This window comes from Burkholderia sp. BDU5 (genome assembly GCF_001522845.1).
GTDB lineage: Bacteria > Pseudomonadota > Gammaproteobacteria > Burkholderiales > Burkholderiaceae > Burkholderia > Burkholderia mayonis.
Window position 1 is genome coordinate 57,672 of sequence record NZ_LOWC01000145.1, and the last position, 55,755, is coordinate 113,426.

General features: G+C 64.0%; 57 protein-coding genes and 1 pseudogene (2 of these 58 running past the window's edge). 39 read left to right on the plus strand and 19 right to left on the minus strand.

The window, feature by feature from the left end:
- Positions 1–1,208, plus strand: the final stretch of a protein-coding gene (locus WS69_RS23005; protein ID WP_059472984.1) for a two component system sensor kinase. Its footprint begins 1,564 nt before the window's first position; 1,208 of the gene's 2,772 nt are visible here — the last part of the coding sequence; its start codon lies off the left edge, out of view; it ends in the stop codon at positions 1,206–1,208.
- Positions 1,209–1,219: 11 nt separating this feature from the next.
- On the opposite strand, the gene WS69_RS23010 is transcribed toward WS69_RS23005, so the two are convergent.
- Complete coding sequence (locus WS69_RS23010) at positions 1,220–1,870, minus strand: two component system response regulator (protein WP_059472985.1); 651 nt, start codon at positions 1,868–1,870, stop codon at positions 1,220–1,222.
- A 116-nt stretch (positions 1,871–1,986) separates the two neighbouring features.
- Here WS69_RS23010 and WS69_RS23015 point away from each other — a divergent pair, with 116 nt between their 5' ends.
- The 5 genes from WS69_RS23015 to WS69_RS23035 all read left to right on the plus strand — a co-directional run bounded on the left by WS69_RS23015 (position 1,987) and on the right by WS69_RS23035 (position 6,702).
- The gene (locus WS69_RS23015; RefSeq protein WP_231747200.1) at positions 1,987–2,376 is read left to right on the plus strand and encodes a hypothetical protein; all 390 of its coding nucleotides are present in this window, start codon (positions 1,987–1,989) and stop codon (positions 2,374–2,376) included.
- Entirely contained in the window at positions 2,373–3,878 is a 1,506-nt protein-coding gene (locus WS69_RS23020; protein ID WP_226382865.1) for an EscC/YscC/HrcC family type III secretion system outer membrane ring protein, read from the plus strand. The genes WS69_RS23015 and WS69_RS23020 overlap by 4 nt, the downstream gene beginning before the upstream one ends.
- 7 nt (positions 3,879–3,885) lie before the next feature.
- On the plus strand, positions 3,886–5,094 hold the full coding sequence (gene sctD / locus WS69_RS23025; RefSeq protein WP_059472986.1) for a type III secretion system inner membrane ring subunit SctD: 1,209 nt from the start codon (positions 3,886–3,888) through the stop codon (positions 5,092–5,094).
- Positions 5,095–5,115: 21 nt separating this feature from the next.
- Positions 5,116–5,337, plus strand: a complete 222-nt coding sequence (locus WS69_RS23030) for a hypothetical protein (protein ID WP_059472987.1) — start codon at positions 5,116–5,118, stop codon at positions 5,335–5,337.
- Positions 5,338–5,499: 162 nt separating this feature from the next.
- A complete protein-coding gene (locus WS69_RS23035) occupies positions 5,500–6,702 on the plus strand; it encodes a CyaA/EF/ExoY family adenylyl cyclase toxin (protein WP_226382864.1) in 1,203 nt (400 codons plus the stop codon).
- Positions 6,703–6,717: 15 nt separating this feature from the next.
- Here the strand turns inward: WS69_RS23035 and sctW are convergent, their stop codons facing one another.
- From sctW to WS69_RS23075, 8 genes are read right to left on the minus strand one after another with little or no spacing between them, the layout of a single operon-like run.
- The gene (gene sctW / locus WS69_RS23040; protein ID WP_059472989.1) at positions 6,718–7,830 is read right to left on the minus strand and encodes a type III secretion system gatekeeper subunit SctW; all 1,113 of its coding nucleotides are present in this window, start codon (positions 7,828–7,830) and stop codon (positions 6,718–6,720) included.
- Positions 7,814–8,488 carry a hypothetical protein gene (locus tag WS69_RS23045; protein ID WP_059472990.1) on the minus strand — a complete coding sequence of 225 codons (675 nt, stop codon included), beginning with the start codon at positions 8,486–8,488 and terminating at the stop codon, positions 7,814–7,816. The genes sctW and WS69_RS23045 overlap by 17 nt, the downstream gene beginning before the upstream one ends.
- Complete coding sequence (locus tag WS69_RS23050; protein ID WP_059472991.1) at positions 8,485–9,258, minus strand: type III secretion system domain-containing protein; 774 nt, start codon at positions 9,256–9,258, stop codon at positions 8,485–8,487. The genes WS69_RS23045 and WS69_RS23050 overlap by 4 nt, the downstream gene beginning before the upstream one ends.
- On the minus strand, positions 9,258–10,007 hold the full coding sequence (sctJ, locus tag WS69_RS23055; protein WP_059472992.1) for a type III secretion system inner membrane ring lipoprotein SctJ: 750 nt from the start codon (positions 10,005–10,007) through the stop codon (positions 9,258–9,260). Before sctJ ends, WS69_RS23050 begins: the two co-directional genes overlap by 1 nt.
- Positions 10,004–10,348 (minus strand): type III secretion system inner rod subunit SctI, encoded by a 345-nt coding sequence (gene sctI / locus WS69_RS23060; protein WP_059472993.1) that lies wholly within the window; start codon positions 10,346–10,348, stop codon positions 10,004–10,006. The genes sctJ and sctI overlap by 4 nt, the downstream gene beginning before the upstream one ends.
- Positions 10,260–10,697: an EscG/YscG/SsaH family type III secretion system needle protein co-chaperone gene (locus WS69_RS31995; protein WP_082716401.1), complete on the minus strand. Its 438-nt coding sequence runs from the start codon at positions 10,695–10,697 to the stop codon at positions 10,260–10,262. The genes sctI and WS69_RS31995 overlap by 89 nt, the downstream gene beginning before the upstream one ends.
- Complete coding sequence (gene sctF, locus WS69_RS23070) at positions 10,694–10,909, minus strand: type III secretion system needle filament subunit SctF (RefSeq protein WP_010109100.1); 216 nt, start codon at positions 10,907–10,909, stop codon at positions 10,694–10,696. Before sctF ends, WS69_RS31995 begins: the two co-directional genes overlap by 4 nt.
- Positions 10,910–10,922: 13 nt before the next feature.
- Complete coding sequence (locus WS69_RS23075; RefSeq protein ID WP_231747201.1) at positions 10,923–11,645, minus strand: helix-turn-helix transcriptional regulator; 723 nt, start codon at positions 11,643–11,645, stop codon at positions 10,923–10,925.
- A 387-nt stretch (positions 11,646–12,032) separates the two neighbouring features.
- Between WS69_RS23075 and WS69_RS23080 the strand changes: the two genes are divergently transcribed.
- The 7 genes from WS69_RS23080 (at position 12,033) to WS69_RS23110 (ending at position 16,749) form a co-directional block, all read left to right on the plus strand.
- A complete protein-coding gene (locus tag WS69_RS23080; RefSeq protein ID WP_059472996.1) occupies positions 12,033–12,386 on the plus strand; it encodes a hypothetical protein in 354 nt (117 codons plus the stop codon).
- Between the two features lie 28 nt (positions 12,387–12,414).
- Complete coding sequence (locus WS69_RS23085) at positions 12,415–12,969, plus strand: secretion protein EspA (RefSeq protein ID WP_059472997.1); 555 nt, start codon at positions 12,415–12,417, stop codon at positions 12,967–12,969.
- Positions 12,970–13,027: 58 nt separating this feature from the next.
- The gene (locus tag WS69_RS23090; protein ID WP_108034056.1) at positions 13,028–13,507 is read left to right on the plus strand and encodes a SycD/LcrH family type III secretion system chaperone; all 480 of its coding nucleotides are present in this window, start codon (positions 13,028–13,030) and stop codon (positions 13,505–13,507) included.
- Between the two features lies 1 nt (position 13,508).
- Positions 13,509–15,008, plus strand: a complete 1,500-nt coding sequence (gene sctE, locus WS69_RS23095) for a type III secretion system translocon subunit SctE (protein WP_059472998.1) — start codon at positions 13,509–13,511, stop codon at positions 15,006–15,008.
- Positions 15,009–15,053: 45 nt separating this feature from the next.
- A complete protein-coding gene (locus WS69_RS23100) occupies positions 15,054–15,632 on the plus strand; it encodes a hypothetical protein (RefSeq protein ID WP_059472999.1) in 579 nt (192 codons plus the stop codon).
- A 14-nt stretch (positions 15,633–15,646) separates the two neighbouring features.
- Positions 15,647–16,081 (plus strand): hypothetical protein, encoded by a 435-nt coding sequence (locus WS69_RS23105; protein ID WP_059473000.1) that lies wholly within the window; start codon positions 15,647–15,649, stop codon positions 16,079–16,081.
- A gap of 197 nt (positions 16,082–16,278) precedes the next feature.
- Positions 16,279–16,749, plus strand: a complete 471-nt coding sequence (locus WS69_RS23110) for a DM13 domain-containing protein (RefSeq protein WP_059473001.1) — start codon at positions 16,279–16,281, stop codon at positions 16,747–16,749.
- 84 nt (positions 16,750–16,833) lie between these two features.
- On the opposite strand, the pseudogene WS69_RS35725 reads toward WS69_RS23110, so the two are convergent.
- Positions 16,834–17,022 (minus strand): annotated as a pseudogene (locus tag WS69_RS35725) (helix-turn-helix domain-containing protein); the annotation flags it as partial.
- Between the two features lie 257 nt (positions 17,023–17,279).
- Between WS69_RS35725 and WS69_RS23115 the strand changes: the two are divergent.
- Both WS69_RS23115 and WS69_RS35345 read left to right on the plus strand, forming a co-directional pair.
- On the plus strand, positions 17,280–17,483 hold the full coding sequence (locus WS69_RS23115) for a cold-shock protein (protein WP_010109085.1): 204 nt from the start codon (positions 17,280–17,282) through the stop codon (positions 17,481–17,483).
- A 242-nt stretch (positions 17,484–17,725) separates the two neighbouring features.
- On the plus strand, positions 17,726–17,860 hold the full coding sequence (locus WS69_RS35345; protein WP_257791892.1) for a hypothetical protein: 135 nt from the start codon (positions 17,726–17,728) through the stop codon (positions 17,858–17,860).
- A gap of 27 nt (positions 17,861–17,887) precedes the next feature.
- Here WS69_RS35345 and WS69_RS33700 read toward each other — a convergent pair whose 3' ends face one another.
- Positions 17,888–18,025, minus strand: coding sequence for a hypothetical protein (locus tag WS69_RS33700; RefSeq protein WP_156438343.1), 138 nt, complete (start codon positions 18,023–18,025; stop codon positions 17,888–17,890).
- Between the two features lie 19 nt (positions 18,026–18,044).
- Between WS69_RS33700 and infA the strand changes: the two genes are divergently transcribed.
- Positions 18,045–18,311: a translation initiation factor IF-1 gene (gene infA / locus WS69_RS23120; RefSeq protein ID WP_025990473.1), complete on the plus strand. Its 267-nt coding sequence runs from the start codon at positions 18,045–18,047 to the stop codon at positions 18,309–18,311.
- Positions 18,312–18,518: 207 nt separating this feature from the next.
- Here the strand turns inward: infA and WS69_RS33705 are convergent, their stop codons facing one another.
- Positions 18,519–18,824 (minus strand): hypothetical protein, encoded by a 306-nt coding sequence (locus WS69_RS33705; protein ID WP_156438345.1) that lies wholly within the window; start codon positions 18,822–18,824, stop codon positions 18,519–18,521.
- Between the two features lie 223 nt (positions 18,825–19,047).
- Positions 19,048–19,479: an acetyltransferase gene (locus WS69_RS23125; RefSeq protein WP_059473002.1), complete on the minus strand. Its 432-nt coding sequence runs from the start codon at positions 19,477–19,479 to the stop codon at positions 19,048–19,050.
- A 353-nt stretch (positions 19,480–19,832) separates the two neighbouring features.
- On the opposite strand from WS69_RS23125, the gene WS69_RS34270 reads away from it, so the two are divergent.
- Both WS69_RS34270 and WS69_RS23135 read left to right on the plus strand, forming a co-directional pair.
- Positions 19,833–20,126 carry a hypothetical protein gene (locus tag WS69_RS34270; RefSeq protein ID WP_197419297.1) on the plus strand — a complete coding sequence of 98 codons (294 nt, stop codon included), beginning with the start codon at positions 19,833–19,835 and terminating at the stop codon, positions 20,124–20,126.
- 920 nt (positions 20,127–21,046) lie between these two features.
- Entirely contained in the window at positions 21,047–22,789 is a 1,743-nt protein-coding gene (locus tag WS69_RS23135; RefSeq protein WP_059473003.1) for a cation:proton antiporter domain-containing protein, read from the plus strand.
- 280 nt (positions 22,790–23,069) lie between these two features.
- On the opposite strand, the gene WS69_RS23145 is transcribed toward WS69_RS23135, so the two are convergent.
- The 6 genes from WS69_RS23145 to WS69_RS23165 all read right to left on the minus strand — a co-directional run bounded on the left by WS69_RS23145 (position 23,070) and on the right by WS69_RS23165 (position 30,512).
- Positions 23,070–23,834 (minus strand): SDR family oxidoreductase, encoded by a 765-nt coding sequence (locus WS69_RS23145; protein ID WP_059473005.1) that lies wholly within the window; start codon positions 23,832–23,834, stop codon positions 23,070–23,072.
- Between the two features lie 52 nt (positions 23,835–23,886).
- Complete coding sequence (locus tag WS69_RS23150; RefSeq protein ID WP_059473006.1) at positions 23,887–24,888, minus strand: arabinose ABC transporter substrate-binding protein; 1,002 nt, start codon at positions 24,886–24,888, stop codon at positions 23,887–23,889.
- Between the two features lie 185 nt (positions 24,889–25,073).
- Positions 25,074–26,858: a peptidoglycan D,D-transpeptidase FtsI family protein gene (locus tag WS69_RS23155; protein WP_059473007.1), complete on the minus strand. Its 1,785-nt coding sequence runs from the start codon at positions 26,856–26,858 to the stop codon at positions 25,074–25,076.
- A 709-nt stretch (positions 26,859–27,567) separates the two neighbouring features.
- On the minus strand, positions 27,568–29,121 hold the full coding sequence (locus tag WS69_RS23160; RefSeq protein ID WP_059473008.1) for a methyl-accepting chemotaxis protein: 1,554 nt from the start codon (positions 29,119–29,121) through the stop codon (positions 27,568–27,570).
- Positions 29,122–29,656: 535 nt separating this feature from the next.
- Positions 29,657–29,806: a hypothetical protein gene (locus WS69_RS34280; protein WP_010109053.1), complete on the minus strand. Its 150-nt coding sequence runs from the start codon at positions 29,804–29,806 to the stop codon at positions 29,657–29,659.
- 103 nt (positions 29,807–29,909) lie between these two features.
- Positions 29,910–30,512: a nucleotidyltransferase family protein gene (locus WS69_RS23165; RefSeq protein WP_059473009.1), complete on the minus strand. Its 603-nt coding sequence runs from the start codon at positions 30,510–30,512 to the stop codon at positions 29,910–29,912.
- Between the two features lie 550 nt (positions 30,513–31,062).
- Here WS69_RS23165 and WS69_RS23170 point away from each other — a divergent pair.
- The 21 genes from WS69_RS23170 to WS69_RS23270 form a co-directional block, all read left to right on the plus strand.
- Positions 31,063–31,644 carry a cysteine hydrolase family protein gene (locus WS69_RS23170; protein ID WP_059473010.1) on the plus strand — a complete coding sequence of 194 codons (582 nt, stop codon included), beginning with the start codon at positions 31,063–31,065 and terminating at the stop codon, positions 31,642–31,644.
- A gap of 52 nt (positions 31,645–31,696) precedes the next feature.
- Positions 31,697–32,218, plus strand: coding sequence for a hypothetical protein (locus WS69_RS23175; protein WP_059473011.1), 522 nt, complete (start codon positions 31,697–31,699; stop codon positions 32,216–32,218).
- A 1,287-nt stretch (positions 32,219–33,505) separates the two neighbouring features.
- Entirely contained in the window at positions 33,506–34,603 is a 1,098-nt protein-coding gene (locus WS69_RS23180; protein ID WP_059473012.1) for a GlxA family transcriptional regulator, read from the plus strand.
- Between the two features lie 151 nt (positions 34,604–34,754).
- On the plus strand, positions 34,755–36,272 hold the full coding sequence (locus WS69_RS23185; RefSeq protein WP_059473013.1) for a mannose-1-phosphate guanylyltransferase/mannose-6-phosphate isomerase: 1,518 nt from the start codon (positions 34,755–34,757) through the stop codon (positions 36,270–36,272).
- A 164-nt stretch (positions 36,273–36,436) separates the two neighbouring features.
- The gene (locus tag WS69_RS23190) at positions 36,437–38,629 is read left to right on the plus strand and encodes a YjbH domain-containing protein (RefSeq protein WP_059473014.1); all 2,193 of its coding nucleotides are present in this window, start codon (positions 36,437–36,439) and stop codon (positions 38,627–38,629) included.
- 40 nt (positions 38,630–38,669) lie between these two features.
- Positions 38,670–39,407: a carboxypeptidase-like regulatory domain-containing protein gene (locus WS69_RS23195; RefSeq protein WP_059473015.1), complete on the plus strand. Its 738-nt coding sequence runs from the start codon at positions 38,670–38,672 to the stop codon at positions 39,405–39,407.
- A gap of 92 nt (positions 39,408–39,499) precedes the next feature.
- Entirely contained in the window at positions 39,500–40,681 is a 1,182-nt protein-coding gene (locus WS69_RS23200) for an MraY family glycosyltransferase (protein ID WP_059473077.1), read from the plus strand.
- The gene (locus tag WS69_RS23205; protein WP_159082964.1) at positions 40,671–41,864 is read left to right on the plus strand and encodes a polysaccharide biosynthesis/export family protein; all 1,194 of its coding nucleotides are present in this window, start codon (positions 40,671–40,673) and stop codon (positions 41,862–41,864) included. Before WS69_RS23200 ends, WS69_RS23205 begins: the two co-directional genes overlap by 11 nt.
- A gap of 55 nt (positions 41,865–41,919) precedes the next feature.
- The gene (locus tag WS69_RS23210; RefSeq protein WP_108034127.1) at positions 41,920–42,366 is read left to right on the plus strand and encodes a low molecular weight protein-tyrosine-phosphatase; all 447 of its coding nucleotides are present in this window, start codon (positions 41,920–41,922) and stop codon (positions 42,364–42,366) included.
- Positions 42,367–42,389: 23 nt separating this feature from the next.
- Positions 42,390–44,648 carry a polysaccharide biosynthesis tyrosine autokinase gene (locus tag WS69_RS23215; RefSeq protein ID WP_059473018.1) on the plus strand — a complete coding sequence of 753 codons (2,259 nt, stop codon included), beginning with the start codon at positions 42,390–42,392 and terminating at the stop codon, positions 44,646–44,648.
- A 113-nt stretch (positions 44,649–44,761) separates the two neighbouring features.
- Complete coding sequence (gmd, locus tag WS69_RS23220; RefSeq protein ID WP_059473019.1) at positions 44,762–45,844, plus strand: GDP-mannose 4,6-dehydratase; 1,083 nt, start codon at positions 44,762–44,764, stop codon at positions 45,842–45,844.
- A gap of 23 nt (positions 45,845–45,867) precedes the next feature.
- Entirely contained in the window at positions 45,868–46,815 is a 948-nt protein-coding gene (locus WS69_RS23225; RefSeq protein WP_082716414.1) for a GDP-L-fucose synthase family protein, read from the plus strand.
- A 57-nt stretch (positions 46,816–46,872) separates the two neighbouring features.
- On the plus strand, positions 46,873–47,862 hold the full coding sequence (locus tag WS69_RS23230) for an NAD-dependent epimerase/dehydratase family protein (protein ID WP_059473021.1): 990 nt from the start codon (positions 46,873–46,875) through the stop codon (positions 47,860–47,862).
- On the plus strand, positions 47,859–48,968 hold the full coding sequence (locus WS69_RS23235; RefSeq protein WP_059473022.1) for a polysaccharide biosynthesis protein: 1,110 nt from the start codon (positions 47,859–47,861) through the stop codon (positions 48,966–48,968). Before WS69_RS23230 ends, WS69_RS23235 begins: the two co-directional genes overlap by 4 nt.
- A complete protein-coding gene (locus WS69_RS23240; RefSeq protein WP_059473023.1) occupies positions 48,956–50,107 on the plus strand; it encodes an NAD-dependent epimerase/dehydratase family protein in 1,152 nt (383 codons plus the stop codon). Before WS69_RS23235 ends, WS69_RS23240 begins: the two co-directional genes overlap by 13 nt.
- 72 nt (positions 50,108–50,179) lie before the next feature.
- Positions 50,180–51,385 carry a lipopolysaccharide biosynthesis protein gene (locus WS69_RS23245; RefSeq protein ID WP_156438347.1) on the plus strand — a complete coding sequence of 402 codons (1,206 nt, stop codon included), beginning with the start codon at positions 50,180–50,182 and terminating at the stop codon, positions 51,383–51,385.
- Positions 51,386–51,511: 126 nt separating this feature from the next.
- Positions 51,512–52,189, plus strand: a complete 678-nt coding sequence (locus WS69_RS23250) for a class I SAM-dependent methyltransferase (RefSeq protein ID WP_059473025.1) — start codon at positions 51,512–51,514, stop codon at positions 52,187–52,189.
- 42 nt (positions 52,190–52,231) lie between these two features.
- Positions 52,232–53,083 (plus strand): polysaccharide deacetylase family protein, encoded by an 852-nt coding sequence (locus WS69_RS23255; protein WP_059473026.1) that lies wholly within the window; start codon positions 52,232–52,234, stop codon positions 53,081–53,083.
- Positions 53,035–54,378, plus strand: coding sequence for a hypothetical protein (locus tag WS69_RS23260; RefSeq protein WP_156438348.1), 1,344 nt, complete (start codon positions 53,035–53,037; stop codon positions 54,376–54,378). The genes WS69_RS23255 and WS69_RS23260 overlap by 49 nt, the downstream gene beginning before the upstream one ends.
- Positions 54,375–55,154 carry a class I SAM-dependent methyltransferase gene (locus WS69_RS23265; protein ID WP_082716406.1) on the plus strand — a complete coding sequence of 260 codons (780 nt, stop codon included), beginning with the start codon at positions 54,375–54,377 and terminating at the stop codon, positions 55,152–55,154. The genes WS69_RS23260 and WS69_RS23265 overlap by 4 nt, the downstream gene beginning before the upstream one ends.
- Before the next feature lie 148 nt (positions 55,155–55,302).
- Positions 55,303–55,755, plus strand: partial view of a glycosyltransferase family 4 protein gene (locus tag WS69_RS23270; protein WP_059473029.1) — the 5' portion only. It continues 687 nt past the right edge of the window; only the first 453 of its 1,140 coding nucleotides appear in the window; it begins with the start codon at positions 55,303–55,305; its stop codon lies off the right edge, out of view.

The window sequence follows — 55,755 nt, forward strand, 5'->3', positions numbered from 1 at the left end:
TCAATCTGCTCGGCAACGCGGTGAAGTTCACCGAGCACGGGCACATCCACCTGACCGTCGAGCGCCGCGCCGACATGCTCGCATTCGTCGTCGAGGATACCGGCAAGGGCATTCCGGACGACTATCAAATGGATATCTTCAAGCCGTTCGTGCAAGTGCGCGCGCACGACAGCGGCAACGGGCTCGGCTTGCCGATCGCGTCGCGGCTCGCGAACCTGATGAACGGCGAGATCCTGCTCGACAGCAAGCTCGGCAAGGGCACGCGCTTCACGGTGCTGCTGCCGCTTCAGGCGGACGAGATGGCGCCCGCGCCGCTCGCCGGCACGCTCGTCGCGCCGGCCGCGCTGCACATGCAGATGCGCGTGTGGGGCCTGCAAGTCGAAACGGGCGACAACGCGCTGTTCCCGATACCCGAATCGGGCTATCTGCCAGGCAAGCTCTGGGACAAGGTCGTGCTCGCGCTGCGCGGCGAGGCCGTGCAGGAAGAGGTCGTGCCGAAGGCGATCTGCCCGTGGTCGCTGAAGATCCTCGTCGTCGACGACGTCGCGGTGAATCGCGACATCGTCGGCAAGATGCTGCGCGAGCTCGGACATCGGACGCGCGCGGCCGCGTCGGGCCAGCTCGCGCTGAAGCTCGGGCGCTCGCACGTGTTCGACCTCGTGCTGATGGACGTGCGCATGCCCGAGCTCGACGGGATGGCGACCGCGAAGCGCTGGCGGCACGTCGCCGAAGGCGTGCTCGATCCGGACACGCCGATCGTCGCGCTGACGGCGAACGCATCGCCCGCCGAACACGAGCGCGCGAAGGCGGCGGGGATGAACGGCTATCTGACGAAGCCGGTTTCGCTCGAGCAGCTCGCCGACATGATCAACCAGGTCGCGTCGACGCAGCTCGCACGCGGCGTCGAGCTCACGCCGAACGCGAAGTCGTGCTCGCCGCTGTTCGACCTGAACGATGCGGCGATGCGCGAGAAGCTGCATCAGGCGCTCGTCGATCTGCACCGGCAGATCGACGCCGCATGGCACGCGAGGGATGCCGCATCGATGCTGAACGTGCTGCACGCGCTGAAGGGCTGCGCGGGACAGGGCGGGCTCGATCTCGTGCGCGAGGCGGCCGAGCAGCAGGAGCGTCAGGTGCGCTCGGGCGGCTGGATGAGCGGTCAGGACGTGCGAGACCTGGCGGAGCTGATCTCGATTCAGTTTGCGTGACCGGCGCGGCGTCAGTGCAGGCCGAGGCGATGCGCCCAGTTGGCGAGTTCCGCCGCATTGTGCGCGTCGAGCTTGCGCATCAGATTCAGTCGATGGGTCTCCACGGTCTTGATCGTAATCGTGAGCTTTTCTGCGATGTCGCGATTGCGGCAGCCTTCCGAAATCAGTTTGAGCACCTGACGTTCGCGCGGCGTGAGCGCGACCGCGCCGTCGGGAACGGCCTTCGTCGTGACCTGATCGACGTTGAGCGCCGGATCGATCACCGTATGGCCGCGCCACACTTTCCAGATCGCGTCGAGCAGCGTCTGCTTTGAGCTGTTCTTCAGCAGGTAGCCGTTCGCGCCGGCCGTGAGCGCCGCGCTCGCGCGATGTTCGGTGGTCTCGGCCGTGACGATGAGAATGCCGAGGTCCGGCCAGCGCCGCCGCAACTGATGGATCACGTCTAGGCCGTTCATGCCGGGCAGGCCGAGATCGAGCAGCACGATGTCGGGATCGAGCCGCTGGCAGGCCGCATACACTTCGAGGCCGTTGCTGACTTCGTCGACGACGGAGAGCGGCGGCGACGCGTCCAGCAGGTTCTTGAGGCCCAACCGCAGCAGGGGATGGTCCTCCACGACCAGGATGCGTATCTCGGCGGGAGCGGCGGTATGCGTGAGAGCCATAGGACGGGTGCCAGACGAAGAAGAAAAATTACTCAAGGCGTCCGAAGTTCAGGTGATGACCGGATCGATTCTATCAAGGTCTATCTTGAAAATGTCATGCCATGAAGCACGGATACTTGACTGATCTTCCCGCATGCATCCGGCACGTCGGATCGGTTTCGATCGGCGGCGCGCAGCGCGGTCGCTGGCCGCTGACGATGGACGAGCTGAGCGGCTGGTGCGGCGGCGGCGCGTACGGGGTGTGCGTCGCGTTCGCGGTCGACGGCGCGCCGCACGACGCCGCGTGGCTCGCGCATGCGGCGCTGTGGCTCGCGTCGCTGCGCAGCCAGCCCGACGATGCGCTGTGGCTCGACGACGGCAAGCTGTATTTCGTGCGCCGCTACGACTGCGACGTCGATGCGGCCGCCTTGCGCGTCGGGATCGAGCAGCAGGGCGCCGTCGCGCGCTGGCTGAGCGCGCATCACGAAGCCGCGCGCGGCATGCGTCATGCGGGACCGTGCGAATGATGCGTTCGCTTCACGGCGCGCGCGTGCGCGCGCTCGCCGCCGCGACGCTCGCCGCGAGCGCGTCCGCGTGGGCCGCGCCGATGCCGACGCACGGCGCGGCGCCGTTTTTTCTCGCGACGCGCGGCGCGAAGCTCGCCGACGTGCTGCGCGATCTCGGCGCGAACTACCGGGTGCCCGTCATCGTCAGCGAGCAGGTGGACGGCGCGTTCATCGGCACGCTCGACGGCGGCCCGCCGGAGGCCGCGCTCGATCGGCTCGCGCGTCTCTATCAGCTCGCGTGGTACTACGACGGGCAGACGCTCTACGTGTATCGCGCGCGGGAGGTGTCGGCCCGGCTGGTCGCGCTCGACTATCTGCCGTCCGCGACGCTGATCGAGCAGCTCCGCGCGGCGAAGCTGCTCGATCAGCGGCAATGCCGCGTGCAGGCGATTCCGCAATCGAACGCGATCGAAGCGTACGGCGTGCCCGTCTGCCTCGAGCGCATCGCGCAATTCGCGAAGCGCCTCGATCAGCAGGCGATCAATCGCGAGCAGAACCAGGAATCGGTGCGCTTCTTTCCGCTCAAGTACGCGACGGCGGCCGATACGTCGTACAGCTATCGATCGCAGCAGGTGATCGTGCCGGGCGTCGTGTCGGTGCTGCGCGAGATGGCGCAGGGCCGCGCGCTGCCGCTCAAGGACAGCCAGGGGCAGCAGCCGGCGAGCGACCGGCTGCTGCCGATGTTCGCCGCCGACGCGCGGCAGAACGCGGTGATCGTTCGCGACAAGCGCGCGAACATGAGCCTCTACCGCGATCTGATCGAGCAGCTCGATCGCAAGCCGAAGCTCGTCGAGATCTCGGTCGCGATCATCGACATCAATGCGGAGGATCTCGGCGCGCTCGGCGTCGACTGGTCGGCGTCCGCACGGATCGGCGGCGGCTCGATCAGCTTCAACAGCGGCGGCCAGCCCGACGCGGGCAGCTTCTCGACGGTGATCTCGAACACCGGCAGCTTCATGGTGCAGCTCTCCGCGCTGCAGCAGAATTCGAAAGCGCGCATCCTGTCGCGCCCGTCGATCGTCACGCTCGACAACATGCAGGCGGTGCTCGATCGCAACATCACGTTCTATACGAAAGTGAGCGCCGAGCGCGTCGCGAAGCTCGAATCGATTTCGACGGGCTCGCTGCTGCGCGTGACGCCGCGCATCATCGGCGATGCGGGCCGGCAGGAGGTCATGCTGACGCTCGTCGTGCAGGACGGCCGCCAGACGAGCCCGCTCAGCCGTGAGGAGCCGCTGCCGCAGACGCTCAGTTCCGAAATCGCGACGCATTCGCTGCTGAAGGAAGGCGAGGCGCTGCTGCTCGGCGGCTTCGTGCAGGACGAGCTGAGCGAAGGCGAGCGCAAGATTCCGCTGCTCGGCGACATCCCGATTCTCGGGCGTCTGTTCAAGACGACGCGCCAGAGCCAGCGGCATACGGTCCGGCTGTTCCTGATCAAGGCCGATCCCTGGCAGCAGACGTGACGATCCGATGCATAAGCTCAAATGGCTGAACGGACCGCTCGCCGGGCTCGAGTTCGATTTGCCCGCGGGTGCGACGCAAATCGGCGGCGACGACGCGGACGTCGCGCTGCCGCTCGAAGGCGACGCGCGTGCGGTGCTGACGAGCGGCGAAGACGGCGTGCGCGTGTCGGGCGACGCGGGCGTGTGGGTCGATGGCGGGCCGTGGGACGCGGGCGGTTCATTGCCGTTCGATCGCGCGATCGATGTCGCGGGTGTCGCATTCGTGCTCGGCGGCAGCGGCGATGCGCTGTCCGCGCGCCCGGTGCCCGCGCGGCGGCGCGCGGCGAGGCGCCCGACGCGCGAGATCGCGTGCTGGAGCGGCGCGGCGCTTTCGATCGTCGCGATCGTCGCCGGGCTTGCGTTGCTGCTGTGGCGGCCGCCTCAGCCCGCGTGCTTCGATGTCGACGGGTGGCTCGCGCACCAGCTTCGGGCGCAGGCGCTGCGCGGCCTGCACGCGCTTCGCGCGGCGGACGGTTCGGTCGTCGTGAGCGGACTTTGCGAATCGTCGCGGGACGTCGAACGGCTGCGGGCGCGGCTGCGCGAGCACGGCATCGCGATGCGCGACGAGAGCCTCTGCGCGGACGCGCTGCGCGACAACGTTCGCAACGTGCTCGCGCTGAACGGCTATCGCGACGTCGACGTGCGCAGCGACGCGACGTTCGACAGCGTCGAGATTCGCGGGCCGATCGTCGCCGACGCGGCGTGGCAGCGCGTCGTCGCGCAGCTTCAGATGCTGCGCGGCCTGCGCGCGTGGCGCGTGGTCAACGACCGCGCACTGTGGTTCGGCCGGCTGTACGACGCGTTGTCGAGCCGCGCGCCGCTCGACGGCCTGAATATCGTGATGTCCGGCAAGACGCTGATCGTCAGCGGCTCGGCGGACCCGGCGCATGCGTCGGCGTTGACGGACGCGATCGCCGAATTCAACCGATCGAGCCGCGACGGTTTCGTTGCGATATGGCAGGACGTGCCGTCGCTGCAGACGGCGAGCGCGTACCTGCCCGCTCCCGTCGTGACGGTCGGCGGCCATGCGGGCGCGATCTACGTCGTGCTCGCGAACGGCATGCGTTTGCAACCGGGCGGCGTGCTGCCGAACGGCTATGCGATCGTGCGCCTGACGCGGCGCGCGATGAGCCTGCGCAAGGATCAGCGCCTCGTGTCGGTGCCGCTCGACGTGTGATCATCCCGCAAGGAAACGTCGATGGTACGACTGACTTCTCTCGAAGAGACGCTCTTCGCCGACGATACGGGCGAAGCGCGCGACCGATTGATCGCGATGCTCGCGAGCGTGGCCGCGCGTCATGAAAATCGTCCGGACACCATACGGTTCGCGGCGAACGCGGCACGCGACGTAATCAACACGCTGTGGGCGCGATATCACGGCATGCCGGCCGACAAATCGGATGTGTTGCCGCGCGGCTGAGCGCTGCGGCGAGCGGCCGTGATTGAAAACCGATAGCGAGCGCCTGAATGCGGAAGAGGCGTCGCGCCACGTTGAACACAATCGAACCACCGCGATCGGCGCAGACGTCGGATGGCCGATCGCGGCAACCGATTCGTGACGTTTGACCGAAGGAGTTCAGCGATGATCGATAAGTTGTCGATGCATCCCGGCGTGACGGGAACAATGCATCAGGAATTGCACGGCGCGATGGATTCGACTCAACCATCCGCGACCGGGCGCGCAGCCGAATCCACGCTCGCCGCGCTTGTCGAGCGCGTGCGCGGTGAGACCGGGGTCGTGCCCGCGCATTTAATCGAGCTGCAGCGTGTCGCGCGCGAACACGATTGCCTGATCGGCATTCGGCCTGTCGACCGGTTCGCGACTGACCTGATCGAAAGCGGTCACCCGACGAAGGGTTTTCATATCAAGGGCAAGAGTGCGAACTGGGGCCCCCAGGCCGCGTTCATCTGCGTCGACCAACGGTTCAGCAAGCTGGAGGACAAGCCGGATCGCATCGAGAAATTCGATCGGCAGGTGCAATCCTGCATCGCGGAAGGCTACGCGAAGCGCGTGCCGTTGACCCTGTCGAAAGCACGCTTCGACAAACTGCTGGATGAGGGCTTGATCGACAGGATCAAGCGGGACGGCAACGGCATGCCGGCGACGTTCGAAGCGAAAGCGCCGAGCGGAGCGATCTATTCGTTCGAGGCAACGCACGTTCACAGCGCCGGTGAAGACAGGTATGCGATTGCGCATCGCGGCGAGCCGATCGAGGTGCTCGCGCCGCCGAAGGACGGCGCGAAACCCCTGACTGCCGATTACGACCTGCTCCTGATCGGCCCGCGCTTCGACGATCTCGGCCCGCAGGACAATCTGCCGGTGCCCGACGTGTCGCACGAGGTGTTCAAGGCACGGCTCGAAGGCTACAAGAACGGCATACCCGACGCGTTGCGAAGCCCGTACCAGCAGCCGAGCGAGTTCTATCGGAAAGAAGACACGGAGATCGGCAACGCGTCATCGCGCGTGCGCGAGATGATTCCGATCATCAACGCGGCGCTCGTCGGCGACGGTGAGGCCGTCGTTCACCACAGCACCGACTCCGGCAGCCCGGCCGCCGATCCCGATGCGAACTATCCGGCGACGTTCGCGCTGCCGCAAAAGATCGGTTGTTTCGACGAAATCTGCATCGTTCACGACAAGCACGAACTCGCGGAATTGATCGGCGGCGCGAAACAGGCGGGCTACCACGTGCCGCTCAATCCGCTGTGGGAAAAAGAAGTGACGAGCGTGCGGCGCGAGTCGTTCCGGGTCGCGCGCGAGCAATTGTCCGCGAATCTGCGCTGACGTGCGCCGGCCGCGCTACAGCCCGGCGTTGGCCAGCGCTTCGAGATGCTCGGCGAACGCGCCGAGGATCGCGTCGTGCTGGTCGGCGTCGTCGAAGCAATCGGCGGGCAGCAGCTTGACGAGCTCCAGCATCGCCTTCGCATAGCGGTAGCGGAGCGCGTCGTCGCGGATCGCGGCGTCGGTGCGCGCCGCGATCCAGCCTGAGCTGATCCAGCTCTGCTCGACGCATGCGACGAGCGATTGCAGCAGCGCGTCGGCGTCCACGTCGCGCGTGTCCAGCATGCGCGCCGCGCGCTCGCAATGATCTTCGACGCCGAGAAATTGCAGGATGCGTTTCAGGTCGGTGATGACGGCAGCGAGATGCGCGTCCATCGCCGGCCCCTGCGTGGAAAGCTCGAACGCGAGCGCGCGGATCAGCGTCTTCAGCTTGCGCCTGCGATCGCGCAGGCGGCGGAATTCGTCGAACCACTCGGTGAGGCGCTTTTGCCGGTCGGCCGCGCGCTGATACAGCCGGCGCAGCTCGGCGAATCCGGTGCGGCCGGCGTGGCCGAATTCGAGCCGCGCGAACAGCTGCAGCGCCCATTCGTCGCCGTCGAGAATCGCGGCGAGCGCGTCTTCGGCGCGCTTGCGCCGCATGCCGGACAGCTTGCCTTCTTCGAGCATCGCGCCGAGCAGCAGCGCGATTTCGCCCGCGTTGAAGCCGGCGTCGCGCATCGCGTCGGCCGGGTCGTCGAGTGCGTCGACGCCGGGAATCCGCTGACGCAAGTCGGCGAGCTCGGCCGCCGACACTGCGCCGATCTGCTTGATCAACTGCTGCAGCATCGAGCGCGCGCGCGGCCGCTCCGCGCGGCCGTCGGCTGCGCCGCGGCGCGGCTCCCGAAAACGCGTGCCGACCGCGAAGCCGATGTCCTCCAGCGTCTCGGCGAACGACTCGCCCGACACGCCCGCTGCGTCGAGCGGCGCGCCGCCGAAATCGATCGGCGCGTCGGCGAGTTCGCGTTGCGCGAGCTCGTGCGCGGACTGCGGCGGGACGATCTGCTGGACCGTTTGCGCGGATGCGGTTCCGGCGGCGGCCGGCGTCGCAGCGGCGCTCGCCTGTGCGGCAGCCGGATCAATACGGTTGAGCATCGGGACGAGCCTCCTCGGTGGCGCCGGCCAGGCGCGCGAGCAGCAGGCGCAGATGCCGGTCGAGATCGAAGCGGACGATCGCGTCCGGCGTTTCGAGTCGTGCGTCGCGGTCGGGCAGCGCGGCGTCGGCGTCGACCTGCACGCGGGGATCGTGCCGCAACGCGTCGCGCACGCGCGGCAGGTTCGCCGGCGACACGGACACGCGAAACGCGCGCGCGTGCACGTCGGCGCGAAGATGGGCGAGCACGCGCTGCGTCAGCCGTTCGACGGGGTCCTGCGTATCGAGGTACGGTTCGATCACACTCGCGACGAGCGCGCGCACGCGCGCGTCGATCCGCTCGGCGATGTGCGCCTCGGCCGCTTGTGCGTCGATCAGCCAGAGGACGGTGTCGTCGATCAGCGCCGCCCGCCGGCGTTCGAGCTCGGCTTCGGCGCGCGCGAGGCCCTGCCGGTATGCGTCTTCACGCACGTTCGCGGCCGCCTGCCGTGCGGTGTCGAGTTCGTGGCGCGCATCGTCGACGAGCGACCGCGCTTCGCCGCGCGCGGCCGCGACGACGGCAGCCGCGTCGCAGTAGCGCGCGAGCGCGTCGGCCGTCAGATGCACGTCGAGCGGCGCGGGGCCGGGCAGCGAGACGATCGGGGGAACGAGTCCGTTCATAGGAAGCGGGCGAGTTTCAGGAGCGTGTCGGGGGCTGCGTCGTCGGGCGGCGGGCGGCGCGTATCGAATGCGTTTCGCGCGGCCGTTGGCGCGCGCGCGGTCGCGATGTTCGATGCGTCCGGCTCGATCTTCGGATCAGGGGCATGCGGCGCGCCTGGCGCATATGGCAAGATCGGCAAGCCGGACACGGTCGTCGCATCTATCGCATCCCGCGCATCCCGCGCAACGCGGACGTCGAACGCGTCGTCCACCGGCGGCAGCCGCGACGCGAGCAGCGTCGCGACGACGCACGACGCCGCATCCCGCCGCCACCATCGCACGCCGGCATCCGTCGCGGCATCGACGATGCGCTCGTGCGCCGCGACGCGCGCGGCGGACCGCCATCCGCGATGCAGCGCGAGCAGCTGCGCGCAGCCACGTTCGCCGATGCGCGCGGCGAGCCGCTCCCGGTATTGCCTGACGAGCAGATGATCCGCGCAGTCGAGCGCGATTACGCCGAGCGCGGCGATCAGCGCGCCGATCCGCGGCTCGACGGACAGCAGCGCGCGTTGCCGCTCGTCGAGCCGCGCAGGCAGCGCGGCGCGCGGATAACCGCGCCGCACGACGATCAGCCGGTCGATCGCGGCGCGGCACGCCGGATGGCGGCGGTAGCTGTCGCGCCACGCGGTGAGCCCGAGGTGCGGCCACCAGCCGTCGTGCATCGCGGCGCCGGGCTGCCAGCCGAGCCGATGCAGGCGCTGCAGCTCGGGCGTGAGCGGGGCCGCGCTCATCACGCGCGCGGCTCGCCCGGCGAACGGCCGCGCGACGCGATGACGGCGAGTGCGAGGCTCGCGACGATGCCGAACGCGCCGAGCGCGACGCCGAGCGCGAGCCGGTGCGCGCGCAGCCACGCGAGCAGGCTCGCATCCGCCGCCGGCTTGTCTTCGGCGGGCATGTCGTAGCGATAGTCGGCGGGCTGCAGCACGACGCTTACGTGGTCCGGACTCATGCCCGGCGTGCCGGTGACGACGAGGCTGCGGATCTCGGTTTCGCGCGCCCCGAAGTTGCGCTCGGGGCTGTACTTGACGAACACCGACGCGGACGGCTGCGGCGGGTCGCGTCGGTTCTGCGGCTCGCCTTCGGCGATCGACACCTGTGCATCGACGACGCCGTCCATTGCGCGCAGCATTTTTTCGAGCTGCTGCTCCTTGAGGAACGTGATCTTCGCCTGCTCCTGTGCGGGCGACGTGACGAGCTGGCCGGGCGGAAACAGATCCTCGAGCGCGGCGAGCTTGCGATGCGGCAATCCGTTTTGCCGCATCAGCTCGACCGCGTTGACGAACTGGTCGGACTCGACGCGAATCGTCACGTTGCCGTCCTTCAGCGGCTTCTTGTCGACGGCGATGTCGCGCAGCATCAGCAGCGCGATCATCTGGTTCGCCTCGGCTTCGGGCAGGTTCGTGTAGAGATCCGTCTTGCAGGCCGCGAGCGACAGCGCCAGCGCGGCCGCGCACGCGACGCGTGAAGCGCGCGCGGTCATTGCATGTTCACCAGCTTGTTGATCCCTTGTGACACCGCGCCCGCCGCCTTCGCGGTGAGATCGACTTCGAGGATCGCGCGCAGCATCGCCGACTGGTTCGAGAGCATGTCGAGCGGCTGCATCAGCGCCTCCCCGCGGTCACGCGCGGCGCTCAATGCGCGATCGACATCGAGCGAGCGGTGCTGGAAGCCGCTCGCCGCGCGCGCCTCGGGCGTGCTCGCGTCCTGGCCGAACAACGTGCGCGTGAACGCATCAATCTGGGCCTGGTCGATCGGCGTCGCGTCCGTCTGCGGCGTCGCTTGCAGCGTTTGTAGCGCGCGTTGCGCGGCGGTGATGTCCATGAAGGCTCCTTGCGAATTCGAATGGGAACGGGGCGGCAGTGCCCGCTGCGACCGACGCGAATGCAGCCGACGCGGCCGAAGCGGATGCTGACGCGGACGAGGGCGCGAGCAGCCCGCGCAGCAGCGCGGCCTCGGGCCCCGGCGTCGACGCGAGCAGGCGCGCGGCAGAGCCGTCGCGGCCGAGCCCGATCAGTATCGTCGCTTCGACGAGCCGCCGGTCGGCGGGATCCGCGATGAGCGCCGGCAGCGCGTCGTAGATGGCCCACGCGTGCCGCGCGAGCCCGTGGTTGACGGCCGCGAGGCCGCACTCGACGAGCAGGCGGCGCACGTCTTGCGCGAGCGCCGTCATATCTTCTGGATGATGCCGGACAGCATGTCCTTGACGGCCTTGAGCACCGCGCTCTGATAGCCGACGAACACCGAGTACTGCTGGATCGCGAACTGCGCCTGCAGCATGCTCGCCGGATCGTTGAGATCGGACGCGGACATTTTCGATTCGACGTCGTGGCCGACTTTGTCGACGAGACGCGACAACTGCTGATTGACGGCTTCGATATCCATCGGCGGGCCTCCGTCAAGCCGCTGTGGCCGTCGGCTGCTTCATGCGCAGCCGGTACTGCGTCGGATTGCAGCGGTAGCGGCGGCGGAAGCTGTCGGTGAAATGCGCGTGATTCGAGAACCCGCATTCGTGCGCGATGTCGAGAATGCGCATCGACGTCGACGCGAGCAGATGCTGCGCATGCGCGAGACGGCGCTCGACGAGCCAGCGTTTCGCGGACGTTCCGTATTTCTCGACGAACAGCAGATTGAACTTGCGCGGCGGCAGCCCGAATTCCTCGGCGAAGCGCGCGACGCTCCACGGATTGAGCGCGTGCGCGTCGACGAAGTCGACGAACTCGGTGTCGCCCGCCATCGCCGCGTGCAGCAGGCGCGAGAAGTACGCGCGGTCGGCGCCGAGGCAATACACGCATAGAAAGCTGAGGAGCGCCGGACGCGATACGGGGGCGAGCAGCTCAAGCATGCCGATCACTTCGGGCGACGTCTGGACGACGCGGATCGGCTCGCCGCAAAACGGCGTCGGCAGCGGCGGGTCGATCAGCGCGTTGATTTCCGCGTACAGCGTGCGGAAGTCCGCTGCGTAGAAATCGGCGGACTGGATATCGGTGCCGGCGCCGGCGTCGCACAACGAGGCGTCGTCACGGGTGACGGCGATACAGTCGCCCGGCACCGTGTGGATCAGTCCGCGCGTCCTCACCTGGCCGCTCAGACGGCCGAACATGAAACGTACAACTTGCATCGAGCCCCCGTGGCTGTTGTTGCTGCCCGGTCGGAATCATCGGCTATTTGGCTGAAAAATCGTCTCAGGTCATCACCTGAAACCGTTGGTCGGCGAGGCCGCGTGCCGCCCCGGCGCGTCGGCGGTTCGTTGTCGAAAAAACGGAATGCGCGGCCGGATTCCGAAAAAGCCCCGGGCAGCGCGTCGCTACGATGGATGCAACGAATCGGGTCGCGTCGGCGATTCGCTGACGCGACGCCGTGCGCCGCGCGGCCGGCCGTGTCGGCCGCCGCGAAAGCGAATGCGGAGGCCGCGAGCGCGATTCCGAAATCGAAAGCCGCCGCGGTTTTCAGTAAAGCGAAAGCGTGCGGAGAAATTACGATGAACCCATCAAGAACGAGGTGAGCGATGCAAGAACTCGAGCAACTCAAGGATGCGATGACCGATCTGCGCCGGCGCAAGGAAGCGATGCGCGAGCAGATGCAGGCGTTTCAGGCATTGCAGGACGAAGTCGCGGCGCTGCGCGCACGGGCTGCGCACGATCCGGACGCGCGACGCAAGCTGCGGCGTCTCGACGATCTGATGCAGCACGGCGGGCAGGGCCTGGCCGACAGGATGAACGAGCAGGCGGGCAAGGCCGAGCGCTGCCTGAAGCGACTCGGCGACGAGGTCGCGCAGCTCGCGAGCGGCGGCGCCGCGCCGGAAGTCTCGGCGCATCGCGAGAGCCGGACGGTGAAGCAGTTCAATCGCGTATTTGTTTGAGCAAGCAACGAAACGGAGAAATCAAGTCATGACGCCCATTCAATCGACGACCCAAACCATGATGCACAACGCCGACTCGGTCGGCGGCGGCGACAACCGCAACGTCGCGAATCCGCATCCGATCGGCGACAGCATCGCGATGATGCTCGTGATCATGGATCTGCTGAGCCGCCAGACGACGGCGAAGCTCGACGACATGCAGAAGAAGTCGAATATCTCGCGCGACGCGCAGGACATGGCGAACAAGGCCGAGGCCGCGCTCGCGAAGCTGATCAAGCCGGAAGACAAGACAGAGCTGCCCGGCGAAGTGCTCAAGTACATGAAGGACAACAACATTCTCGTGAACGGCAAGACGATCGACGACTTCATGAAGGACAAGGGCGGCAAGCTCGACAAGGCCGATCTGATGTCGGTGAAGTCGTCGCTGGAATCGGTGTCGGGGCGCGCGTCGGATTTCGTCCAGCAAAGCCAGTTGAAGATGCAGCAGCTGATGCAGAACTACAACACGGCGGTGCAGATGATCAACAGCCTGCAGAGCATGCTCGCCGAATCGACGAAGGGCATCGCGTCGGCGATCCGCTGACGCGACGCGCGGTCGGCGCGGCTTCGATCGCGCCGGCCGCAGCACGGGAGACCATCCGATGGCCGCACTCAATCAAACGATGCCCGACGACGATCACGTGGTGTTGCAGCGCTTCTTCGCGTCGGGCGGATCGATTCGCATGCTCGCCGACGTCGAGCGGCGCGACCTTGACACGCTGTACGCGTACGCGACGCAGCTTTTCGACATGGGCGAGCTGCACGCCGCGCGCAACTTCTTTCTGATGCTCGCGCGCGTCGATCACTGGAACTTCGACTACTGGTTCGCGCTCGGCCTTTGCCAGCAGCGGCTCGCTCGACATGACGAAGCAATCTTCTGCTTCAGCCGCGCCGGGATGATCGGCGTCGACGATCCGCGTGCGTCGTATCACGCGGGCGTCAGCTACCGGCTCGCCGGCAATCTCGACTACGCGGCGAAGGCGTTTCGCGCGGCGCTCAACTGGTGCGGCGAGCGCGACGGGCATCGCGACATCAAGGCGAACGCGATGCAGCAGCTCGCGCAATGTGAAGGGGAGACATGAAATGGCAGTTGCGATCAACGCACATGGAACGCAGGGGAGCGCGCTCGCGCCGATCGAGCCCGAAGGGCAGAACGACGGCGTCGCCCGCGCGCGCGTCGCGGCAGGCTTGCTGCGCGGCGCGTCGGTCGTCGTCGACGAAGCGCGCGCACGGCTCGCCGCCGATGCGCGCGCGCCGTTCGCCGCGCAGGCGCTCGTATCGATGAAGGACGCGGCGGGCGCGCTCGGCCGCGTGCTCGACAAGTTCGACCGCGCGTCCGGCGACAAGGGCGCGGCATCGTCGATCGGCCTGCGCGCGTTCGAGAGCGTGTCGATGGAGACGATGCTGCTCGCGACGACGCTGCTGTCGACGAAGGTGCTCGGCAACACCGCGGAGCTGAAGAGCAAGGCGCTCGAAATCATGTCCGCGAAGCAGGACGAGGTCCGGCAGCAGGAGATCAAGGATTACCGCGAGCAGATCGACAAGGCGGTCGAGCAGCAGCAGAAGGCGAAGAAGGCCGGGATCTTCGGCGTGATCTTCGACTGGATCGTCGCGGCCGTCGAGGTCGTGTCCGGCGTCGCGAAGATGATCGGCGGCGCGCTGTCCGGCAACGCGATGATGGTCGCGGGCGGCGCGATGGATCTGATGGCGGGCTTCGCCGGCGTCGTGAAGGCGACGATGAACACGCTCGCGCTGATCGACGAAAAGAACGCGGACAAGTACCGGCAGGCCGCCGACGTCGCCGCGAAGGTGCAGTTGACGTTCGAGATCGCGGGCGCGGTCGTCGACGTGACGAGCGCCGCGCGCAACATGCTGCTCACGAAGGCGATTCCGAAGGCGACGACCGCGGTGCTCGAAAAAGGCGCGGGCGAGGCGCTCGAGCAGGCGATCAAGTCGGGCAGCAAGCAGGCGGTCGAGAAGACCGCGCAGGCGATCGGCAAGGAAGTCGCTTCGCAGGTGTCCGAACAGATTCTGCAAGGGCTCGGCAAGACCGCGCTCGAGGCGTCCAAGCAGGCGGGCAAGGAAGCGTTGCAGAAGACGGTCCAGCAGCTCGGCGTGAACCGGATGCTCGAGAGCTTCTCGCGCGAGGCGATCGAGAAGATGGTGACGAAGGCGGTGCAGAAGGTCGCGAACGAGGCGATCGACCGCGGCGTCGAGCTGACCGCGCAGGCGCTGACGAAGGCGATTGCGAAGCAGGTCAAGCGCGACGTGATGGCGGCTGCGCTGAAGGCATCGCTGTCGCCGCTCCTGAACACGGCGCGCGCGACGATCGGCGCCGCGAGCCAGACGACGTCGGGCGTGCTCGGCATCGAGCGCGCGAAGCTGCAGAAGGAGATCGACCAGTTGATTCTCGACCAGCAGTGGCTGCAGATGTGCTTCGCGTTCTACAAGCAGCAGAAGGAAGCGCAGACGAAGGACGCAAAGGAACTCGTCGAGAAGGCGGGGCAGGCGGTCGAGGACGGCAGTCAGGCGCTCAGGCAGAGCGCCGCGGTGCAGGCGCAGATCGCCGCATCGATGGTTTGAGTGCACGGCGGATATGCGCCGTTTGAAATCCGAGAGGAACGAGTGATGAGTACTGTGACGCAAGCCGGCGGCGCGCCGGTCCGCGCCGATACGCTGGGCATCGATACGGCCGGCGTGTTCGGCGCGGGCGACGGACCGATGGCGACGATCGACCAGCTGAAGGCGAAGCTGCAGAAGATCTTCAGCGAGATGCGCGACCTGGAGCGCACGTTCAACGAGGCAATGCAACGGATCGCGTACGACCGGCAGGTCGGCGTGCTCGAGACCAAGCAGCAGGCGATCATGCAGAACTTCAATGCGGCGATGGCGTCTGCGGTGGGGCAGATCGTCGGCGGCGCGGTGAGCGCGATCGGCGCGGCGTCGGGCAGCCAGCTCGGCGCGTCGGCGACCGACGGGCTGTCGAAGGCCGGGCAGGGAATCGCGGGCGTCGCGAACGCGTCGCTCACGCGCGACGCGCAGCAGACGCAGTTGCAGGGCGATTTCGAGAGCCAGTCCGCCGAGCGCCTGCAACAGGCGCTCGCATCGACGGTCGAGCGCGCGCTCGACGCGTCGCGGCAGATGCGCGACGCGCTGCGCGATCTCGTGACGCTGCAAGGGCAGATCGCCGCCGCGGTGCGGTATTGACGGGGGGGCGTCCAATGCAGGCCGAAGCCCTCGACGCGGCGACCCGCTATCTGCAAACGCAAGGCATGCATCCGGAGCCCGCGTATTTCGGCGGGAGTCGCTTCCAGATCGGCTGGCGCGTGCGGGTCAACGATCTCGACCTTGTCTACCGGCTCGTCGACGACAGCCTCGTCGTCTGCGACCTCGCCGCGAGCGGCGGCGGGGGCGGCGCGAGCGACGCGGTCGCGACCTTCATTCATCTCGTGCACCGGATGGAGCGCGCCGGCATTCCGCTGCGCGAGGTGCGCGGAACGTTCTTCGAGACGGTGTCGAACGCGCAGCTCAACCGGCTGCGGCAGCGGCTCGCGACGGTGCTCGAAGCGCAGGGCGCGTACTGGCGTGATATCGACGGCGATCCGTGGTTGATCTATCCGGTCGGCGCGCAGGCGGCGGACGTCGCGCGGCAATAGCGGGACGGCGGGCGTCGCCGCTCGCCGCTACGCCGCCCGCGAGCCGGCGCGACGCTCGATCGCCCGTGACGGGACGCCGCACGGCGATCGCATCCGTCCGTCTGTCTGTCATATTTCGGCCGCTGCGCCGACTGTAGTCGTGCCGGCCCCGTCCGCGGGCGTCCGGCGCATCGATTCGACTACGGAGGACGGAAGCAATGAAGAAAGAAGGGATCTGGATCGGCTCGCACGTGATCGCGTTCGTGCTGGGTTTCGCGCTCGGCGTGTATGCGCTGCCGATCCTGACGGCCGACGCGGGGGCGAGCGAAACCGAGCTGCGCCCGATCACCGGCCGCGCGCTCTACACGGGGCGCTTCGAGCGCGGCCTGACGGGCGGCGATCCGCTGCACTGGACGGACGGCAAGCTATCCGTCACGCGCACGGCGCTTGCATTCGAAGGGCGCGTCGCGCCGGGACCCGACTACAAGATCTACCTGACGCGGGAGTTCGTCGCGTCGAAGCAGGCGTTTGTCGCGGCGAAGTCGCGCGCGCTGCGGGTCGGCGAGCTGAAGACGTTCGGCGACTTCGTCGTGCCGCTCGCGGACGGCGTCGATGTCGGCGATTACACGACCGTCGTCATCTGGTGCGAGCGGTTTTCGCAGTTCATCGGGGCGGCGAGGTATCGATGACGCGCGTCGATCGCGCGGAGGCGTTGCGCGCGTGCGGCCGGCGAAGGGCGCACGCCGATGCGAAATCTGCTCGATCCGCTTGTCGATCAGCCCATCGAGCCCATCGGCTTCGTAGCGTCCCATCTGGCGGCGAAACGTGCGCTCGCATACCCCCAGCAGCCTCGCTGCCTCCGCTTGCGTCAGGCGCTTCTCCTGCCAGTCCGTGTAGACCTCTTCGAATCTCATCTTCCGGGTTTCCTGTAACCAGCGTGCCCGGCTTACGGCTGGCTTCATGCCGCACCCAAAAACCGGACAGATTACGTGCTACAGACCCGGACAATTCATTTGCTCGCGACAGCTCGCGACAAAAAGCTTGACGAAACGGCAAACGTCGCGTAGCGTCACGCATTGAAGTTTTCAAGAAGCTCGATTGCCCATCAGTCACCGCTACCCGCGGTATTCGTTGTCCTCTCCCGCCTTGAATCTTTTTTTTCCGCGCCCCTAACGGGGAGCAACCGTTCAAATTCAACCGTTTCTTTTAAGGGATCTTCATGGATACCGGTACCGTCAAGTGGTTCAACGACAGCAAGGGTTTTGGTTTCATTACGCCTGACAAGGGTGGCGACGACCTGTTCGCGCACTTCTCCGAGATTCGCGGCGATGGTTTCAAGACGCTCGCCGAAAATCAAAAAGTCAGCTATGAAACGAAGCGTGGCCCGAAGGGCCTGCAAGCGTCGAACATCACGCCGCTTTAATTCGCGTTAGCATCACCGGTCCCGTTCGCGGGACCGACATGCTGCGGCGATCCCGCGCGCAGCACCTGCCTCCGTTGCGGTCGCCGTCCGTTCACGACGGCGACCGTTTCGCTTCCAGACGTCCAGCACCCTCATACGCGAAGTCCGTCCGCCACGAAAGAGGCGGAGACGGCGCGACCGCAGCAACGCACTGCCAGACGATTCATTTATCGCGATCTCGCGAGCGATGCACAAGGAGGACCATGGCCGAGAGCCAGTTGCGAAGCAACAAGGAACCGAAGAAACCCAAGCAGACCAAGGCCAAGCCGATTCCCGGCGCAGTCTTGAACTGGGCGGCGCCCAAGACTCCGCTCGCCCAATCTCGCGAAAAGAAGTAATTCACCGAGACGCAATAGCGAGCCGAGTCAGCCGCGCGGCTGGCAGACGGCGCGCACGTCACGATGCAACGCGTCCGCATGAACGTCGCATTCGACATCGGGGCTGAAGCCGAAGTCCCGCAAGGGAGCGGACATCGACATACCGTTGCGGCTGCGGTCAATCATTTTGTTTGGAGGAATGGGTTTGGCAAAGGAAGAACTGCTGGAACTGGACGGGGTCGTCGACGAGGTGCTGCCGGACAGCAAGTATCGCGTCACGTTGGAAAACGGCGCAGTCGTCGGTGCATACGCATCGGGCCGCATGCGCAAGAACCATATTCGCATTCTCGCGGGCGACCGCGTCACGCTGGAGCTGTCGGTCTACGATCTGACGAAGGGACGCATCAACTTCCGGCACAAGGACGAACGCGCACCGGCGCGATCGCCTCGAAACGGATTCAATCGTCGCTGATCGCTGCGCTCCGGCGGATCCGGCCGAACGACGATCGGATTCGATCGCGGGCGATCGTCGTGGCGACGCACACGGATCACGAATGACCGTTATGGCCGGCGCTTTGCCGGCCGACTCGAAGAAGAAATGGCGGGCCCGCTGCGCGTTGGACGCTGCCGCCGAGGCGGTGCCGGCGTGAACGGCGGAAACCGGGTGATTCCAGATGGCTCAAAATTCGAGCGGCGTAGCTGGTGACTTGAGTTTCGCGCGGATGCCGAGCCGCTCGTCGAGCGCGAATCGTCTGGCTAAGCGCGGACTGTGAACACCGAGCCGAGCTGCGGCACGCGTAAAGCTGTCTTTCTGCGTCACGGCAAAGCGCACAAGCGGGAAACGAAAACGCAACGATACGGGACGCCACATGCAACACTGCCGCATGGGCACAACCGCGAGCCCGGGTGGCAGGCGCCGCTTCATCGAGACAGCGGCTCTTTCGAATTGCATCGGGCGGAGTGTTCGCCATTCGGCGACATCCATCACGCCACCGTTCCCAGCGGCAGACAGCCGTTGCAGTATGCACGGCAGCCGCGACGCGCCCTCGCGAGATCGACGGCGATCTGCCGCTGACCCCGGATCGTCATATGGAACGGCAACGACAGCCGAAATGGCGCGTCGATCTTCTGTTCGACTCACTCGCCGACGTTCGGCCATTTCGAAGCGGTCAGCGCATAGCCACCGGAAATTGCCGATAACGAGCGGCTCAATACGCCATGTGAATGAGCGGAAACGGCCTGCCGGCCGAATCGGTCGCCGAGCGCCCGACGTCCTTGAATCCGTACCGTCGATAGAACCCGTGCGCCTGCGGATTCTGCTCATTGACGTCGACGGTCAGGCTGGCATATTGCGCACTGACGTGATCGAGGAGGCGCGTCCCGACACCTTGGCCGAACAGGTCCGGGTCGACGAACAACATCTCGACTTGCGCGCCGTCCATGCCGATGAAACCGGCAATGCGGCCGTCGATGGCTTCGTCGATCCATACGGCGACATTCGGCAGATATGCGTCCCTGACTTGCGGGTAGAGTGCCTCGATGTCCCGTTCACGAAGAAAGGTGTGTGTTTCGCGCACGGACCGATGCCAAATTTCCAACAATATCGGATTGTCGGCGGGTATTCGACTGCGAACGCTCATGATGATAAATGGTAAAAGAGGTGATTTAGACCGATTTTACCGATTTATGCGTGTGTGTATATAGGCCGATTGACACGTTATGCCAATCGGGTTCGGAATTGAACGATTTCCAGCACCTTTTTTGTTGCGCGGCCGATCGCGCCGAAGCGCGTCGAACGACCGGGTGACGCGGCGGCCACTGCCGGATAATGCGGATGCGCGTTCACATGCCAAGGCGACCGATGCATCGCATTTCGACGAGGCGAGATTTAGCGCGACCGATCTTCCGCGATCGGCAAGAGACAATCATCGGCGCATAGGGGTATCGCCGCCGATTCGACACAAGGATTTAAACTTGCCGCTAATCGTCCATCGTGAATCGGAACATCGATAAGGCGTTTCTCGGGAAATCGATTGAAACCTACATCCAGGCGAAAGATGGAAATCGTCCTCATCTGATCGAAGACGCGTTCATGCCCGATGCTGAACTCGTGATGGAATTGAAGACCGACGAGATATCGTTTCCGAGCAACGTCAAGGGGCCGACCGCATTGCAAGCGTGCTCGTCAGCCAATTCGCGCAGCAGTACGAAAACGTCCATACGCTGTGCACCGGAAGTCCGCCGAGCGACGAGTCGTCGTTTCAATGCGATTGGCTCGTGCGCATGATCGGGAAGAACACGGGCGCCGCCCGGGTCGGGTTCGGTCGCGGCGAATGATGGCGCAGTGAGGACGGATCCGGCAGCGTGTCGACGCTCGAGATCACGATCGAGGAGATGAATACGTTGCCGGGCGAATGGCGCTCGTCGATTCTGCGATGGGGCAGCAAGCTGCCGTACCTTTGGTGTCCGCCCGATTTGCCGGTGCTGAGCGCTCCCGGTCTTCCCGCCATTCAGGATCAGCGTGTTACCTTGGGCGACGTAACGGCGGCCCTGATCATGAACCTTCGTGACGAGCGGGCGCGTCGCATCTAACATCCGCAGCTCGCGCTGCTTCGTTGCCTGCTCGACCGGTCGCTCGACGCCGCGCGCGACTCGATCGATGGGCTCGATCGAGCGAACCCGGCCGGAATCGGGCGAAAGTCGGCGTTTCAACGGAGCGGCGGATCGAACGTCCGCGGCGGTCCGTGCCGCTTGCTACCGGGGCCTCCTTTCGCGCGGCGCCGTCTCCGCCGCTCGGTCATCCGTTGCGGAATTTCCACGAAGTGACGCATCGTTGTCCGCTTGTCGCGCGCGGCGGCGCTCGCCGCGCTCGCTTTTCCGGTCGCGGGCTGCGAAGTCGATTTCTGCCGCGAACCGGCATTCGCGCGTTGCCCGCGCCAAGGCGACGCGCGATCGGTACATCCGACCGGCGCGCCGTGAGGCATGTGCACTTGTGCCCGGACGCCCGCACGCGCGTTTCGCCGAGCGATCGGCGAACGCATCGCCGTCCGGCCGAACGCCCGTTTCGTTTCCCCGATCGCGGCCGCCCCGCCGTTTTCACGCGATCGCCCTCCGGCAAATTTTGGTCAGTTCGCACATTTGTCGCCGTGATCCCTTATCCTTCAATGTTTACGAAATCGTTACACCCAGCCATCAAATGGAGCACGGATGCCTCATGACGTCAGCCTGATTGCACTGCTCGCGACCGGTTTCGGTCTCGCGATGATCCTCGGTTACTTCGCGTCGCTGCTGAAAATGCCGCCGCTCGTCGGCTATCTGCTCGCCGGCATCGTGATCGGCCCCGGTACGCCCGGCTTCGTCGGCGATCTCGCGCTCGCGCAGCAGCTCGCCGAGATCGGTGTGATGCTGCTGATGTTCGGCGTCGGTCTGCATTTCTCGCTCGGCGATCTGCTCGCGGTGCGCAAGATCGCGCTGCCCGGCGCGATCGTCCAGATCGCCGTCGCGACGGCGCTCGGCGGCGGACTCGCGCTGCTATGGGGCTGGAACGTCGGCGGCGCGCTCGTGTTCGGTCTCGCGCTGTCGGTCGCGAGCACGGTCGTGCTGCTGCGCGCGCTCGAAGGGCGCGGGCTCATCGAATCGGTCAACGGACGGATCGCGGTCGGCTGGCTCGTCGTCGAGGATCTCGTGATGGTGCTCGTGCTCGTGCTGCTGCCGCCGCTCGCCGGGCTCCTCGGCGGCGGCGCGCCCGCGCACGGCGACGCGGCCGCCGCGCCGGCGGGCGGCAGCCTCTGGGGCGCGCTCGGCGTGACGCTGCTGAAGGTCGCCGCGTTCATCGCACTGATGCTCATCGTCGGCAAGCGCGTGTTCCCCCGCATCCTGTGGCTCGTCGCGCGCACCGGCTCGCGCGAGCTGTTCACGCTGTGCATGATCGCGGCGGCGGTCGGCGTCGCGTTCGGCGCGGCGAAGCTGTTCGACGTGTCGTTCGCGCTCGGCGCGTTCTTCGCCGGGATGATGATGCGCGAGTCGGAGTTCAGCCGCCGCGCGGCCGACGAGACGCTGCCGCTGCGAGACGCGTTCTCGGTCCTCTTCTTCATCTCGGTCGGCATGCTGTTCGATCCGCGCGTGCTGATCGACGAGCCGCTGCACGTGCTCGAAGTCGCGGCGATCGTCGTCTTTGGCAAGACGCTCGCGGCCGTCGCGCTCGTGCTCGCGTTCCGCTATCCGCTCAACACCGCGCTCACGGTCGGCGCGGGCCTCGCGCAGATCGGCGAATTCTCGTTCATCCTCGCGAGCCTCGGGCGCGGGCTCGGGCTGTTGTCGGCCGAAGGGCAGAGCCTGATCCTCGCGGTCGCGCTGCTGTCGATCGCGCTCAACACGCTGCTGTTCGCGGCGATCGATCCGGCGCTCGCGTGGATCCGCAAGCACTCGGCGTTCGCGCGCCGGCTCGAGTCGCGCGACGATCCGCTCGCCGCGCTGCCGATGTCGACGCCGCAGACGCATCTGACGGGGCAGGTCGTGATCGTCGGCTATGGGCGCGTCGGCACGCGAATCGCGCAGGCGCTCGACGCGCGCGGGATCGCGTACGTCGTCGTCGAGCAGAATCGCGAGACGGTCGAGAAGCTGCGCGCGGACGGCGTCGCGGCGGTGTCCGGCGACGCGATCGAGCCGATCGTGCTCGTGCAGGCGCATATCGCGCGCGCGGGGATGCTGGTCGTCACGCTGCCCGACGTGTTCGACGTGCGGCAGATCGTCGATATCGCGCGCACGCTGAATCCGGCGATCGAGATTGCGCTCTGCACGAACAGCGACGACGAGGCGGCGCTGCTCGCGAACGAAGGGATGGGCGACGTGTTCGTCGGCGAGACGGAGCTCGCGCGCGGGATGACCGAGCACGTGCTTGCGCGCATGGGCGCGGATGCTGGGCGGGCGCGCTCGGCGGCCGCGCATTGAATGCGGACCGAGCGAGGGCGGGGCGGGAGGCGGGCGCTTGCGTCAGGCGCAAGCGCGCTTGCGGGCGCGTCGTTTTGCTTGCGGCATTCGCGGCATGAACGCCTCGCTCCGGCGGGCGGGTCGTTCGCCCGGATCGCCCGATCGGCGCAATCGCGTCGAATCGTCAACTCGGCGTATCGAAGCGGCGTCGCGCCGCGTCCCGATCGTCGACGCGCGGATTCCAATCGACGTCGTGCGGCGCGGCGTCCGTCGCATCGCGCGCATCACGTGCTTCGAACGGTCAATAGAACGGCTCGAGCGTCAGCTCCTGCGCCATCACGCGATTGCCGGCGAGCAGTCCGCCGTCGACGGGCAGCATGACGCCCGTGATCGCGCGCGCCGCGTCCGACGACAGGAACAGCGCGGCGTTCGCGACGTCGTCGGGCGTCGCGAAATCTTCGAGTGGGTACCACTTCTTCAGTTGCTCGAACACCTGCGGGTTCTGCCGGACGCGCGCTTCCCACGCGGGCGTCTTCACGGTGCCGGGGCAGACGATGTTCGCGCGCACGCCGTCGCGCCCGTATTCGATTGCGAGCGACTTCGCATAACTGACGAGCCCCGCCTTCGCGGCGCTGTACGCCGGATGGCCGAGCGCGGCGACGCCGTTGACCGAGCCGACGATCGTGATCGCGCCGCGGCGGCGTGTGCGCATCCCGGCGAGCACCGCCTCGACGCTCACGTAGGTCGCGGTCAGGTTCGCGTCGAGATCCGCGCGCCACGACGCGCCCGTCGTCGTGCGCAGCGTCGCCGACGCGGCGGTGCCCGCATTCGCGACGAGCGCGTCGACGGGCTCGTTCGCGAGCGCGGCCGCGAGGCGCTCGGCGTCGCTCAGATCGTCGACGACGGGCGCGACGGCCGCATCGCCGAGCGCATCGACGAATGCGGCGAGCGCCGCGCGGTCGCGGTCGAGCGCGAGCACGCGGTCGCCCGCGGCGAGAAAGCGGCGCACGAGCGCCTGTCCGATGCCGCCTGCGGCGCCCGTGATCAGCGTGGTGCGTATCGTCATGCGTTCTCCTTCGGTTCGAAACGGGTGGCTGATGCCGCCGCCGCGCGCCCGCTCACAGCCCGAGCTGCGCGCGTGCCGTCTTTTCGTTCGCGCGCGTGATCAGCGTGCCGGACGTCAGCACGAGCGGCGGCGGCGTCCGGTTCTGCGTGATCCACTCGACCATGTTGACTGACGTGTCGTAGCCGTGCTGCCGCGGGTTCAGCAGGATCGAGCCGTAAAAGCCCGTCGGTTTCGGCTTCGCGAACTCGTTCATCGCGACCTGGCTGCCGTTGATGCCGACCGCGATCATGTCGTCCGCGCCGATCCCGCGGCCTTCGCCCGCGCGCACCGCGCCGACCGTCGTGTCGTCGTTCGATCCGAACGCGACCCAGCGCCTGAAGTTCCGATGCTTGGTGAACGCGATGTTGGCCGCGTTGAACGCGCCTTCGGTGTCGGCCGTCATTTCAGGCGCGTCGACGACGTTCGCGACCGGGAAGCCGGCTTCCTTCAGCGCGTCGACGGCGCCTGTCGTGCGCTCGCGCGCGGTCGGCAACTGGTCGTACGCGAGCCGCAGCACGCCGACCTCGGCCGGATTCCAGCCGCGCCGCTTTGCCTCGGCGGCGATCGCCTCGCCGACCTGCCGGCCGATCTTGTACGCGGAGATGCCCATGTGCGGCACGTTCGGAAGCGGCGCGCCGCGGCCGTCGACGAGCTGGTCGTCGACCGACATCAGCTTCATTCCGTAGCGCTTGGCCTTCGCGGCGATGCCGGGGCCGAGCTTCACGTCGGGCGCGCAGATGATCACGCCTTGCGCCTTTTGCGCGGCGAGGCTGTCGAGCGCGGTCGACACTTTCTCGCCGCTCGGCGCGGCGATCTTCACGAGCGTGAAGTGCTTGTCTTTCGCCGCCTGCTCTGCGAAGCGCCATTCGTCCTGAAACCACGGGTCGTCGGGCTGCTTGACGACGAAGCCGATCTTTACCGTCGCCGCGTCTTCCGCATGCGCAGGGGCCGCCGCCGACAGGCCGGCGGCGATGCTCGCGCAGACGAGGGCGGCCTGGGGCCAGCGCAATCCCATAAGCGTCTCCTTCGTGCTCCGTTTCGATGGATGCGGCCTTGCGAGCCGCGGACGGCATGCATGTCGTGCGGGAAATTGTAGGCGGCGGGTAAGCGGGCTTTCAAATAATGCGAGGCGATCCTAAAGAATGGGATCGGCGTGGATGTGTGCGGGCGCAGCGCCCGCATCGCGGTGGCAGCGTCGCGTCATGCGTTCGTTTTCGCGGGCGCCTTTACGCCGCTCGCCGCCGGCTTCTCGGCGGCAACGGGCGCGTCGGGCGGCACGCCGAGCAACTGCAACGAGCCGCTCATCACCGACGAGAACACCGGTCCCGCGACCGTGCCGCCGTAGTAGCTTCTCGCTCCCGGTTCGTCGATCATCACGGCGACGATGAGGCGCGGATTGCTCATCGGCGCCATCCCGGAGAAGAGCGCGCGGTACTTGCCTTTTGCGTACGACGCGCCGACCTGCTTGCGCGCGGTGCCCGTCTTGCCGCCGATCCGGTAGCCGTCGATGCGCGCGGCGCGCCCGGTGCCGCCCTGGCCGACCGCCATTTCCAGCATCGAGCGGATCGCGGCCGCCGTGGCGGGCGTCGTCACGCGATGGCCGCGGTGCGCGCCGACGGAGGACGGATCGGTGCGCGTTCTCAGCAGCGACACCGGATGCAGCGTGCCGTCGCCCGCGTAGGCGGTATAGACCTGCGCGATCTGCAGCAGCGACGCCGAGAGGCCGTAGCCGTAGGCCATCGTCGCCTGCTCGATCGGCCGCCAGCGCTTGTACGGGCGCAGCCGGCCGGACGCGACGCCGGGGAACGTCAGTTCCGGCGCGCGGCCGATTCCGTATTCCTGGTACTTGTTCCAGATCGTCTCGGCGGGCAGGTTGAGCGCGAGCTTCGCGAGCGCGATGTTGCTCGACATCTGCAGCGCTTGCGCGACCGTGATCGCGCCGTGGTTCGACGTGTCGTGGATCACGTTCGGGCCGATCTTGTACGAGCCCGGCGACGTGTCGATGATCGTCTGCGGCCGCACCTTGCCCGCGTCGATCGACAGCGCGACGACGAGCGGCTTGATCGTCGAGCCGGGCTCGAACGTGTCGATCACCGCGCGGTTGCGCAACTGCTGGCCCGTCAGGCGCGCGCGGTCGTTCGGATCGAACGTCGGGTAGTTCGCGAGCGCGAGGATCTCGCCGTTCTGCGCGTCGAGCACGACGACGCTGCCCGCCTGCGCGTTGTTCGCGACGATCGCGGACTTGAGCTGCGCGTACGCGAGCTGCTGGATCCGGCGATCGATCGTCAGCTCGATCGTCGCGCCGTGCTGCGCGGGCACGAGCGGGCCGGTGTCGGAGATGATCCGGCCGAGCCGGTCGCGGATCACCTGGCGCTGGCCCGAGGTGCCGGACAGCCGTCCGTTCGCGGCGAGTTCGACGCCTTCCTGCCCCCGATCCTCGACGTTCGTGAAGCCGACGACGTGCGCGGCCGATTCGCCTTCCGGATAGAAGCGCTTCGAATCGGCGACCTGCGTGATGCCGTCGACATCGAGCTTCTCGATGCGGGCGGCCGTTTCGGGATCGACCTGGCGCTTGAGCAGCACGAACGAACGGTCGCTCGTCAGGCGCCGCCGCACCTCGGCGAGCGGCATGTCGAGCAGCTTCGCGAGCGGCGCGTACGCGACTTCGTCGACCTGTTTCGGATTCGCCCAGATTTCATAGGTCGTCAGGCTGACGGCGAGGAGCGCGCCGTTGCGGTCGACGATGCTGCCGCGCATCGCGCCGAGCTCGATCGTGCGCTGATAGCGCTTCTGGCCCTGGCCCACGTAGAAATCCTGATTCGCGACCTGCACCCAGAACGCGCGGGCGATCAGCGTGCCGAACGCGATGAACACGAGGATCACGATGAACTTCGAGCGCCACATCGGCAGGTTCGACGACAGCATCGGACTTTTCGCGACGGCGACGTAAGGATCGGACGACTTCGGTTTTTTCTTGAGGCGCATGGGCTGGCTATCGCTGGGCGGGATCGCGGATCGCGTTCCGAAAGTGGAATTGTAATGAATGAGTAATGATTTCGTCTGCTTTGGCCGCCAAATCGTTGAAAAGTCTGACAAATATTGAAGAAGCGCGCGGGCGGGGCGGACGCGGCGAAGGGCGCTCGGGGGGGGGCGCACGAAGCGCGGCGCGCGCATCGGAAAACGGCGGTCGAAGAGGTGTCGTCGATCATCGATCGCGGCGGATGCGATCGATGTTTCGGATGCGGGAGTCGCGGCGGGTGTGGGCGGTGCGAGCGTCGATCGGCGGGACGTCGCGGAAGGCGGGTGGCGCACGACGAGACGCCGTGGCGTCGGGAACGATCAGGCGGTGCGGAAGCGCCGAGCGCGGCGCATCGGCATCGGCAAGCGGGAGGTGGTCAGCGGGGAACGGTTAGCGAAAAACGGTCAGCGGAAAACGATCAGCGGAAAACGATCAGCGGAAAACGATCAGCGGAAAACGATCAGCGGAAAACGATCAGCGGAAAACGGTTAGCGAAAAACGGTCAGCGCGAGCGCGCCGACGCGCGGATCGCGGGAGGGAATCGGCGATACGCCGATAAGCACGCGCGAACGACGGCAAGAAGCGGACGGCGACGGAGCGGGCGCGAAGCGGCCGGGCGACGCCCGGGAGCGTCCCGGGCGGCCGCCGCCCCTCGTCGCCCGTATCACATCCGGATCAGGCCGGCAGCGCGAACTGCGCGACCGCCGAGCGCAGCGCGTCCGCCTGATCCTTCAGCGAATGCGCGGCGGCCGCGGCCTGCTCGACGAGCGCCGCGTTCTGTTGCGTGACCTGGTCCATCTCGCCGACCGCGCGATTCACCTGATCGATGCCCGCGCTCTGTTCGCGCGACGCGTGGCTGATTTCCTCGAGAATCTCGTTGACGCGCTTCACCGATTGCACAATCTCCGTCATCGTCGTGCCCGCGCGCGTGACGAGCGACGCGCCGTGCTCGACCGTCGTGTTCGACGTCTCGATCAACGACTTGATCTCCTTCGCCGCCGTCGCCGAGCGCTGCGCGAGCGTGCGCACCTCGCCCGCGACGACCGCGAAGCCGCGTCCCTGTTCGCCCGCGCGCGCCGCCTCGACCGCCGCATTGAGCGCGAGGATGTTGGTCTGGAATGCGATGCCGTCGATCACGCCGATGATGTCGCCGATCTTGCGCGACGCGTCGGTGATCTCGGCCATCGTCCGCACGACGTCGTCGACGACCGCGCTGCCGCGCGTCGCGACCTGTGCGGCCTGGTCGGCGAGTTCGGCCGCCTGCGACGCGCTGTCCGCGTTGTGCTTCACGTTCGACGTCATCTCGTCCATGTTCGACGCCGTCTGCACGAGGGCGGCCGCCTGCTGCTCGGTGCGCTGCGACAGGTCGGTGTTGCCGGCCGCGATCTCCGACGCGCCGACGTTGATGTTCTCGGTGCCGAGCCGCACGCGCGACACCATGTCGATGAGCGCCGCCTGCATCGTGTGCAGCGCGTGCAAGAGGCTCGCGCGGTCGCCGCGGCGGATGTCGACGTGCGCGGTCAGGTCGCCTTGCGCGATCCGCTGCGCGGTTTCGACGGCAGCCTCGAGATTGCCGCCGAGGCTGCCGCGCACGCTGCGCAGCACGAACACCATCAGCATCGTCGCGGCGATGCCGAGCACGGCCGTCATCGCGAGCCAGCGGCCGGTGCTCGCGAGTACGGCGGCCTGCAGGTCGTCCATGTACATGCCGGTCACGATGTACCAGTCCCACGGCGCGAAATGGCGGACGGCGCTCGTCTTGTCGATCGGCTTGTCGGCGCCCGGCTTCGGCCACATGTATTCGACGAAGCCGAGGCCGCCCTCCGCGTTGCCCGCTGTCACGATCTCGACGAACAGATGCTTGCCGCCCGGATCGGTGAAGCCCGACACGTCCTTGCCGTTCAGCTCCGGCTTGATCGGATGCATCACGACGACGGGCTTCGAGTCGTTGATCGACAGATAGCCGTCCTTGCCGTAGCGCATCGCGGCGATCGCTTCGAGCGCGGCGCGCTTCGCGTCGGCTTCGGGCATCGCGTTCTGCTGCGACAGCTTGTAGAAATGCTCGCTCACGCTGTATGCCTGCGCGGTCAGGTTCGCGAGCTGCTCGCGCCGGTCCGAGACCATCGACGTGCGGTTCTGCCATGCGCCGGTCGCACCGATCAACAGCAGACCGACCCAAAGGATGACGATCATCGACGTGAGCTTATGGTTCAGGGAAAGAGAGCGCATGGTCTTTAGTCGTGGAGGGGCTGAGGCATGGGGGACGAATGCCTGTTTATCGGCGCGGAGGACCGCGGGCGCAGGCGGGTATTCCCTAGGTGCGGGCGGAACGCGGGGAAGCCCTGAGGGCGGTTTGACGGATGTCGCCCGGCATGCGGGCGTGGCGTATGCGGACGGGCGGATGGGAGCGGATCTTCAGCCGGTTGCGCGGACGGCGGCGATTCGTCGGCCGAATGGACAATGTCGTCGCCGTTCGATCGACGGCGCGGCGATCGGCAATGCTTGTCGCGGCCGATGTCGGCGCATCGGGATCGACGCACGCGGCATGAGGGGGCGCGTGCGGGCGGCGGGCGGATCGACGGAATGAGACGAAACGCGCGAGGGCACGACGGAAAAGCGTGACGGCAAGGCGTGCGAAACCGTCAGGCGCGGTCGATCTCCGGATCGCGAGCCCGCAAGCAAACCGATTTCTGGCTCGCGGGCCTCGGCGGCATCCGTGCGCGCGTTCGCGGCGTGCCGGCTGCGCCGGCTTGCCGCCGGCGCGTCACACCGGGTCCTTGCTCGGCGGCTCTTCCGGCTTCTGCGGATTCTCGTGATGGTGGTGGCCGGGCGACGGCGGCGCGAGCGCGTCTTCTTCGGGGTCGCGAGTGGGGTCGGCGGGCGGTTCCGGCAACGGTGTCGTGTGATCGGTCATGGGAGTCGGCAAATCTCGGTAAACGCAGGGACCGGCGCGGCACACGCCGGGTCTCGTCTTCCGTTATAGGCAATCGGACGCGCGTTTGCCGGATGACGCGGCGTCAGCCGCGCGGCGGCGGGGCGAGCAGGTCGGCGCGCGTGTCGACGTCGCGCAGCACGGCGGAATCGTCGACGTCGACGAGCGCGGGCGGGGCGGCCGCCAGCAGCGCGCGGGCGCCCGTGTCGCCGTCGAGCGCGGCGAGCGCGTCGTAATGGCGGCTCGAGAAACCGACCGGATGGCCGCGCTGCCCGCGATAGACGGGGGCGACGGTGGACGCGAGCTCGACGTCGAGCGCGCGTGCGACGGCCTCGATCGTCGACGGCGCGATCCACGGCATGTCCGCGAGCGCGACGATCCAGCCGGGGCTGTCGGCGCTCGCCCGCACGCCGGCCGCGAGGCTCGCGCCCATCCCGCGCTCGGCGTCGGGCGCGAACACGACCTGGCAGCCGACGTCGTTGAGCAGGTGCGCGAGCTTTTCCGCGCCGGGGCGCACGACCGCGATCACGTCGGGGAGCACGGCGGCGAGCCGCTGGGCGGCCGCGACGGCGATGGGCGTGCCGTCGGGCAGCTTCGCGAGCAGCTTGCTGTGCACGCCGTCGGGGTCGAAGCGGGTACCGAGGCCCGCGGCCAGCAGCACGCCGGTGGCGAGCGATGCATGAGTCATGGCGGTAACGGGTGGCGAAGGTGCTGCGATTGTGCGGTGCGGCGCGGGCGGGGCGCAAGTTCGGGGAAGCCCTTTCCTTCGAGCGATGGCGGCGGAGGCGGGCCGCGATTGGTGTCGTCGTTCGATCGGATGGCGGCCATAGCGGGGGGCGCGCGGGATCAGTGTCCGCACGCGGCGATCGTCGTATGAGCGATCGAGACGGTTATTGCGGGAAACGGGGGGGCTGCGAAGCCGAGGAACCGAGCGGAGAAATCAAGAAAATGCCGAAAGACGGGGAAGTCGGGAAGCCGAGAGATCGGGAGGCCTGGAAGCCAAAAAAACGGGAAGCCGAAAAATCAAGCGCCGGAGTTGCGAAGCGCCGGCTGGCGGGAGAGCGGCGAACCAGTTCCGAGCGGTGGCAAAGCGGCTGGTGTCGACGACGCGCCACAGCTCGGAAGGAGGCGACGAAGGTTCGCGACTTTTTCGTCGATCCCGATCCGCGCCACGGTCGTTACAATCGCCGTTTCGTCTTCGTCTTCGCTTTCGCTTTCGCGATCGATTCGCTTTCCACATGGATGCATCCACATCGCTTTCCGCGCACGCCGCGCTGCTGCTCATCGATCTGCAGAAAGGCATCTACGATCCGAAGCTCGGCCGCCGCAACAATCCGGACGCTGAGACGCGCGCCGGGAAACTGCTCGATTGCTGGCGGAGTGCCGGGCGTCCGATCGTGCACGTCCGACATATTTCCCGGTCGCCGGATTCGGTGTTCTGGCCGGGACAAACCGGCGCGGAATTTCAGGACGCGTTCGCACCGCTCGCGCACGAGCACGTAATCGAGAAGAACGTCCCCGATGCGTTCGCGGCGACCGGGCTTACGCGCTGGCTGCATGAGCGGGCAATCGCGCAGGTCGTGATCGCGGGCGTGATCACGAACAATTCGGTCGAGTCGACCGCGCGCTCGGCGGGGAATCTCGGGTTCGAAGCAATCGTCGCGGGCGACGCGTGTTTCACGTTCGACCAGCGCGACTTGTCGGGGCGGCTCTGGTCCGCCGAGGACGTTCATGCGCTGTCGCTCAGCAATCTCGCGATGGATTACGCGCGCGTCCTGGTCGCTGCGGATATCGTCGTGCTGGCGATGCGCCAGCACTGATCTTCGCCGGCGTCTTGCCGGACAGGATCCGGTTCGCTACGAGGATCTGACGATGGCGGCGGGATACATGGGGCGCGACCGCGTGCCGATTTCAGGCATCGTGTGGAAGACGCGCAGACCAGATCGTGAATACACGATCATCCGGGCGTTCGAGAATGAGCGGCTCAGGGTGACTGCAGAGTGGTATGGCGCGATCACGAACGGCGCCGCCATCCCGCATGTGCAGCGGAAGCCGTTCAGGCTCTTGGTGATCAACATTATCACGACAGACGGCGAGGGACGTGCCTTGGAGCGTCCGTTGCGTATGTCCGACCGGACGGCGTCGCGGGAATTCCGATTTGAGCATGAGTTGATCGATGCCTACGAGGAGGACATCCTCGTGCGCTTCGGCGGCTGCGAATGGCTGCCATCGTCGGATTGGCAGAGTGGTCGGCAGTTCGTTGAACGGGGGCAACCTTCTCGTTCCACCTGCGCCGGATGCGGTCGACGTGCGAGGTATGGAAGAGGATGTCGCAGAAATCGCTGGAAGCTGGTAGTTACTGCAGTGGATTTCGTTTGGGGCGCCATTTTATAATCCGACTGCACCAATAAGCGGCGTGTCAAATGAAACTGATTCACTCTATTGTTCAATCGTTGAGGATTCGGTAAAAAAGAGAATTCAAAGATATGCCGACGTGAATGTTGATCTGTCTCTTCCTTCATGGCGGTTTGATTGCTGCGTTATTTTGGTTTGTCATTCATGATGTTGCTCAGAATTTTACGAGATATGTGAATCAGCATGGCTTCATCAGTAAAACTATTTTGTTTTGAATTGTGATTGGCGGGGTTGCATTAATCGCACTTTATTTCACTGGCCTGTCATTGCAGTTTAGTAAATATTTGCAAGAGCAGTTGTTTGAATAGATGCGTTGCTTCAAACCGTGTTTGGCACGTCGCGAATTGACACATTTGGTCAATGTCGAAGCTCGCCTCTCGACAAGTGGTTCCGTGTCGTGGATTAGTCGGATCAAAGAAATCGAGAGGGCCATCGATTGCAAATAAGCTATCTCCGTTTATGAGATCGTTCGACCAGTGGTGGAAAGGTTATGGAGGGAATCCCAACCACGGGCTGTCGCGGGTGCGAACTGACCTTGCCCCTGCTTCGCGAATCCCGTAGCTGAGGGAATCAGGCCAGGGTGAACATCTCTTCTTTCCTTCCTTTGGGTCGAGTTTATGCACGACCTGATGGAAGGCGAAATTACAGAGGAAGTTCACTCCAGTAGCCGAGAACTTCACTCGCGCTTGACGGCGAATTGATGGCCTGTGAACTTGCCAAAATTTCACGTACGGCAGAAGGCAAAGGTTTTTTAATTATCGATCGCGGACCGATCTCGACCAGCCTGTTGATGCGTTTGTAGCCACGATCGATAACTAAAAACCTTTACCATATGTGAGGATTAATATAATCACGAATACCGGCAACGCCATCTTCATGGAGTTTATGTCATTTAATAAACGTGCAAGATCCAGGCAATTGAGTTTCGCAATGTTAGCTATTAATTAACATCGTCAAATTCAGAAATTAAACACCTTGTCATTCCTCATGCGGCCGCGCCGAGAATTATTAAATTTTATATAAATGGTCGTACTGTTCAGTTTATGTGATCAGGCGGCAAGCCGGAACGCATGGATTCAGGTGCTGGCATGTATGCTCGGATCGTCGGCGCAAAAAAACGATCGGCAACCCTTCCGCCAACTTGCCATATGGATCGGACATCTCTTATGGTGTGGCGATCCAATGCATATGATGCCCATCGATAAGGACAAAATTCGTTCCATACCAGTTTAAGAAAAGAGGAATCGCAAATTCTGGAGAGCCAAAATGGAATGGGGGAAGGCGGATTATGAAAATGCGGCGCGAACCCAGGAATTTTCGAAAAACGAATTGCCACAGCGGGAGCGCAAGGTCGCGATCGTCGTCTTCGAGAATTTTTCGCTGACAGAGGTCAGCTCGATCGCGGAGATACTCCGGATTGGCAATGAACTGGCCCGTGGCGATGCGAAAAGGCCCGAATACAGTGTGGTGGTGCTATCGAGCCGGCAGGCCCTCGTCCCATGCGGTCCGTTCGTACAGCTGTTTGCAAGAGCGACCAGTGTCCACGACGCACGGCTGTTTGAAGCGGTATTTGTTGCCGGAGGAACAGGAGCCGGTGCCGCCTCACACGATGCAGACTTGTTGTCGTGGCTGCGCCAACTGCCAAAGCACGCGCTCGTAATGGGTCTTGCACCGGGTGCGGAGGCGATTCTCTCGATGAGTGGGCGCGCCGACAATCCAGCCGCCGGTTACAAAGTTCTTGCGGACGATAGTGCCGTGTGGCGCGCGGCAACCTCTGCGCGTGCGACGGGCGAGGGCCGGGGTACCGTCCAGTACGAACTGGCCGTGGATGCCGTGCTCAGCATGATGCGCAGCGACTTTGGCACAGGGGTCGCGTTGGAACTGGAGAGAAGGATCAACTCGTATCTACGGGTGATTTTCGTCGATACAGCCGAGCGAAGCAGCAATGAAAAACGCATATTGAGCGAGCGCATTGCCTGGTCGGTGCGATGGATCCACGAGAACAGCGACCACTCGATTTCTGTGGCCGCTCTGGCCCGGCATGCGTCGATGAGCGAGCGCAACTTCCTGCGCCGGTTCAAGCGCGAGATCGGCCTGACGCCCAGCGAGTATCTGACGAGCGTTCGCCTCAATCTCGCACGGCGCCTGCTCGTCGACGCCGATCTGCCGCTCGACAAGATTGCGCGGCGCTGCGGCCTGTTCAACGGTGATCATCTGCGCAAGCTCTTTCAGAAACACTTCTCGATGTCGCCGGCGGATTATCGAAGGACCACACGCAGCGTACCGGATGAGATGCCCGAGGACGCAGGTGCATCTGTTTTCCGCCAGCGGACTGAACGTGGCGGCGACTCTCTCGCAGCGTAGCGATCGGCGGCCACGCTGCCTCGACGTGGCCATGGGTGGTTGCCCTGGCGGGTTCCACGGGGTTGAACGGTCTGGACGGAAAGCTGGGCGCGACGCGACGTCGAACAGACCGTCGGCGCGGCGCAACGGGCATCGTCATCGGGAGGAAGGCATGAGCGAAGATTGCGTTTTCTCGCGGACAAGGGAAGACGAAGGATCGGACTGGGACCGGGCGGCAGCCGACGGGACGACGGCCGTCGTTCCCATCATCCTTGCCGGCGGTGCAGGAACGCGCCTGTGGCCGATGTCGCGGGAGCTCTACCCGAAACAACTGATCGACCTGTTCGGGGGCGATTCGTTGCTCCAAGCGACAGCCCGACGGATGGACGGTTTTTGCGCCGAGGCGGCGCACCTGTGCAAACCGCTCGTCGTTTGCAGCGAGGAACAACGCTTCGTCACGGTGGAGCAGTTGCAGGCGAAGAATATCGAGGCCGAGTTGATTCTCGAGCCCGTCCGGCGCAATACTGCGCCGGCGCTGACGCTTGCTGCGGCATTCGTGGATGCAAGAACGGACGATGCCGTCCTCGTCGCCATGCCTGCGGACCACGTGATCGAGGACATCGCGGCGCTCCACCATGCACTGGCCGTGGCCGTCGGTGCTGCGCGCAACGGAGCGATCGTCGCTCTCGGCGTTCGGCCGACCCGCCCTGACACAGCCTACGGCTATATTTTGACGGGCTCGCTGCGCGAGGACGGGACGAGCGGCATCGTACGCTTCGTGGAGAAGCCGGCTCCGGATCTGGCGGCACAGTACGTCGCCTCCAGTGCTTACTGGTGGAACAGCGGCATTGTCGTCGTACGCGCGACGGTCTGGCTCGATGCGGTGAAGACGTTGGAGTCCGAGATGCACGAGGCATGCGTGTCGGCCATAACGCACGCGAGCGCCGCGGGTCTGGCGACCCGCGCATCCGCGGAATGGTTCGAGCGCTCACCATCGGATTCCATCGACTACGCCGTGATGGAGCATCTGGGCGCGGACCCGGCATTGCCGCCTGGCGTGATGGTGCCGCTCGAAGGCGGCTGGTCGGACGTAGGGTCCTGGAACGCCGTATGGGAGGCGTTCGACAAGGATCCGAGCGGCAACGTGGCGCGTGGCCGCGTAGTGTTCGAGGCGGCAAGATCGACCTTCGCGCTTTCTGAAGGACGCCTTGTCGCCTGTGTCGGCGTGACGGGCCTGGTCGTCATCGACACTGACGACGCCGTGCTGGTGGTGGATCGCTCGCACGTGCAGCACGTCAAGGGACTCGTCGACAGTCTTAAGGCACGACGTGCGCCCGAAGCGGACACGCATCGCAAGGTGCGGTGTCCGTGGGGCTATTACGACTTGATCGACCGGGGCGAACATTTTTTGGTAAAGCGCCTGGTCGTCAAGCCCGGCGAGCAATTGTCGCTGCAGCTTCATCATCACAGGTCCGAGCGTTGGGTGGTCGTGCGCGGAACGGCGCGTGTCGTGCGCGGCGACGAACAGTTTCTGCTCAGCGAGGGCCAATCGACGGACATCCCGCTCGGTGCGCGGCATCGCCTCGAGAACCCCGGCAAACTGCCTCTCGAAGTCATCGAGGTGCAGTCTGGTTCGTATCTCGGCGAAGATGACATCGTGCGTTTCGACGATTTGTACGGCCGCACATGAAATGCGCTTACGATATTGCTCCGGGAGTCCCGCCGCATTGCCCTTGCACGCGCCGGGCCGGCAGCGCGGCATGCCGCGCTGCGCAAACAGCATGCCACGCGACGCGAATGCGACCGCCGATGCGTAAGGCCACGCGTTCGAGGCATGCAAGGCGCCTCGCGCGGATGTTGCTCGCGCTTGCGGCGACGCATGCGAAGTTCGCATTGTCGTCAGAGCCGGCGATGTCGTTTCTCGGGCAAACGGGCGGACTCGTCATACCCTACGGAACGACGCTACCGACGGGCGAAGCCGAGTTCCAGTTCAACGACTACAAGGATCCTCGCTTCGCAACGCAGGCTTCGAGTGCGCAAAGCTACTTCGGGGCATTCGGTTTTCTTCCTTACGTGGAAATCTCCGGCGGACTCGTCAACTACGCGAAGCCCCAACCGAGTGTAATACCAGGGCAGGAGAGCTTCGTTATCCGGCACCTGCTCGGCAACGTAAAGCTGGGAGTGCCGCATGTCTTCGAGGGCCAGCCCGACATCGCAATCGGCGCCACCGATTTCGGCGGTCAGACGAAGTTTTTCCGGTCGAAGTATGTTGTTGTCACGGATTCGTTCGGCCCGGTTCGCGTCACGTTCGGCGCGGGATGGGGCGGGCAGCGTCTGAATGGTGTATTCGGCGGCGCCGAACTTATGCTTGGGCGCAGCGGATTGTCCGTGCTGGCCGAACACGACTCAAGCGTTGCCTATGCCGGCGTGCGGTATCGCTCTCCCGCCATTGCTTGGCTCGGGGACGCGCGGCTCATCGGCACGGTGCAACACTCATTGAGCGCGAGGCAGAGTGCGCTCCCGGTTGGCAGGACGGCTGTTTCGCTAGGCCTGCAAATTCCCCTTGGCCGGCGCTACGACGATCCGCTGGCGCTGGTTACGCCGGATCGAAGCGGGGGATCTCCCGAGGCAGCGGCTTTGACGCCGGAGCCGCGTTTCCTAGACCGGCCGGGCTCAAGTGCTGCGCCGCGAATCGAGCCACGCGCGGCAATTGATGTGGCCGGCGAGCGTCACGCGCCATCCGTGGCGAGAGACGGCATCGTGCCCGAACGATGTTCGGCCACCACAGTCGATCAGGGCGCCGATCGTTTGTTGACCATTCGTGACTTGTTGATCCGCCTTGGTCTCGAACGTGTCAAGGTGGGCCGATACCGCCGCTACCTGATCGTCGAGTACGAGAACCATCGCTACAACCAGAACGAAGCGGACGCACTCGGCATCGTATTCGGCGTGGCTGCGAGGGTCGCGCCATGCGATGTGATAAGAGTCGTGGCCGTGATCAAAAAGGCCGGTATGGCCGTGGGACAGGTGTCGGTGGACCGTCAGAGCTTTGCTGCCTTCATCGTAGGCGGACACGACGACCGCGACGCTGGCGACACGCTATTGATGTCGACGCGTCCGACTTTCAGTGACGCGGATGTATCCTGGGCGTCGATCGAACCTGGTCCACGTTCGCTCGCACGCATCGAAATCGCTCCGAAAACGAGCTACCTGATCGGAACGGAGTACGGGAAGTTTGATTATTCGCTCGCAGCCAATATCGAAGGTTTTGTTCCACTGTGGAAAGGCGCGGAACTCTATGCGAGCTACGTAGCGCCGATCAGGAACAGCGCCAATGTCGGAAGCGGTCGCGTGTTCGATGAGTTTGCGCTTGAGACCGGGCTTTCGGACGTGACGCTCAATCAGATTCTGTGGGCGAATGCGCAGACACTCAATGTCGCTGGCATTGGGAAGATCGGCTTTCATTATTTCGGCATCGAGGACGAAATGACATTCTTCGTGCCGTCGCGCCCGGATGTCGTCCGCTTGCGTTTGGCCTATCTGAAGCGCTTCCACGGAGCATCCTCGTCGGCAGTCCGGCGCAACGTGGAAAACGCGGTACTGCTCTACCGCTGGGTGCAACCGTCGTGGCATCTGTGGGTCGAAGCGGGCGTCGCCCGCTACGTCGGCGGCGACCGCGGGCCTCTTCTGAACATCGTGCGCTGGTTCGACGATGTCGCGGTGGGGCTCTCGGTGAGCCACAGCGAAGGAGGCACGTTCGCAGGTGTCTCGATCAGCTTCCCGTTGACGCCACGCCAGGGTATGTCGCCCGGTGTCATCGAGGTGACGGGAGCGGAGACCGTCCCGTTGTCGGTGAGAACGCGTGTCGGCAGCGCGGCAAACACCGTAAGTTCGGGGGCTGCCGAAGACCTCTCGTTTGGCTACAGCACGCAGCAGTTCCTGCTGAATCAAGGTCGCTTCAGTGAGGCTTACTTCCAGTCTCAGCTTTTTCGCATGCGCGACGCCTGGCGGCGATTCGCACTGCCAGTCATGGAAGGCACGAAATGATGATCGAATTTAGCGATTTGCTTATCGCGGAGGGATCACTATGAAACTCGCAACGTTTGCTCGCCCCCTTGCACTGATGACCGTTCTCGTGCCCATTGCGTTGGGGCTTTCCGCCTGTGGCGGCGGCGGTGGAGGTGGCGCGACTAAGCCCACTTCCTTCAACGGAACCGCGGCGCTGGGCGCGCCGTTTCCGAACGCGGTCGTAACCTTTACGTGCCGCACCGGCGCCGCCTCGACCACCACGGATGCCAATGGTAACTACAGTTTGACAGCGTTGGTTCAGACACCTTGCGTCGTAACGGCGACGGACGGGACGCGGACGTTGCACTCGCTCGCACCTGGCGCCGGCCTGATCAATATCACGCCGCTAACGGAACTGCTTGTGCAGTATGTCAGCGGGCAATTGAAAACGAGCGAGCCCGCACTTTTCGCGAACTTCTCTGGCAATGCGAACGCGCTAGCATTGATATCCGATCCCGTGCAGATCAACACAGCAGAGTCGGCCATCGTCGATCTGATCAATAGAATTTTCAACATAACACTTGGCATAAGAAACTTTCTGAGCATTTCGTTCGTGGCAGGAAGCGGTGCGGGCGCGGACGCCGATCTCGATGCGCTTGCCACAACAGGCGCGATCAATCCGACAACGCGTTTGCCGTCAGACCAGGCTACGGCTGCAGCGTGGTCCGCGGGTGAGTCCAATCCATACAACCCTGGCGGCGGAGCGACCGGTGCGACGGGCGGCACGGGTGGAAGTAGCCCGTCGACGGGGAACTGATCGAACGGTATGTCGCGCGAGAACCAGCGTGGGATTCATCGGTCACGCGAATGTCGCGCATGACGCGACACCCATTTTTCGGGACAACGACGATGCTGCTCATCTTCGTAGTAGCGTTTGCCGCTTCTCTGATCGGAAATGCCGTCATCGTTCGATACGCAAGCGTGAATGGTATGCGTATGCTCGACTATGACCTCCGTGGCGTGCAGAAGATGCACATGCTGGCTGTGCCGAGAATCGGCGGCGTAGGGATCGCCTTCGCTGCAGCGCTTGCCTGCTGCTTTCTATCGGGGACGGCCGCACTGACGCCGCTGCCCGCGGCGCTCTTCGCCTGTGCGGCGCCGGCGCTGATGGCCGGACTGCTCGAGGACGTCACGAAGCGAGTGAGCCCGCGTGCGCGATTCCTGAGCGTGATAGCCGCCGCGCTGCTTGGCTGCCTGATCCTGGGCGCGGTGATAAGGCGCGTCGGCCTGCCGATCGTCGATACCGCTCTGGCCGTCGTTCCTTTCGCCGTCGTGTTTACCGTCGTCGCAGTGACGGGGCTCACGAATGCGCTCAACATCATCGATGGCGTCAACGGCCTCTCGTCAGTCGTCGGCATCTTCATCCTCGCTTCGATAGCCTGCGTCGCTTATCACGTCGGCGATGCATTCGTCATGTGGACCGCGCTTATCATGATCGGCGCGATCGGCGGGTTCGCGGTCTGGAACTACCCTGCCGGGCTCGTGTTTCTCGGTGACGGCGGGGCGTACTTCATCGGCTTTGTGATTGCCGAGCTGCTTGTGCTGCTCGAGGTTCATCCGGCGGTCTCGACCTGGTATGCGGTGCTGGTCAGCATATATCCGACCTGGGAGACGCTGTTTTCGATGTATCGACGCAAGATGGTGCGCGGCAGGCCGGTCAGCGCACCCGATTGCCTCCACCTTCACACACTGATCTACCGGCGTGCGCGTCGCTGTGGAGCGCATGGATGCGACCCGCACAAACGATTGCTGTCCAACTCCGGGACCGCGCCCTTCCTGTGGCTGTTGACGCTCCTCGCCGTAGTGCCGGCGACGCTATTCTGGCGCAATGGCGTGCTGATGTTTGTGTCGATCTGCGCGTTCATTGCCCTCTATGTCTGGCTGTATGCGTCGATCGTACACTTCAGGACGCCGCGCTGGCTTTTTGTCGGAAGGCCCTCGAATACGGAAGCGGGTCGCGCCGATCGCAACGCGGCCCTGGCGCGCGTTCATCACTCAGAACACCGGGGATCGGAGAACGATGTCTGCTGATCTCGCCTCTGGAAGCAGGGGGACGCGCCGCGTGGGATGGCATGACAGGCGCCTGCGCGCTGCGCCGCTTGCGTGGCTGCTGCCACTCTTCTGCGCGGCATGCACCGCTGCACCAGGCATGCGCTTCGATCCAAAAGCACCCGTTGATCCAGGTGATCCGTTGTCGGTGCCGCATATCGTGACGATCACACCGTCGCTCATTCACGATCAGAATGAACAACGGCGACTCGATCCTGACGACGGATACAAGGCGATGATCGGTATGCCGCAACCGTACAGGATCGGGCCAGCCGATGTGTTGTCGATCATCGTCTGGGAGCATCCGGAACTGGTCGTGCCAAATCTGACCTATTCGATAGGCGAGACGGCTGGGGCACAGCCCGCCGGGCCCGGGTTGACCACACAAACGGTTCCAGGCTTCGTCGTCGGCGCCGACGGAGGGATTCAATATCCGTATCTGGGATTCGTCAAGGCGGGCGGGCTCACCGTCGGCGAATTGCAGGCCGTGATGACAAAAGGACTCGGTCACTTTCTGAGAAATCCGAAGCTGACGATCAGCGTCATCGCCTATCGCAGTCAGCGGGTCTTCGTCGAAGGGCAGGTTGGGCAGCCGGGCATCAAGCCGGTCACCGACGTGCCGATGTCGCTTGCAGAGGCGCTCAGCGAAGCCAACGGCATTCCGGCCGGCATCGGCGACACGAGCCGCGTCGAAGTGCTGCGCGCCGGCAAACGCTACCTCCTGAACTTGCCGGCGCTTGCTGCACAAGGCGTGGATACGTCGCAAATCATGTTGCGCGATCGCGATGTCGTACGCGTGCAGCCTCAGACATACAACCAGGTGTTCGTCGTCGGCGAGGTGGGCAAGCCGACGCCCGTGCCGATGCATGATGGGCAACTGTCCCTCAATGATGCGCTTGCCGAGGCGATGAGTGTCAATCCGGCCACGGCACAATCAGAAGGTGTCTATGTCGTGCGTGCGAGCGACAACCCCGAAAGGCCTCAAGTCTTTCGCCTCGACAGTAGATCGCCGGTCGGGCTTGCGCTCGCCGAGCACTTCAGGCTGCAGCCCAAGGACGTCGTCTATGTCGACTCGACGGGTCTCGCACGCTGGAGCCGCGTGATCAATCTGCTGCTACCGAGCGCGCTCGGGTTGAGCGCGACACGCTCGACGATGGGCAACTGATTCTCGCAACGAGCAACCATGTCGGGAGCGGGGCACATTGACGAGGTACACGGAAGTGTCGATTTCGATCTTGACGGTATGTGTCGCAAACATCTGCCGCAGTCCGATGGCTGAGGGGCTGTTGCATCTGCAACTGCCCGCACTCGAGATTACGTCGGCCGGCCTCGATGCCGCGATCGGATGTGGCGCCGACCCGTACGTGCTCGATCTAATGCGTTCGCGGGGCATCGATCTTGCCATGCATCGCGCCCGTCAACTCCTATCGCTTCACTGTCGGCAGGCCGATCTGATTCTCGTCATGGAGGAAGTGCACCGCCATGCTATCGAGCGCTGCTACCCATTTGCACGCGGTCGCGTTTTTCGCATTGGCCAGTTTGGCAGCTTTGACGTACCCGATCCGAGCGGTGGCGAGCCGCGGCAATTCGACGGCTGTCTCGACCTGATCGAGCAGGGCGTTGAGGATTGGGTTGCGCGAATCCACACGCTCTTCGCGCCATCTTGAAACAAGAACGATCGAATTACTCCATGGCACCACTCAAACGCTCATCCGCCGTCGTGACGCATGATCCCGAAATCATCGGCCTCGCCGCGTTTCTCGACATGCTCGTCGATAATCGGGCCGTCATCTCAACCGTGACGGCGCTCTTCGTTGTGGTCGGTGTGTTCTATGCGTGGCTCGCCCCGCCGGTCTACGAGAGCGCTATTACGTTGCAAGTCGAGGAAGACCGCGACACGGGTACCCCGAAAGGCATGCTCGGCGACATGTCGCAGCTCGTTGAGATCAAGTCTCCAGCCGAGGCCGAAATGCAGATTCTCGGCTCGAGGTTCGTGCTGTCGAGAAGCGTCGATGCATTGCGGCTCTACATTTCGGCGCAGCCGAGACGCTTTCCACTCATCGGAAGCTCGATCGCCCGCTACAGCGATGGATTGTCGCGTCCTGGCCTCTTCGGCGTCGGCGGCTATGCGTGGGGCAGCGAGTCCATCAACGTTGCAGCCTTCGACGTGCCGCCGCACGACGAAGGCCGACGCTACACGTTGCGTGTTCTGTCGGGGGGGCGCTACGCGTTGCAAGGCGACGGCATAGACGGAGAGGCAATCGGGCACGTCGGCGTCGGCGAGCGGTTTGCTACACGAGCCGGGCCGGTCTTGCTCAGGGTCGAGCGCATGGATGCACGGGAGGGCATCGTCTTCGAGCTGACCCGGGATTCGTTTCAGCAAACAGTCACACAATTGCGCAAGGCGCTCATCATCGCTGAGAAAGGCAAGCAATCGGGTGTGATCGAGGCGACATTGCAATACAACGACCCCGAATTGCTGAGTGCGACGCTCAATGAGATCAGCCGGCAGTATCTGCGCCAGAATATCGAACGTAAGGCCGCACAGGCCGAGAGATCGCTCGATTTTCTGGTCGATCAGCAGCCGGAGATGAAACACCAGCTCGAAGAATCCGAGAATCGCTACAACGCGTACCGCAACACGCATTCAATCATCGATCTCGGCGAAGAGGGCAAGGTTATCCTGCAACGCTCGGCGGACGTGGAAAGCAGGCTGCTGCAGCTGAGGCAAAAACGTGAGGAGTTGCTGATGCGCTACATGCCATCGCATCCGGGCGTCATTGCGATCGATGCGCAGATCGCCGAAGCGGCAAAAGTGGCAGGTGAACTGGCGGGGCGCGTCAAGCAAATGCCGCTTTCAGAGCAATCGACGCTGCGCCTGGAGCGAGACGTGCGCGTCAATACCAATCTGTACGTGTCGTTACTCAATAACATCGAACAGTTGAAGCTCCTCAAGGCGAGCAAGATTGGCAACGTGCGGCTCATCGATCGGGCCGAGGTGCCGCAAATTCCGGTCAAGCCACGCAAGCTCATGGTGGTCGGCCTCGCGGCGCTCATGGGCCTCTTTGCAGGCGTCGGAATCGCATTCATTCGCGACGCGCTTTTGCGCGGCGTCACCGATGTGACTGCACTCGAAAGCCATAGCGGGCTGTCCGTCTATGCAACCATTCCCTACAGCAAGCAACAGGAAGCGTTGGCGCGCAAGATGGCGGTGAAGACGAAGGAAGAGGATCTGATGCTGGCCACGCGCTATCCGCTCGATCCGGCAATCGAAAGCCTGCGTAGCTTGCGTACCGCGCTTCAGTTCGCGATGCTCGAGGCGCGCAACAACGTCGTGCTGCTGACAGGCCCCTCGCCAGGAATAGGCAAGTCTTTCGTATCGGCGAACCTGGCAGCGGTGCTGGCGGCCTCCGGCAAGCACGTGCTGCTGATCGACGGCGACCTGCGCGCTGGTCATCTGGACCGTTACTTCGGCCAATCGAACGGAGTCGGGCTCTCCGATGCCATTGCGGGCGCTGTAGCCTGCCAGGATGTGGTGCGCGAGAGCGTCCGCCCGAACCTCGATTTCGTACCGACGGGCACGGCTGCCCTCAATCCGGCCGAGCTTCTGCTCAGTGACAGATGGCTCGAGCTTGTGAATACAGTATCGGCCCGATACGACATCGTTCTTATCGACGCCGCCCCGGTACTGCCGGTTTCGGACGCCGGCATCATGGCCCCTGTCGCCGGTACTGTCTTCCTTCTCGCACGGTTTGCGCAGACACGTGTCGGCGAGATCACAGAGTCGGTCAAGCGCCTCGCGCAGGGCGGATCGCGCGTGAGCGGACTGCTCTTCAATGGCGTCGCGCCGCGCAGATACAGCTATGCCTATGGCGGAAAGTACGGGCGCTACCGCTATACCGCATATCGGAATGACCGGACTCGCGCTGAGAATCAAGTACGCCAATGAAGGTTGAATGCTCAGCCCAAGACGACAAAACTCCATATCATCCAGACAGATGAAAGATTTGGAATGCAAACAGACTACGCTATGAACGTGAAAAAGAGGGAACGGGAGTCGTTATGAAGGCCGCGCTTATTACCGGAATAACAGGACAGGACGGGGCTTACCTGGCGGAGTTCCTGTTGCAAAAAGGGTACCTCGTGCACGGCGTCAAGCGTCGCGCGTCGCTCTTCAACACGGCGCGTATCGATCACCTCTACGAAGATCCGCACGAAGAGGAGCGTCGCTTTGTTCTGCACCACGGGGATCTGACAGACGCGACGAGCCTGATCCGGATCATTCAGCAAGTGCGTCCCGACGAAATCTACAACCTCGCGGCGCAAAGCCATGTGGCAGTGTCGTTCGAAGCGCCCGAGTACACGGCGAATTCCGATGCGCTCGGCACGCTGCGCCTGCTCGAGGCGATGCGCATCGTGGGAATTGAAAAGACCGCGCGCTTTTATCAGGCCGCGACGTCCGAACTCTATGGGCTCGTTCAGGCTGTACCGCAAAAGGAAACCACGCCCTTTTACCCGCGTTCGCCTTATGCCGTCGCGAAGCTTTACGCCTACTGGATCACAGTCAATTATCGCGAGGCCTACGGCATCTACGCGTGTAACGGCATCCTTTTCAACCATGAATCGCCTGTACGCGGCGAAACGTTTGTCACGCGCAAGATTACGCGTGCGCTTGCGCGGATCAAACTCGGTATGCAGGGCTGTCTCTATCTCGGCAACCTCGACGCGAAACGCGATTGGGGGCATGCGCGCGATTACGTCGAGATGCAATGGCTGATGCTGCAGCAGCCGCATCCGGAGGATTTTGTGATCGCGAGCGGCGTGCAATACAGCGTGCGTGACTTCGTCGACGCGGTCGCGAGAGAGCTCGACATGCCGATCAAATGGCGAGGAAAGGGTGTCGAGGAGCGCGGCTATGACGAACGCGGCAATGTCGTTGTCGCGGTGGACCCGCGCTATTTTCGACCCGCTGAAGTGGCGTCGCTGCTGGGCGACGCGGGAAAAGCTCGCGAGAAGCTGGGCTGGAAGCCGCGCACGAGCTTTGCCGAACTGGTCGCGGAAATGGTTCGAGAAGATCTACGCAGTGCCGAGCGCGACGCGCTCGTCCGGGAACACGGCTACCGCGTGTTCGAATGCCATGAATGACTGACCAAACGAAGAGGGTATACATGTCTGGAACTTTGGATAAACATGCCCCTATCTATGTCGCGGGCCATCGGGGCATGGTCGGCTCGGCAATCGTGCGCCGCCTGATCGCGGGGGGCTACGACAATATTGTTACGCGCGATCGCGCATCGCTCGATCTGATGGACCAGCAGGCCGTTCGGAGGTTTTTCCGCGAACAACGGCCCGCTTATGTCTTTCTTGCGGCTGCGAAGGTCGGCGGCATCTATGCGAACAACACGTACCCGGGCGATTTCATTCGCGAGAATCTGCTGATCGAGTGCAATGTGATCGATGAGGCAATGGCTACCTCGGTCGACAGGCTGCTCTTCCTCGGCTCATCGTGCATTTATCCGCGCGATTGTCCGCAACCGATCCGCGAGGAGTACCTGCTCACCGGCACGCTCGAAAGAACGAACGAGCCCTATGCCGTTGCGAAAATTGCGGGGGTCAAACTCTGCGAAGCTTTCAACCGTCAATACGGCACGCACTACGTGTCCGTCATGCCGACCAATCTGTACGGACCCAACGACAACTATGATCTGCGCACGAGCCACGTCCTGCCAGGATTGCTGCGCAAGGCGCATGAAGCCAAGCTGAGTGGCGATTCGCGTCTGGTCGTATGGGGCACCGGCAAGGCGAGGCGCGAGTTCCTCTACGTGGACGATATGGCCGACGCCTGCGTGTTTCTGATGGAAAACGGCATCGAAGAAGGCCTGATCAACGTCGGCATGGGGGAGGACGTGACGATCCGCGAGCTTGCCGAAGAAGTCATGGACGCGGTTGGGTTTCGTGGCGACATCGTCTGCGATCCGACCCAGCCTGACGGCACGCCGCGCAAGCTGTTGTCGGTCGAACGCCTGCACGCGCTCGGATGGCGGCCTAAGACGCCGCTTGCAGAAGGGATCCGCAAAACCTATGCGAGCTTTCTCGCCGAGAGCGACCGGCGGTAGTTGGCAATCGCGATCGATACAGATGTCCAACCCAATGGAACATGGCGGCATTCGCAAATGAACTGGCTCATTACCGGCGGGTGCGGATTCATCGGCGCCGCGCTGATCCGGAGACTGCTTGACGAGGGCGGCCATGCCGTGCGCGTGCTCGACAACCTCAGCACCGGTGCGCGCGCCGATCTCGCCCGCGTCGCGGCGTACGAAGAGCTTGCGCGCGACGAGATCCGTTCGGCGCCGCGCTGCATCGAGCTTGTCGTGGGCGATATCGTTGATGCGCAGTTGGCGCTCGATGTCGCGCGAGGCTGCGACGTCATCGTCCATCTGGCCGCCAATACGGGCGTTGTGCCGTCGCTACAGAATCCGCGTGCGGATCTCGGCGCCAACGTGATCGGCACGTTCAACTATCTGGAAGCCGCTCGCCACCATGGCGTCAGTCGGTTCGTGTTCGCATCGAGCGGTGCGTCGACAGGGGATGTCGAACCGCCCATCCACGAGGAAGTCGCGCCACATCCCGCGTCACCCTACGGAGCGAGCAAGCTCGCCGGAGAGGCATACGCGTCGGCCTACAAGCACGCGTTCGGCATCGATACCGTCATGCTCCGTTTCGGTAACGTGTATGGCCCGGGTTCTGCGCGCAAATCGAGCGTCGTCGCAAAATTCATTCGCGCGGCACTTGCGCAGATGCCCGTTGAGATCCACGGCGACGGTTTGCAGACGCGGGATTTCATCTATATCGACGATCTCGTCGATGCCGTGATGCTGGCGTCGATCGTACCGGGCATAGGCGGGGAGGCGTTTCAGATCGCGAGCGGCGCGGAAACCACGATCGACGATTTGGCCGTCCGTATCGCGAGGGCGCTCGAGTGCGTGGGTGTCCACAATTTCAAGGTGACACGCGCCGATGCGCACGCGCCGGGTGTGAGACGAAGCTTCTCCGACACGACGAAGGCGCGCTTGCTTCTCGAATGGCAACCCAAGGTGACGCTCGACGAAGGTCTGCAAGAGACGGTCTTGTATTTTCTCGATGACGTGAGGGCTTTGCCATGAACCCGCTGTTTCATGGCCAGGCGATCCTGGTGACGGGCGCGTGCGGCACCGTCGGCTCCGAGCTGATCAGACAGCTGCTGACGGATCCCGCTTATGCGCCGGGCGAAGTCATCGGCATCGACAACAGCGAAAGCGAAATCTTCTTCCTCGACCAGCATTACCTGAACGACGGCCGCGCTCGCTTCTTCGTCGCTGACGTTCGCGACGGGGAGGAACTGGTCCGCAAGACAGCCGGCGTCGATATTGTCTTTCACTGCGCGGCGCTCAAGCATGTCATTCTCTGCGAACGCTCGCCCGAGCAGGCGGTACAGGTCAATATACTGGGCGTACAGAACATCATATCGGCCGCTCAGGCCAACGGCGTGAAGCGCGTGATCTTCACAAGCTCGGACAAGGCCGTGAACCCCACCAATGTGATGGGTACCTCGAAACTGATGGGCGAGCGCCTCATTACGGCCGCCAACAGCCGAAAGCGTGGTGCGGGCCCGATCTTCGCATCGACGCGCTTTGGCAACGTGCTCGGCTCGAACGGCTCAGTCGTTCCCATTTTTCACAACCAGATCGCAAGTGGCAGCCCGGTCACACTCACACACCGTGACATGACCCGCTTCGTCATGAGCATCGAAGACGCCGTACGTCTTGTCATTGATTCTGCAACGCTCGCGAGAGGCGGCGAAGTCTTCGTCACCAAGATGCCCGTCGTTTGCATAAAGGACCTGGCGGCAGCCATGATTGCAGAACTCGCCGGTGCCTATGGCAGGAAACCGCAGGATGTCGAGATTGTCGAGATCGGTGTGAAAGCGGGGGAAAAGCTCTACGAGGAGTTGATGAGTCAGGAGGAAATGCGTCGCGCGTTGGACCTGCGGCGCTATTTCAGCATATTGCCGGCGTTCCGTGGCATCTATCACGAGATCCGATACGAATATGACGATCTGGTGAGCGGACAGGTGCTTGCGCCGTATGTGTCGGCCAGTGAAACGCCGCTCTCGGTGCTTCAGATCCGCCAGTTGCTGAGGGACGGCGGGCTGGTGAATCGGCCCGAACGAGAGGGGAGCATGCGTTACTGGCCCGGCGACAAGGAGGAGAAGCGGACATGCGCGTTCTGATTCTGGGAGGCGACGGATACCTCGGTTGGCCAACGGCGATGTCGCTCGCTAAGAGTCACCATGAGATTTGCGTCATCGACAACTACCTGCGTCGCAATATTGCGCGGGAAACGTCGTCCGAGCCGCTTTTCGACAATCCCAATTTGCCCGATCGCGCCGCCATTTTCGAAGCCGTTCACGGCAAGCACATTCGTGTGGAGATCGGGAACTGTGATGATTACCGCACGCTCGAGCGCGTCGTGCGCGATTTCGGTCCTGACGTGATCGTCCATTATGCGGAGCAGCCATCGGCCCCTTACTCGATGAAGGGATTCGACGAGGCGCGCAGGACACTGCAGAATAACCTGGGCGTGACGTTCAACGTGATCTGGGCAATGCTCGAACACGCGCCCGATTGTCATCTGATCAAACTCGGGACGATGGGCGAGTACGGCACGCCCGACATCGACATTGAAGAAGGGTGGCTCGACGTCGAGCATAACGGACGGCGTCAACGATTCCTCTATCCGAGACAGGCGGGGAGCCTTTACCACACGACGAAGGTGCTGGATACCGACTTGCTATGGTTCTATGTTCGCACGCACGGCCTGCGGGTGACGGATTTGATGCAGGGCCCGGTGTACGGAATCGAGACCGAAGAGTCGATTGCCGATTCGCGCCTGATGCCCAATTTTCACTACGACGACATTTTCGGAACCGTCGTCAATCGCTTTCTGGTGCAAGCGGTTGCCGGTGTTCCGCTGACGGTATACGGCAAGGGTGGGCAAACGCGCGGCTACTTGAACATCAAGGATACCTTGCAATGCATCAAGCTTGCGATCGGAGCGCCGGCCGATCGTGGCGAACTGAGGATATTGAACCAGTTCACCGAGCAATTCACCGTGAATGAACTGGCAGCGCATGTCCGGCAGGCAGGCGCGCGCCTCGGGCTGCAGGTACGCATCGAACAGATCGAGAATCCGCGCAAGGAGTTGGAGGATCACTACTACAACGCGAAGCATCGCGGGCTCTTCGAACTGGGCTTGAAACCGCATTACCTGACCGAAGACGTCCTTGTGCGAATGTTCGAACCTGTCGCGAAGCATAAAACCTCAATCGATCGTCGAAAGATTCTGCCTCGAGTCGGATGGACTCGATAGCGGTGGCGTTCGGTGATGCGACGGCTGCTTGAAACGAAAGAGAGGGGATGTGTGCGGCGACAACGCATAGTGATGCGCTTTGGCGACCAGGCGGTGGTCAGTCTGGGTAACCTGGTTCTGGGCTTGTTGATGGCGCATGGCCTCGGCCCTGCAAAATTCGGTGTATTCGCGCTGGTGTGGGCGATCGTCGTTTTCGCGCTCGGGTGTCAATGGGCGCTCGTGACATCGCCGATGCAATCCAGCTTGCCGCGCACGGCCGAGTCTGAACGGTACGGGCTCTGTGCGGCATTGATCGCACATTCCGCCGCCATCGGTTCGATGGCAGGGGTGGTGGCGGTGATTGTCGCCGCGGGCCTCGGCGAATCCATGCGCGCCGTGGACTGCATTCTGGTCGCGCTGTCGAGCGTCGCCGTGGTGGTTCAAGACTTTGTGCGCCGATGGCTGCTCGCGGTAGAGCGTCTGGGATGGGGTCTTGCGAGCGACATTTGCCGGCAATTCGGCGCCGCGCTGGCAATCTTTCTCCTGCCGATCGGGTGGCGCGGTGCGTTGCCTGCGGTGATGACGGCAGTCGGTATGGTCGCGCTCGTGAGCTGTCTCCCGATCTGCGTCGAGATGCGGCGAGCGCGCTGCTCGTGGGCGCTCGTTTTGCAGCACGCACGGGTTCACGCGCGCACTGCCCGGTGGCTCTTTCCATTCGTTGTCGTGCAGATGGCCATTGCCGCTGCGCCGCTCTATGTGATCGGCGTGATCGTCGGGCCGGCGAGCGCCGGGGGCTATCGCGCGGCGCTCTATCTGATGGCGCCACTCGTCGTATTGTCCGAGGCCCTCGAGACTTTTCTGCCGCTGCGTGCAAGCGAAGCGGCGGTGCATGGCGGCGTATCCGCGCTCAAATCCCTTCTCACGTATTGGATATTGATCGCCACGGCACTGAGCGTCGCCTATTTGACCGCCGTGAATGTCGCCGGCGGATGGCTGTTCAGCACGCTGTTCGGCATGCGCTATGCCGCGCTGGTCCCCCTTCTGGTCCCATTGTCGGTTGCGGCGGTGCTTCAAATGGGGACCTACATGTTGAATGTCTATCACCGGGCGGTCGAGAAACCCCGTGGTCTCCTGATTGCCGAGCTGGCTGCCGCCGCGAGTCTCGCGGCGGGTTGCCTGATTTTTCCAATTGGCCGGATCGGCGCGGGAGTTGCCATTTCCACGGCGGCGTCGCAGGCGGTCAAGCTGGTCGTGCTCGCGTACAGGGCGCGCGGCAAGGCCGAACAGCAATTTGCCTGACCGGATGACACTATGTATTCGTGCTGCGGATATCGAAACTGTTCCAACACACTCAAACCGTACTTTCTCGATGGTGAGACAGATTTCTTCCGGTGCGAGCGGTGCGGTATCGTTCAACGCTACCCGATGCCGTCGCTTGCGGAGCTCGACCGCATTTATGCCGGCCTCTACCGTTTGTCGCGCATCGCGGACGACGCGACCGATCAGTCATCGGGGGAACGTGTGTTGCGGCGATACGGCCGATACCTGATGCGCCACATCGTTCGTCCAGGCGATTCCGTCCTCGATTTCGGATGTGGCACGGGTCAGCTCGTGCGAATTCTGAACGATCAAGGCATTGACGTGCTTGGCGTCGAGCGCTCGGATGCGGCGCGTTATTTCGCGAGGCGCCATCACAACCTGGATTTGCGCGCAACGCTGGACGAGGTCGCGGACAGGAGCGCCGACGTCGTCACGATGATCGAAGTCATCGAACATCTTCCCGATCCGTTCGCGATGCTTGACATGATCCGTCGAAAGATCAAACCCGGGGGCATGATCTTCCTGACTACACCCAATCGGAACGGCCTGCGCGCGCGACTAGAAGGCGGCAACTGGCGGGAGGCAAAAAAGAAGTTTCATGTCCTGCTTCTCGATCCGGGGAGCTTGCGGCGACTGTTGCAAACGGCCGGCTTCGCACGCATCAGGCTGATCAGGTTCCCGCTGGTCCAGCGTGAGGGCCTCGCTTCTCACGTCGTTGCCCGTGCGTTACAAGTCGCGGGCGTCGGAGGTACCGTGTGTGCCACTGCAGAGGTGGACAAATGAGCGCCTTTGGATCGGCGCAACAATGACAGACGGTGGCCGCCCATGCTGAACCGGTTAGCCGTGAAGTCGTCGATCGCACGCGTATTCGGTGCGCTCAGGACGCCGCCTGTGCGGCCGTTGGCCGTGCTGACCTACCATTCCGTCGGCTCGCCGGTGGCGGGTTCAGTGCCGGCGGCTCTGTTCGCGCAGCATCTCGAGCTTCTCATGCACTTGCCGGGCATGCCGAGCGTCGATTGGCGTTGCAAGGCCGCTTGCGGCGCTTTCCAGCGAGCCTGGCTCGTCACCTTCGACGATGGATATCTCGACAATTTCACCGAGGCAGCGCCGATTCTCGATCACTATGGTGTTCGAGCGCTGTTTTTCGTGACCACGGCGTTCATCGAACGCACGCACGACATCACCGCAACGTTCAGGAGCTACAGGGGAATCGAGGCGATGAGCTGGGACCAGATTGGCGCATTGATTGAACGCGGGCACTCGGTCGGCATGCACGGTCATGCGCACCGCAACTTCGGACGCATGAGCCCGGACGAGGCGGCTGAAGAGTTCGAGCGCTCGCGAGAAATATTCAGGCGCCGACTCGGTCTGGTACCGGATGCGTTTGCCTATCCATACGGCCAGTTTCATCATCGACGCGCCGACTTTGCGCTGTTCGCCGGGCCGCCCGCACCACGCTACGTGTTCACGATGGACCATCGGCTGGCAAGCATGGACGATCTGGCGGCGCCCGTGCGCTACAGGTTGATACCGAGGCTGCGCGTCGATGCGCAAGACAGTGCGATGATCATCGGTCAAAAGGTGCGTGGCGCCTGGGACTATGTCGCGACAGTGCAACGGCTAAAGTCATGCATCGCGATGCGGTCTCTGGCGCCGTTGATACTGCGCGATCGCTGAAGATCGATCTCAGGGCCATGCGTGAGTTACCCCACGAATCTGCAACGACGGCGCCTGTCGCACAAAACGACGGGAAGCGGGTCGGCGCAGCGACAATCATGCCGTTCGCCGGCGCTTTTCTGTTCTTCTGTTTTTTCCCTTACGTCCAGATCGTGCCCACGGCGTCCGATCTTCAGCCGTACGCATTCGTCATGTCGCTTGCCGTCTGCCTGGCGGCGCGCGGCGGGCTGCCACGTGAAGTGTGGTTGTTCGCGGCCAGCTCGTTTGCAGCCCTCGTGCTATGGCTGATCGATGATCGGTCGTTCTTCGGATTCCGGGAGTTCTTGACCTTCCTGAGCTTGACGACCGTGACTGCGGCGGCCGTGAGTCTGTCGCGAACGCGTCACGGCTGGGCGCTGTTGCGGCGCTACGTGGTATTTGCCACATTCTGCTGGCTGATTGTCGGTCTCGTCGAGCGGCTGGCGGAGCCGTCGATGATGTCGGCTCTCATTCCGAACACGAGCCTCGACCCGGGTCGCGGAGTGACAGGTCTCGCGACAGAGCCGTCGTTCTACGGGATTTACTGTCTGTGCCTCTTGGGCCTCAACTATCTGTGCAACAACGGCAACAGGATCGTCTCGTTAGCGTTGCTGTTTCAAATCGTCGTTCTTGCACAATCGTCGATAGCGGTGCTGCTGCTTGTCATATTTGCAATCTACTGGTTGATCTTCTTTGTTTCGCCGAAAAATCTCGTCCTTGCGTCGCTCGCAGTATTGGCGATCCTCTGGATCCTTGCCGATCTGCTACCGCAATTCAGGTCAATGCGAATTGCTCAGTTGCCGCTCGACTTTATCGGCGATCCTTGGGTCGTCCTCGAGACGGACGCGAGTCTGAATGCCAGGCTCGGTCACAGCCTGTTCTCGCTTCTGGGATTCGCTGACAACTGGGGTGCCCCTCACGGCTTCGATCACTTTCACGAGTATGTCGGGAAGAAGTTGAGCGAGGTCGACTACGTCTGGCTGGGGCGACGCGATCCGGGCATCAAGATCATGAGCGGATACGGCGCCGCGCTGTTCGAGCTTGGTGTGTTCGGCTTGCCGATTCCCGTTGCGGTTGCGTTCGCGATCAAGAGACACTTCCGAGGCCATACGCGAGTGGCGATCTTCGTTGTGTGCTATGTCACGACAGTCTTGTTTTCGGCTATCCAGCTGTCGTTGCCGCTGCTCGGACTCATGCTGGGCGTACTGCTGGCCACGTCGCGGGTAGAGCCGCATGTCGACACGGCGTCGCAGGTGACGAGAGACGAAACCGTATGAAATCATTGGAGAGTCGGGTTCGGCAAATGGCGCGGATCGTCCGCTACCGCGGCTACCCGATTCCGTTTCTCGCGCGTCGTTACATCCGGCGCGCTGGCGAGCGCTATGCCGGGTTCGTCGTCGAGCACGAGGTGTGCCTCGATATCGGGGCCGGCGTCGCACCGTATCGCGTGGACATCATTGAGGGCTTTCGCGTCGGCCACTATGTCGCGTACGATATCGCGCCGTCCGATGCAACGACTGTCGTGGGCGACGCCCGCAAGCTGCCGTTTCGTGATGAAAGCGTGTCGCTGATTGTGTCGATGGATACGCTGCAGCACATTCCAGCGGTCGCGGACGTGTTTGACGAAATGGAACGCGTGCTGAAGCATGGTGGCCTGTTGCTCGTCAGCTTCCCTTTTGTATTTGGGGAGTGTGACGTCACGGATTTCCGGCGTTGGTCGCTCGAAGGCATGGCGGACGAATTGCGGCAGCGCGGCTTCGAAATTCTGCACGCAGAACGGCGCGGCGGCGTGCTGTTCGCGGCAACATGTGTGTTGCACTGGGCGGTTCAACATGTGATTCCGGGGGCGCGCAAGGCGTGGCGCGTACGGCTATCGGGTCTGGTGCTGCTCCGGTCGATCGTGGTGACGGCGCTTACCATTCCTACCGCGCTGCTTTGCTGGCTCGCATTGGCGGTCGATGGTTTGCTGCCGGCCTGTGGTTTTTACATGGGCGGGTTGATGGTGGCGCGCCGCAAGATCGAGGCAGCCAATGAATGTGACGGAGCGTCCTGAACAGGGTGGCATTCGGAGCCATTCCAATCGGGAGACTTCATCGAGTTGCGGCTGTCAAAATGACATACGCACCGGACAGAAGGCTTTTCACAGGGGACGTGCAATATAAGATCCAGTGCGACAGCTACTCCATTGCGTGTCGCGCGCCATGCAACCGATCTTACGAATCGCCAACGTCATCGAAGATGGGCGGATTGCCGGTCCCCAACTGCGTATTGCGGCGGTGGCGCAGGCGCTGAAGCACACAGGCGTGCAAACCACCGTCGTTCATCCGCAGCAGGAATCGGAAGCATTCGCTGCACGCCTTGACGCAATCGGCATCGACAGGGTTGCGCTGCCGATTCATCGGCTCGCCAGAAATCGCAAGGCAATCGTGTGGTATCTGATCTCATTCCCACTCGAAATCTATCTTCTTTGGCGCTTGTTTTGCCGCGGCCGCTACGATTTCGTGCATTGCAGCGGCGGGTTCTGGCAGATCAAGGGATTGATCGCGGCCAAGCTGGCGGGAACAAAGGCGCTTTGGCACATCAACGACACGGTTCTGCCACGGTGGCTTCGCCCCATATTTCTGCTTGCGTGCAGAAGCCTTGCCGACGGAGTC

Excerpts from the sequence above, each read along its gene's own strand:
- WS69_RS23010 (WP_059472985.1), bottom strand. The coding sequence starts at position 1,870 with ATGGCTCTCACGCATACCGCCGCTCCCGCCGAGATACGCATCCTGGTC.
- WS69_RS23020 (WP_226382865.1), top strand. The coding sequence starts at position 2,373 with ATGATGCGTTCGCTTCACGGCGCGCGCGTGCGCGCGCTCGCCGCCGCG.
- sctD (WP_059472986.1), top strand. The coding sequence starts at position 3,886 with ATGCATAAGCTCAAATGGCTGAACGGACCGCTCGCCGGGCTCGAGTTC.
- WS69_RS23030 (WP_059472987.1), top strand. The coding sequence starts at position 5,116 with ATGGTACGACTGACTTCTCTCGAAGAGACGCTCTTCGCCGACGATACG.
- WS69_RS23035 (WP_226382864.1), top strand. The coding sequence starts at position 5,500 with ATGATCGATAAGTTGTCGATGCATCCCGGCGTGACGGGAACAATGCAT.
- sctW (WP_059472989.1), bottom strand. The coding sequence starts at position 7,830 with ATGCTCAACCGTATTGATCCGGCTGCCGCACAGGCGAGCGCCGCTGCG.
- WS69_RS23045 (WP_059472990.1), bottom strand. The coding sequence starts at position 8,488 with ATGAACGGACTCGTTCCCCCGATCGTCTCGCTGCCCGGCCCCGCGCCG.
- WS69_RS23050 (WP_059472991.1), bottom strand. The coding sequence starts at position 9,258 with ATGAGCGCGGCCCCGCTCACGCCCGAGCTGCAGCGCCTGCATCGGCTC.
- sctJ (WP_059472992.1), bottom strand. The coding sequence starts at position 10,007 with ATGACCGCGCGCGCTTCACGCGTCGCGTGCGCGGCCGCGCTGGCGCTG.
- sctI (WP_059472993.1), bottom strand. The coding sequence starts at position 10,348 with ATGGACATCACCGCCGCGCAACGCGCGCTACAAACGCTGCAAGCGACG.
- WS69_RS31995 (WP_082716401.1), bottom strand. The coding sequence starts at position 10,697 with ATGACGGCGCTCGCGCAAGACGTGCGCCGCCTGCTCGTCGAGTGCGGC.
- sctF (WP_010109100.1), bottom strand. The coding sequence starts at position 10,909 with ATGGATATCGAAGCCGTCAATCAGCAGTTGTCGCGTCTCGTCGACAAA.
- WS69_RS23075 (WP_231747201.1), bottom strand. The coding sequence starts at position 11,645 with ATGCAAGTTGTACGTTTCATGTTCGGCCGTCTGAGCGGCCAGGTGAGG.
- WS69_RS23080 (WP_059472996.1), top strand. The coding sequence starts at position 12,033 with ATGCAAGAACTCGAGCAACTCAAGGATGCGATGACCGATCTGCGCCGG.
- WS69_RS23085 (WP_059472997.1), top strand. The coding sequence starts at position 12,415 with ATGACGCCCATTCAATCGACGACCCAAACCATGATGCACAACGCCGAC.
- WS69_RS23090 (WP_108034056.1), top strand. The coding sequence starts at position 13,028 with ATGGCCGCACTCAATCAAACGATGCCCGACGACGATCACGTGGTGTTG.
- sctE (WP_059472998.1), top strand. The coding sequence starts at position 13,509 with ATGGCAGTTGCGATCAACGCACATGGAACGCAGGGGAGCGCGCTCGCG.
- WS69_RS23100 (WP_059472999.1), top strand. The coding sequence starts at position 15,054 with ATGAGTACTGTGACGCAAGCCGGCGGCGCGCCGGTCCGCGCCGATACG.
- WS69_RS23105 (WP_059473000.1), top strand. The coding sequence starts at position 15,647 with ATGCAGGCCGAAGCCCTCGACGCGGCGACCCGCTATCTGCAAACGCAA.
- WS69_RS23110 (WP_059473001.1), top strand. The coding sequence starts at position 16,279 with ATGAAGAAAGAAGGGATCTGGATCGGCTCGCACGTGATCGCGTTCGTG.
- WS69_RS23115 (WP_010109085.1), top strand. The coding sequence starts at position 17,280 with ATGGATACCGGTACCGTCAAGTGGTTCAACGACAGCAAGGGTTTTGGT.
- WS69_RS35345 (WP_257791892.1), top strand. The coding sequence starts at position 17,726 with ATGGCCGAGAGCCAGTTGCGAAGCAACAAGGAACCGAAGAAACCCAAG.
- WS69_RS33700 (WP_156438343.1), bottom strand. The coding sequence starts at position 18,025 with ATGATTGACCGCAGCCGCAACGGTATGTCGATGTCCGCTCCCTTGCGG.
- WS69_RS33705 (WP_156438345.1), bottom strand. The coding sequence starts at position 18,824 with ATGGATGTCGCCGAATGGCGAACACTCCGCCCGATGCAATTCGAAAGA.
- WS69_RS23125 (WP_059473002.1), bottom strand. The coding sequence starts at position 19,479 with ATGAGCGTTCGCAGTCGAATACCCGCCGACAATCCGATATTGTTGGAA.
- WS69_RS23135 (WP_059473003.1), top strand. The coding sequence starts at position 21,047 with ATGCCTCATGACGTCAGCCTGATTGCACTGCTCGCGACCGGTTTCGGT.
- WS69_RS23145 (WP_059473005.1), bottom strand. The coding sequence starts at position 23,834 with ATGACGATACGCACCACGCTGATCACGGGCGCCGCAGGCGGCATCGGA.
- WS69_RS23150 (WP_059473006.1), bottom strand. The coding sequence starts at position 24,888 with ATGGGATTGCGCTGGCCCCAGGCCGCCCTCGTCTGCGCGAGCATCGCC.
- WS69_RS23155 (WP_059473007.1), bottom strand. The coding sequence starts at position 26,858 with ATGCGCCTCAAGAAAAAACCGAAGTCGTCCGATCCTTACGTCGCCGTC.
- WS69_RS23160 (WP_059473008.1), bottom strand. The coding sequence starts at position 29,121 with ATGCGCTCTCTTTCCCTGAACCATAAGCTCACGTCGATGATCGTCATC.
- WS69_RS34280 (WP_010109053.1), bottom strand. The coding sequence starts at position 29,806 with ATGACCGATCACACGACACCGTTGCCGGAACCGCCCGCCGACCCCACT.
- WS69_RS23165 (WP_059473009.1), bottom strand. The coding sequence starts at position 30,512 with ATGACTCATGCATCGCTCGCCACCGGCGTGCTGCTGGCCGCGGGCCTC.
- WS69_RS23170 (WP_059473010.1), top strand. The coding sequence starts at position 31,063 with ATGGATGCATCCACATCGCTTTCCGCGCACGCCGCGCTGCTGCTCATC.
- WS69_RS23175 (WP_059473011.1), top strand. The coding sequence starts at position 31,697 with ATGGCGGCGGGATACATGGGGCGCGACCGCGTGCCGATTTCAGGCATC.
- WS69_RS23180 (WP_059473012.1), top strand. The coding sequence starts at position 33,506 with ATGGAATGGGGGAAGGCGGATTATGAAAATGCGGCGCGAACCCAGGAA.
- WS69_RS23185 (WP_059473013.1), top strand. The coding sequence starts at position 34,755 with ATGAGCGAAGATTGCGTTTTCTCGCGGACAAGGGAAGACGAAGGATCG.
- WS69_RS23190 (WP_059473014.1), top strand. The coding sequence starts at position 36,437 with ATGTTGCTCGCGCTTGCGGCGACGCATGCGAAGTTCGCATTGTCGTCA.
- WS69_RS23195 (WP_059473015.1), top strand. The coding sequence starts at position 38,670 with ATGAAACTCGCAACGTTTGCTCGCCCCCTTGCACTGATGACCGTTCTC.
- WS69_RS23200 (WP_059473077.1), top strand. The coding sequence starts at position 39,500 with ATGCTGCTCATCTTCGTAGTAGCGTTTGCCGCTTCTCTGATCGGAAAT.
- WS69_RS23205 (WP_159082964.1), top strand. The coding sequence starts at position 40,671 with ATGTCTGCTGATCTCGCCTCTGGAAGCAGGGGGACGCGCCGCGTGGGA.
- WS69_RS23215 (WP_059473018.1), top strand. The coding sequence starts at position 42,390 with ATGGCACCACTCAAACGCTCATCCGCCGTCGTGACGCATGATCCCGAA.
- gmd (WP_059473019.1), top strand. The coding sequence starts at position 44,762 with ATGAAGGCCGCGCTTATTACCGGAATAACAGGACAGGACGGGGCTTAC.
- WS69_RS23225 (WP_082716414.1), top strand. The coding sequence starts at position 45,868 with ATGTCTGGAACTTTGGATAAACATGCCCCTATCTATGTCGCGGGCCAT.
- WS69_RS23230 (WP_059473021.1), top strand. The coding sequence starts at position 46,873 with ATGAACTGGCTCATTACCGGCGGGTGCGGATTCATCGGCGCCGCGCTG.
- WS69_RS23235 (WP_059473022.1), top strand. The coding sequence starts at position 47,859 with ATGAACCCGCTGTTTCATGGCCAGGCGATCCTGGTGACGGGCGCGTGC.
- WS69_RS23240 (WP_059473023.1), top strand. The coding sequence starts at position 48,956 with ATGCGCGTTCTGATTCTGGGAGGCGACGGATACCTCGGTTGGCCAACG.
- WS69_RS23245 (WP_156438347.1), top strand. The coding sequence starts at position 50,180 with ATGCGCTTTGGCGACCAGGCGGTGGTCAGTCTGGGTAACCTGGTTCTG.
- WS69_RS23250 (WP_059473025.1), top strand. The coding sequence starts at position 51,512 with ATGCCGTCGCTTGCGGAGCTCGACCGCATTTATGCCGGCCTCTACCGT.
- WS69_RS23255 (WP_059473026.1), top strand. The coding sequence starts at position 52,232 with ATGCTGAACCGGTTAGCCGTGAAGTCGTCGATCGCACGCGTATTCGGT.
- WS69_RS23260 (WP_156438348.1), top strand. The coding sequence starts at position 53,035 with ATGCATCGCGATGCGGTCTCTGGCGCCGTTGATACTGCGCGATCGCTG.
- WS69_RS23265 (WP_082716406.1), top strand. The coding sequence starts at position 54,375 with ATGAAATCATTGGAGAGTCGGGTTCGGCAAATGGCGCGGATCGTCCGC.